46 protein-coding genes and 12 pseudogenes (1 of these 58 cut by a window edge) are annotated in these 56,791 nt (G+C 68.7%); 28 read left to right on the forward strand and 30 right to left on the reverse strand.

Annotated features, from left to right (window positions below; all coding sequences use genetic code 11):
- Positions 1-224: 224 nt before the first annotated feature.
- The 4 genes from AC07FA_RS27890 to AC07FA_RS27905 are packed head-to-tail and all read left to right on the forward strand — an operon-like array spanning position 225 to position 3,944.
- Complete coding sequence (locus AC07FA_RS27890) at positions 225-446, forward strand: hypothetical protein (RefSeq protein ID WP_479079070.1); 222 nt, start codon at positions 225-227, stop codon at positions 444-446.
- The gene (locus AC07FA_RS27895; RefSeq protein WP_479079071.1) at positions 443-1,666 is read left to right on the forward strand and encodes a lycopene cyclase family protein; all 1,224 of its coding nucleotides are present in this window, start codon (positions 443-445) and stop codon (positions 1,664-1,666) included. The genes AC07FA_RS27890 and AC07FA_RS27895 overlap by 4 nt, the downstream gene beginning before the upstream one ends.
- Complete coding sequence (locus AC07FA_RS27900; RefSeq protein WP_479079072.1) at positions 1,663-2,394, forward strand: class I SAM-dependent methyltransferase; 732 nt, start codon at positions 1,663-1,665, stop codon at positions 2,392-2,394. The genes AC07FA_RS27895 and AC07FA_RS27900 overlap by 4 nt, the downstream gene beginning before the upstream one ends.
- A 53-nt stretch (positions 2,395-2,447) precedes the next feature.
- Positions 2,448-3,944 (forward strand): FAD-dependent oxidoreductase, encoded by a 1,497-nt coding sequence (locus AC07FA_RS27905; RefSeq protein WP_479079149.1) that lies wholly within the window; start codon positions 2,448-2,450, stop codon positions 3,942-3,944.
- 58 nt (positions 3,945-4,002) lie between these two features.
- On the opposite strand, the gene AC07FA_RS27910 is transcribed toward AC07FA_RS27905, so the two are convergent.
- The 8 genes and pseudogenes from AC07FA_RS27910 to AC07FA_RS27945 all read right to left on the reverse strand — a co-directional run bounded on the left by AC07FA_RS27910 (position 4,003) and on the right by AC07FA_RS27945 (position 15,182).
- Positions 4,003-5,010, reverse strand: coding sequence for a DUF5914 domain-containing protein (locus tag AC07FA_RS27910; RefSeq protein ID WP_479079073.1), 1,008 nt, complete (start codon positions 5,008-5,010; stop codon positions 4,003-4,005).
- A complete protein-coding gene (locus tag AC07FA_RS27915; RefSeq protein ID WP_479079074.1) occupies positions 5,007-6,002 on the reverse strand; it encodes a phytoene/squalene synthase family protein in 996 nt (331 codons plus the stop codon). The genes AC07FA_RS27910 and AC07FA_RS27915 overlap by 4 nt, the downstream gene beginning before the upstream one ends.
- Positions 5,989-7,560 carry a phytoene desaturase gene (locus AC07FA_RS27920; RefSeq protein ID WP_479079075.1) on the reverse strand — a complete coding sequence of 524 codons (1,572 nt, stop codon included), beginning with the start codon at positions 7,558-7,560 and terminating at the stop codon, positions 5,989-5,991. Before AC07FA_RS27920 ends, AC07FA_RS27915 begins: the two co-directional genes overlap by 14 nt.
- Positions 7,557-8,690, reverse strand: coding sequence for a polyprenyl synthetase family protein (locus tag AC07FA_RS27925; RefSeq protein ID WP_479079150.1), 1,134 nt, complete (start codon positions 8,688-8,690; stop codon positions 7,557-7,559). Before AC07FA_RS27925 ends, AC07FA_RS27920 begins: the two co-directional genes overlap by 4 nt.
- Positions 8,691-8,831: 141 nt before the next feature.
- Positions 8,832-9,083 (reverse strand): annotated as a pseudogene (locus AC07FA_RS27930) (cryptochrome/photolyase family protein); the annotation flags it as partial.
- A gap of 15 nt (positions 9,084-9,098) precedes the next feature.
- Positions 9,099-10,472: a cryptochrome/photolyase family protein gene (locus AC07FA_RS27935; protein ID WP_479079076.1), complete on the reverse strand. Its 1,374-nt coding sequence runs from the start codon at positions 10,470-10,472 to the stop codon at positions 9,099-9,101.
- 4 nt (positions 10,473-10,476) lie between these two features.
- Positions 10,477-12,084, reverse strand: coding sequence for an SDR family oxidoreductase (locus AC07FA_RS27940; RefSeq protein WP_479079077.1), 1,608 nt, complete (start codon positions 12,082-12,084; stop codon positions 10,477-10,479).
- A 977-nt stretch (positions 12,085-13,061) separates the two neighbouring features.
- Positions 13,062-15,182, reverse strand: coding sequence for an MMPL family transporter (locus AC07FA_RS27945; protein ID WP_479079078.1), 2,121 nt, complete (start codon positions 15,180-15,182; stop codon positions 13,062-13,064).
- 81 nt (positions 15,183-15,263) lie between these two features.
- On the opposite strand from AC07FA_RS27945, the gene AC07FA_RS27950 reads away from it, so the two are divergent.
- Together AC07FA_RS27950 and AC07FA_RS27955 are read left to right on the forward strand one after the other, a co-directional pair.
- The gene (locus AC07FA_RS27950; protein WP_479079079.1) at positions 15,264-15,767 is read left to right on the forward strand and encodes a MarR family winged helix-turn-helix transcriptional regulator; all 504 of its coding nucleotides are present in this window, start codon (positions 15,264-15,266) and stop codon (positions 15,765-15,767) included.
- A gap of 146 nt (positions 15,768-15,913) precedes the next feature.
- Positions 15,914-16,081 (forward strand): annotated as a pseudogene (locus tag AC07FA_RS27955) (DUF4383 domain-containing protein); the annotation flags it as partial.
- 1,288 nt (positions 16,082-17,369) lie between these two features.
- Here the strand turns inward: AC07FA_RS27955 and AC07FA_RS27960 are convergent.
- From AC07FA_RS27960 to AC07FA_RS27975, 4 genes and pseudogenes are all read right to left on the reverse strand, one after another.
- A complete protein-coding gene (locus AC07FA_RS27960) occupies positions 17,370-18,647 on the reverse strand; it encodes a sugar ABC transporter permease (protein ID WP_479079080.1) in 1,278 nt (425 codons plus the stop codon).
- Entirely contained in the window at positions 18,644-19,423 is a 780-nt protein-coding gene (locus AC07FA_RS27965) for an ATP-binding cassette domain-containing protein (RefSeq protein WP_479079081.1), read from the reverse strand. Before AC07FA_RS27965 ends, AC07FA_RS27960 begins: the two co-directional genes overlap by 4 nt.
- Positions 19,424-19,493: 70 nt before the next feature.
- A complete protein-coding gene (locus AC07FA_RS27970; protein ID WP_479079082.1) occupies positions 19,494-20,585 on the reverse strand; it encodes a substrate-binding domain-containing protein in 1,092 nt (363 codons plus the stop codon).
- 597 nt (positions 20,586-21,182) lie between these two features.
- Positions 21,183-21,949, reverse strand: a pseudogene (locus AC07FA_RS27975) (IS5 family transposase); the annotation flags it as partial.
- Between the two features lie 369 nt (positions 21,950-22,318).
- On the opposite strand from AC07FA_RS27975, the gene AC07FA_RS27980 reads away from it, so the two are divergent.
- Positions 22,319-22,726: a DUF3224 domain-containing protein gene (locus AC07FA_RS27980; RefSeq protein WP_479079083.1), complete on the forward strand. Its 408-nt coding sequence runs from the start codon at positions 22,319-22,321 to the stop codon at positions 22,724-22,726.
- Between the two features lie 9 nt (positions 22,727-22,735).
- Here AC07FA_RS27980 and AC07FA_RS27985 read toward each other — a convergent pair.
- Positions 22,736-23,297: pseudogene (locus AC07FA_RS27985) on the reverse strand (IS5 family transposase); the annotation flags it as partial.
- A gap of 65 nt (positions 23,298-23,362) precedes the next feature.
- Between AC07FA_RS27985 and AC07FA_RS27990 the strand changes: the two are divergent.
- Entirely contained in the window at positions 23,363-23,518 is a 156-nt protein-coding gene (locus AC07FA_RS27990; RefSeq protein WP_479079151.1) for a response regulator transcription factor, read from the forward strand.
- A 76-nt stretch (positions 23,519-23,594) separates the two neighbouring features.
- Here the strand turns inward: AC07FA_RS27990 and AC07FA_RS27995 are convergent, their stop codons facing one another.
- The 3 genes and pseudogenes from AC07FA_RS27995 to AC07FA_RS28005 all read right to left on the reverse strand — a co-directional run bounded on the left by AC07FA_RS27995 (position 23,595) and on the right by AC07FA_RS28005 (position 26,273).
- Positions 23,595-24,518, reverse strand: coding sequence for a calcium-binding protein (locus AC07FA_RS27995; RefSeq protein WP_479079084.1), 924 nt, complete (start codon positions 24,516-24,518; stop codon positions 23,595-23,597).
- Positions 24,519-25,419: 901 nt separating this feature from the next.
- Positions 25,420-25,665, reverse strand: a pseudogene (locus AC07FA_RS28000) (thioredoxin domain-containing protein); the annotation flags it as partial.
- 59 nt (positions 25,666-25,724) lie between these two features.
- Positions 25,725-26,273 (reverse strand): hypothetical protein, encoded by a 549-nt coding sequence (locus AC07FA_RS28005; protein WP_479079085.1) that lies wholly within the window; start codon positions 26,271-26,273, stop codon positions 25,725-25,727.
- 93 nt (positions 26,274-26,366) lie between these two features.
- Between AC07FA_RS28005 and AC07FA_RS28010 the strand changes: the two are divergent.
- Positions 26,367-27,128 (forward strand): annotated as a pseudogene (locus tag AC07FA_RS28010) (transposase); the annotation flags it as partial.
- Positions 27,129-27,181: 53 nt separating this feature from the next.
- Here AC07FA_RS28010 and AC07FA_RS28015 read toward each other — a convergent pair.
- A pseudogene (locus AC07FA_RS28015) lies at positions 27,182-27,292 on the reverse strand (thioredoxin family protein); the annotation flags it as partial.
- A 471-nt stretch (positions 27,293-27,763) separates the two neighbouring features.
- Entirely contained in the window at positions 27,764-28,903 is a 1,140-nt protein-coding gene (locus AC07FA_RS28020) for a PucR family transcriptional regulator (RefSeq protein ID WP_479079086.1), read from the reverse strand.
- An 86-nt stretch (positions 28,904-28,989) separates the two neighbouring features.
- On the opposite strand from AC07FA_RS28020, the gene AC07FA_RS28025 reads away from it, so the two are divergent.
- Both AC07FA_RS28025 and AC07FA_RS28030 read left to right on the forward strand, forming a co-directional pair.
- On the forward strand, positions 28,990-30,045 hold the full coding sequence (locus AC07FA_RS28025) for a ferredoxin reductase (protein ID WP_479079087.1): 1,056 nt from the start codon (positions 28,990-28,992) through the stop codon (positions 30,043-30,045).
- A gap of 7 nt (positions 30,046-30,052) precedes the next feature.
- Positions 30,053-31,171 (forward strand): fatty acid desaturase family protein, encoded by a 1,119-nt coding sequence (locus AC07FA_RS28030; protein WP_479079088.1) that lies wholly within the window; start codon positions 30,053-30,055, stop codon positions 31,169-31,171.
- Positions 31,172-31,234: 63 nt separating this feature from the next.
- Here AC07FA_RS28030 and AC07FA_RS28035 read toward each other — a convergent pair whose 3' ends face one another.
- A complete protein-coding gene (locus AC07FA_RS28035; protein WP_479079089.1) occupies positions 31,235-31,909 on the reverse strand; it encodes a DUF4232 domain-containing protein in 675 nt (224 codons plus the stop codon).
- Between the two features lie 741 nt (positions 31,910-32,650).
- On the opposite strand from AC07FA_RS28035, the gene AC07FA_RS28040 reads away from it, so the two are divergent.
- Positions 32,651-33,868, forward strand: a complete 1,218-nt coding sequence (locus AC07FA_RS28040) for a cysteine desulfurase-like protein (protein WP_479079090.1) — start codon at positions 32,651-32,653, stop codon at positions 33,866-33,868.
- Between the two features lie 838 nt (positions 33,869-34,706).
- On the opposite strand, the gene AC07FA_RS28045 is transcribed toward AC07FA_RS28040, so the two are convergent.
- From AC07FA_RS28045 to AC07FA_RS28055, 3 genes are all read right to left on the reverse strand, one after another.
- Positions 34,707-35,357 carry a DUF305 domain-containing protein gene (locus AC07FA_RS28045; protein ID WP_479079152.1) on the reverse strand — a complete coding sequence of 217 codons (651 nt, stop codon included), beginning with the start codon at positions 35,355-35,357 and terminating at the stop codon, positions 34,707-34,709.
- A 20-nt stretch (positions 35,358-35,377) separates the two neighbouring features.
- Positions 35,378-36,748: a DUF1996 domain-containing protein gene (locus tag AC07FA_RS28050; RefSeq protein ID WP_479079091.1), complete on the reverse strand. Its 1,371-nt coding sequence runs from the start codon at positions 36,746-36,748 to the stop codon at positions 35,378-35,380.
- A gap of 173 nt (positions 36,749-36,921) precedes the next feature.
- Positions 36,922-38,646, reverse strand: a complete 1,725-nt coding sequence (locus tag AC07FA_RS28055) for a discoidin domain-containing protein (RefSeq protein WP_479079092.1) — start codon at positions 38,644-38,646, stop codon at positions 36,922-36,924.
- Between the two features lie 325 nt (positions 38,647-38,971).
- Here AC07FA_RS28055 and AC07FA_RS28060 point away from each other — a divergent pair, with 325 nt between their 5' ends.
- Positions 38,972-39,964, forward strand: a complete 993-nt coding sequence (locus tag AC07FA_RS28060) for a LacI family DNA-binding transcriptional regulator (RefSeq protein WP_479079093.1) — start codon at positions 38,972-38,974, stop codon at positions 39,962-39,964.
- A 266-nt stretch (positions 39,965-40,230) separates the two neighbouring features.
- On the opposite strand, the gene AC07FA_RS28065 is transcribed toward AC07FA_RS28060, so the two are convergent.
- The gene (locus tag AC07FA_RS28065) at positions 40,231-41,211 is read right to left on the reverse strand and encodes a GNAT family N-acetyltransferase (protein WP_479079094.1); all 981 of its coding nucleotides are present in this window, start codon (positions 41,209-41,211) and stop codon (positions 40,231-40,233) included.
- A gap of 445 nt (positions 41,212-41,656) precedes the next feature.
- Positions 41,657-41,841 (reverse strand): annotated as a pseudogene (locus AC07FA_RS28070) (NF041680 family putative transposase); the annotation flags it as partial.
- 187 nt (positions 41,842-42,028) lie between these two features.
- Here AC07FA_RS28070 and AC07FA_RS28075 point away from each other — a divergent pair.
- From AC07FA_RS28075 to AC07FA_RS28095, 5 genes and pseudogenes are all read left to right on the forward strand, one after another.
- Positions 42,029-42,226, forward strand: a pseudogene (locus tag AC07FA_RS28075) (IS630 family transposase); the annotation flags it as partial.
- A gap of 8 nt (positions 42,227-42,234) precedes the next feature.
- A complete protein-coding gene (locus tag AC07FA_RS28080; protein WP_479079095.1) occupies positions 42,235-42,579 on the forward strand; it encodes a transposase in 345 nt (114 codons plus the stop codon).
- A 136-nt stretch (positions 42,580-42,715) separates the two neighbouring features.
- Positions 42,716-42,874, forward strand: a complete 159-nt coding sequence (locus tag AC07FA_RS28085) for a DUF397 domain-containing protein (RefSeq protein ID WP_479079096.1) — start codon at positions 42,716-42,718, stop codon at positions 42,872-42,874.
- Between the two features lie 75 nt (positions 42,875-42,949).
- Entirely contained in the window at positions 42,950-43,705 is a 756-nt protein-coding gene (locus AC07FA_RS28090; protein ID WP_479079153.1) for a peptidase inhibitor family I36 protein, read from the forward strand.
- A gap of 2 nt (positions 43,706-43,707) precedes the next feature.
- Positions 43,708-45,165, forward strand: a complete 1,458-nt coding sequence (locus AC07FA_RS28095; RefSeq protein ID WP_479079097.1) for a phosphodiester glycosidase family protein — start codon at positions 43,708-43,710, stop codon at positions 45,163-45,165.
- Between the two features lie 239 nt (positions 45,166-45,404).
- On the opposite strand, the gene AC07FA_RS28100 is transcribed toward AC07FA_RS28095, so the two are convergent.
- Complete coding sequence (locus AC07FA_RS28100; RefSeq protein ID WP_479079098.1) at positions 45,405-45,878, reverse strand: hypothetical protein; 474 nt, start codon at positions 45,876-45,878, stop codon at positions 45,405-45,407.
- Between the two features lie 63 nt (positions 45,879-45,941).
- Complete coding sequence (locus AC07FA_RS28105; protein ID WP_479079099.1) at positions 45,942-46,346, reverse strand: hypothetical protein; 405 nt, start codon at positions 46,344-46,346, stop codon at positions 45,942-45,944.
- A 702-nt stretch (positions 46,347-47,048) separates the two neighbouring features.
- Here AC07FA_RS28105 and AC07FA_RS28110 point away from each other — a divergent pair.
- The 3 genes and pseudogenes from AC07FA_RS28110 to AC07FA_RS28120 all read left to right on the forward strand — a co-directional run.
- Entirely contained in the window at positions 47,049-47,684 is a 636-nt protein-coding gene (locus AC07FA_RS28110; protein WP_479079100.1) for a hypothetical protein, read from the forward strand.
- 183 nt (positions 47,685-47,867) lie between these two features.
- A complete protein-coding gene (locus AC07FA_RS28115; protein WP_479079101.1) occupies positions 47,868-48,116 on the forward strand; it encodes a hypothetical protein in 249 nt (82 codons plus the stop codon).
- Between the two features lie 145 nt (positions 48,117-48,261).
- Positions 48,262-48,449 (forward strand): annotated as a pseudogene (locus AC07FA_RS28120) (HNH endonuclease); the annotation flags it as partial.
- Positions 48,450-48,562: 113 nt separating this feature from the next.
- On the opposite strand, the gene AC07FA_RS28125 reads toward AC07FA_RS28120, so the two are convergent.
- The gene (locus AC07FA_RS28125; RefSeq protein ID WP_479079102.1) at positions 48,563-48,730 is read right to left on the reverse strand and encodes a hypothetical protein; all 168 of its coding nucleotides are present in this window, start codon (positions 48,728-48,730) and stop codon (positions 48,563-48,565) included.
- Between the two features lie 329 nt (positions 48,731-49,059).
- Here AC07FA_RS28125 and AC07FA_RS28130 point away from each other — a divergent pair, with 329 nt between their 5' ends.
- On the forward strand, positions 49,060-49,671 hold the full coding sequence (locus AC07FA_RS28130; protein ID WP_479079103.1) for a hypothetical protein: 612 nt from the start codon (positions 49,060-49,062) through the stop codon (positions 49,669-49,671).
- A 426-nt stretch (positions 49,672-50,097) separates the two neighbouring features.
- Here AC07FA_RS28130 and AC07FA_RS28135 read toward each other — a convergent pair whose 3' ends face one another.
- Positions 50,098-50,229 (reverse strand): hypothetical protein, encoded by a 132-nt coding sequence (locus AC07FA_RS28135; protein ID WP_479079104.1) that lies wholly within the window; start codon positions 50,227-50,229, stop codon positions 50,098-50,100.
- Between the two features lie 380 nt (positions 50,230-50,609).
- Between AC07FA_RS28135 and AC07FA_RS28140 the strand changes: the two genes are divergently transcribed.
- From AC07FA_RS28140 to AC07FA_RS28150, 3 genes and pseudogenes are all read left to right on the forward strand, one after another.
- Entirely contained in the window at positions 50,610-51,014 is a 405-nt protein-coding gene (locus AC07FA_RS28140; RefSeq protein ID WP_479079105.1) for a low temperature requirement protein A, read from the forward strand.
- Between the two features lie 85 nt (positions 51,015-51,099).
- Positions 51,100-51,660 (forward strand): SUKH-4 family immunity protein, encoded by a 561-nt coding sequence (locus tag AC07FA_RS28145; protein ID WP_479079106.1) that lies wholly within the window; start codon positions 51,100-51,102, stop codon positions 51,658-51,660.
- A gap of 80 nt (positions 51,661-51,740) precedes the next feature.
- Positions 51,741-51,866: pseudogene (locus AC07FA_RS28150) on the forward strand (IS5/IS1182 family transposase); the annotation flags it as partial.
- A 309-nt stretch (positions 51,867-52,175) separates the two neighbouring features.
- Here AC07FA_RS28150 and AC07FA_RS28155 read toward each other — a convergent pair.
- Both AC07FA_RS28155 and AC07FA_RS28160 read right to left on the reverse strand, forming a co-directional pair.
- Positions 52,176-52,562: a DoxX family protein gene (locus AC07FA_RS28155; protein WP_479079107.1), complete on the reverse strand. Its 387-nt coding sequence runs from the start codon at positions 52,560-52,562 to the stop codon at positions 52,176-52,178.
- 67 nt (positions 52,563-52,629) lie between these two features.
- Positions 52,630-53,103, reverse strand: a complete 474-nt coding sequence (locus tag AC07FA_RS28160; RefSeq protein WP_479079108.1) for a carboxymuconolactone decarboxylase family protein — start codon at positions 53,101-53,103, stop codon at positions 52,630-52,632.
- Between the two features lie 231 nt (positions 53,104-53,334).
- On the opposite strand from AC07FA_RS28160, the gene sigJ reads away from it, so the two are divergent.
- The 3 genes and pseudogenes from sigJ to AC07FA_RS28175 form a co-directional block, all read left to right on the forward strand.
- On the forward strand, positions 53,335-54,267 hold the full coding sequence (gene sigJ, locus AC07FA_RS28165; protein ID WP_479079109.1) for an RNA polymerase sigma factor SigJ: 933 nt from the start codon (positions 53,335-53,337) through the stop codon (positions 54,265-54,267).
- 144 nt (positions 54,268-54,411) lie between these two features.
- A pseudogene (locus AC07FA_RS28170) lies at positions 54,412-55,063 on the forward strand (transposase); the annotation flags it as partial.
- Between the two features lie 1,266 nt (positions 55,064-56,329).
- Positions 56,330-56,791, forward strand: the 5' portion of a protein-coding gene (locus AC07FA_RS28175; protein ID WP_479079110.1) for a YwqG family protein. The gene runs 189 nt beyond the window's last position; only the first 462 of its 651 coding nucleotides appear in the window; it begins with the start codon at positions 56,330-56,332; its stop codon lies off the right edge, out of view.

The raw sequence follows: 56,791 nt of genomic DNA on the forward strand, positions 1-56,791 counted from the left end.
GTGTTGGTTAGAATGCCTTCTTTTTCTGTGTCGCCCCCCTAATAGTCGTTTTAATTCTTGCCCCCCCCCCCCCCCCCTCCCGCCCCCCCCCCCCCCCCCCCCTCGCCCGGGCGGCTCAGCTCCGCCCGGGCGCTCCGACCGTTCTGTTCGACGCCTACGACCCCTCCTCCTGTGCACGCGCCGTGCATGGCGCGGCGGCCGGGCCGGGTGGGCTGGACGCGGTCGTGACGGCCTTCGGGTCGGTGGCCTTCGGCCGGGCGACGGAGGTCGGTGACGAGGTCGCCGAGTATCTGATGGCGGTCGACGTCCGCGCGCCCGCCGCGTTCTTCCACGCCGCGCTCGGCATCATGCGACCCGGCTCGGTCGTCGACGCGATGGAGGCGGAGGCCGAGCTGTTGCGCACGATGCCGGACGGAACGCCCGTCGTCGATCGGCGTGCCAGGTGAGCCGACCTTCCGACGACCCCGACGGCGCCTCCGACGTAGTCATCGTCGGCGGGGGCGCGTCCGGGCTCAGCCTCGCGCACCAACTGACGGCGACCGGTTCTCCCACCGTGATCGTGGTGGAGGCACCGGACGGTCCACGACGACCGCCCGAACGGACCTGGTGCTACTGGGACCAGGGCACCAGCGACTTCGACGAAGCGGTCAGCGCCTCCTGGTCCCGGCTGCGCCTCCATGGCACCGACGGCACTGCGATCACCGTGGACCCTTCTCCGCTGCGCTACCGCATGCTCCGGTCCACGGACTTCGAACGACTGGTGCACTCCCGGCTTGCCCGTTCACCGGGCTCGCACGTCCTGCGTGCGACCGCGGAAACGGTGCGTGACACGGTTGACGGCGCGGAAGTCCGCTGTACGACGCTCAACAGCCGGACGGTGACACTCCGCGCCCGCCATGTGTTCGACTCCCGCCCGTGCCTCACCCTGCCACCGGCTCGGACGCAGCTGATGCAGCACTTCCGTGGCTGGTTCGTGCGCACCCACACGGACCGGTTCGACCCCGCGGTCGCCGACCTGATGGACTTCCGGGTACCGCAGCCGCGCCACGGGCTCGCCTTCGGCTACGTACTGCCGCTGGCGCCGGACCGGGCACTCGTCGAGTACACCGAGTTCTCCCGTGCTCCGCTGACCACGACGGCGTACGAGGCCGCGCTGGCCCACTACAGCAGCAACATCCTGAACCTCGGGGCGTTCACCGTCGATACGGCGGAGCAGGGCGTCATCCCCATGACCGACGCGCGTTTCACTCGCCGGACCGGTCCCGCCGCCTTCCGGATCGGAACCGCGGGCGGCGCGACCCGCCCGGCGACCGGCTACACCTTCGCCGCGGTCCAGCGGCAGAGCCGCGCCATCGCCGCCGCCCTTCGTGACGGCCGCACGTTCGTACCCGCGCCGCACGGGCGGCGGGCGCTGGCCATGGACGCGGTGCTGCTGAGGGCCCTGGACACCGGGCGGATCGACGGCGCCGACTTCTTCACCGGCCTGTTCCGCCGCATCCCCCCGGAACGTCTGCTGCGCTTCCTCGACGGCGCCACATCCCCCTGGGAGGAATGGGGCATCGGCCTGCGCACCCCCATCGGCCCCATGCTCCGAACCGCCGCCGAACTCCCATTCCTGCCCCGGCGTTTCCACCCTGCCCCACGAATCGGAGAGAGCCACCGATGACACTGCTGCGCGACCACGACCTGGCACGCGCTTTCGATCACGCGTCGCCCACCTACGACCTCCTCACGTCCTTCAACCCCGGTTACCACACCGACCTCCTGCGTTCGGCCCGACGGCTGCGGCTGCCCTTGGCCGGCTCCGGTCTGCACATCCTCGACCTCGGCTGCGGCACGGGTGCCTCCACCCGGGCCCTGCTACGAGCCGCGCCCCGCGCCCGGATCACGGCCGTCGACGCCTCGGCGGGGATGCTGCGGCGCGCACTGGCCAAACCATGGCCGGCCCACGTGCGCTTCCTGCACCTGACCGCCGAGGAAGTCGCGACGGCGGGGGAGGGGCCGTACGACGCGGTGTTCGCCGCTTACCTGTTCCGCAACGTCACCGACCCGGACGGAGTCCTGAAGAATGTCCGGTCGCTGCTCCGGCCCGGCGGACGGCTCGCCGTCCACGAGTACAGCCTCAGTGGCTCGGTCGCTCACCGCGCCCTGTGGACGGCCGTGTGCCAGGGGGTGATCATCCCGGCGGGCTCCCTCAGCGGTGACTCTGCTCTCTACCATCACCTGTGGCGCAGCGTTCTCGACTTCGACACCGTCCCCGCCTTCACTGAGCGTCTGGCCGACGCTGGATTCACGGGCGTGCGAGCGGCACCCGTCGCTGGGTGGCAGACCGGCATTGTGCACACCTTCCTCGCGCGCAAGAGCTCCGCAGCGGCAGTGCGGGACGCCCAGTGAGCGCCGGGCGAGGCGCGGCGCGGCGGGGCCGCGACCGCAAGGCCGAGTTGGTGATGCCGGCACCCGGCAGGGAACGGTTCGACCGGGCGGAAGCGCCGCGCGTCGCCGTGATCGGCGGAGGGATCGCGGGTCTCGCCGCGGCCACCCTGCTGGCCGAACGAGGCGCCCGCGTCACCCTCTACGAACGGGAGGAGGTGCTCGGCGGCCGTGTCGCGGGTTGGCGCACCGGACTCGCCGACGGATCGGAGGCGACCATGAGCCGCGGCTTCCATGCCTTCTTCCGTCAGTACTACAATCTGCGCGGCTTGTTGCGGCGGACCGATCCCGGGCTCGACCGTCTCCGTCCACTGCCCGACTACCCGCTACGTCACAGCGGCGGGCTCACCGACAGCTTCGCCCGCATTCCCCGTACGCCTCCACTCAGCGCGCTCGGGTTCGTCGCCCGGAGCCCCACCTTCGGCTGGCGCGACCTCGCGGCCATGGACGCCCGGGCCGCGCTGCCACTTCTCGACGTCCGCGTGCCCGAGGTCTACGAACGCTACGACGGCATGAGCGCGACAACGTTCCTGGAACGCGTCCGTTTTCCCGAAGCCGCGCACCATCTGGCATTCGAGGTGTTCTCGCGCAGCTTCTTCGCCGACCCGCGCGAACTGTCCGCCGCTGAACTGCTGCTGATGTTCCACATCTACTTCCTCGGCTCCTCGGAGGGCTTGCTCTTCGACGTGCCGAACGAACCCTTCCCCCAAGCCCTGTGGGAGCCCCTGGGCAACTACCTCCAGGGCCTCGGCGTGGATGTCCGCACCGGCACCCCCGTGCACGGCGTCCATGCGTGCGACGGTGGCGGAGTGGAAGTGCGGACCGACAGTGCGGCCGAACGGCACGAGGCGGCCGTGCTCGCACTCGACCCCGGGGCACTGAGAGGGGTCGTCGCTGCCTCTCCCGGTCTGGGCACTTCCGCCTGGCGCGACGACGTCGCCTCCCTGTGCACCGCCCCGTCCTTCCTCGTCTCCCGGCTCTGGCTGGACCGGCCGGTCCGTGCCGACCGACCAGGGTTTCTCGGCACCAGCGGATACGACGGCCTGGACAACATCAGTGTTCTGGAACGCTACGAGGGCGAAGCCGCCCGCTGGGCCGCGCGGAGCGGCGGCTCGGTGGTGGAACTGCACGCCTACGCCGTCACCCCCGGTGCGAAGCCGGAGACGGTGCAGAACCGCCTCGTCGACAGCCTGCACCAGGTGTACCCGGAGACGCGACCGGCGCGGATCGTGGACGCCCGGCACGAGTGGCGCTCCGACTGCCCTCTCTTCCCGGTCGGCTCGTACTTCCGGCGGCCCACCGTCACGACGCCCCACCCCCGGGTGACGCTGGCCGGTGACGCGATTCGCTGCGACCTTCCCGTGGCTCTGATGGAACGCGCCGCCACCACCGGATTCCTCGCAGCCGGCGTCCTGCTCGCCCGCTGGGGCGTCCGGGGACAGGTGCTGTGGACGGTTCCCCGGGCGGGCCGGTCACCCGTGCTGAGAGCCCTCGGCTCGGCCGCGAGGAGTTGAGACCGACGCATGCACACCGCCGGGATCCACCGCACCGCGACGAACCTGCCGGCCGCGCTCACCCCGGGAATCGTCCCGTGCTGCGCAGCGCCCAGCGTCGCTCCGCATAGGCCAGGTCGTCGCGCCACAACCGGCCGGCAGTCCGGCGCATCAGGGGTCGCAGTGCGGGCGCGACGGCCCGTGCGAGGGCGAAGCCGCGCCGGTTCGATGCGGCGACGACCGCCTCGGTCACGGCGGTCCGCGGTCGCTCGTCCGCCTCGCGGCTCAGCGGCGTCGCATGAGTCTCCACCACGGACGTGGAGCCCTCGCCCTCGGTGATGTGCATGACGACCGTGCGTGGCTCGGGTGCGGTGAACTCGACCCTGACCGGCACCACCAGACGGCTGGTCACGCGAAAGGAGACGTCCACGATGAAGGCGTCGTCCTTCTCGCTCAGCGGTAGACGGGACACGGTGAGGTCGACGAACGAGTACGGGTGGAACCACGAGCCGTGCCACGGGTCGAGCCGGTTGGCGATCACGTCCTGCGGTTCGCACCGCCCGACCGCCGTGAACACGGCGTCCACTCCAGTGCCCACCGCCGGCCGCACAGGGACCACAGGACGCTCGGAGGGCTCCTCGCCGCCGACCGCGTCCAGCCTCACCCACACCAGCACCCCGTCCTCGTGGACCGGATACGGATCCCAGCCGGCGAACGACCCACCGTCCAGAGCCAGTCCGTGCCAGTGACACACCAGCGTGCCGCACACCACCCGGCTGTCGCGCAGCGGCGCACCGAGGTGCGGGCAGGCGCCGGGGCCCGCACGCAACGCACCGGTGTCCGACCGCCACAGCACGATCTCGACACCGCCCACCGTCCTGCCGTACGGGCGGCTCCCGGGGCGGAAGTCGCGTGACGCACCGACGACGAACCAGTTACCGGATGGACGGGCGGAGGCCCGTGTGAGCGCGTCGGCGATCAGCGCGGGGCGTGCCTCCCGCCAGGTCGGCTTCTGTGCCGCCCAGTCCGGTCGGCGGCGCCGCCGCAACGGTGATGTCCAACCGACCCGGTCGGCTCGGTCATTCACTGCACGGGTCCTTTCGTCGGGATCGCCGTATCATTCGCCGGAGGCATCCCACGCGTTGTGCGAGCACGCCACCGCGCACCCGTGATCTGTACGACTCCCGCGGCAGCTGTGGCCGCGCGACGCGTCCGGGACACCACCGCACGGCGGTGCAGCACCGTATGGCCCTGCTCGGCGATGGCGTCGAGAATGCCGGCGTACAGAGTGAACGCTGTACGGATGCAGGGGCGCACCCGGGGCTCGAGCATGGCGATGCCCGGTTCCGCTGCCCGGTACACCTCTCTCGTCATGGCCTCGGCGGCGATGAGGGCCGCACGGATGCTCGGGTCGGCACGGCCCGTGCGGCGGCTCCACTCCAGCAGTGGCCGGTCCACACCATGAGCGGCGAGCAGGTCCGCCGGCAGGTAGATCCGGCCGCGGTCCAGATCCTCGCCCACGTCCCGCAGGAAGTTGGTGAGCTGGAAGGCCACCCCCAGGGCCGCCGCGTGCGGCGCCGCCTCCTCACGAGGGACGACGGTGCCGAGCACGGGCAGCATCTGCAGTCCGATCACCGCGGCCGAGCCATGCATGTAGTCCCGCAGGTCGGCGTAGGTTGGGTAGTCCGTGACATGCAGATCGCTGCGCATCGAGACCAGGAAGTCAGCGAACAGCGTGGGCTCGATCCCGTACCGGTCGGCGGTGTCGGCCACGGCGCGGACCACGGGCTCGTCCCCGCGTCCGGTACGCAGCCCGTGCGCGAGATCGCTTTCCAGGCATCGCAGCACCCGGTCCCGCTCTTCGGGCAACCGCCGCCGGTCCAGGTCGTCCACGATGTCGTCCGCCCAGCGTGCGAAGCCGTACAACGCGTGTACGGCCGAGCGGCGTTCCACCGGCAGCAGGCGGGTCGCCAGGAAGTAGGTCCGGCCGTGGCGGGCGTTGAGCCGCCTGCATCGGGTGTAGGCGGCGCGCAGAGAGGGGTCGGTGATCCCGGCTGCGTCCAGTTCACGACGCGTCATGGGTGCCCTCCAAGGGCGAGGTGGCGGCGCCACGTGTGGCGCGCGGTGCCCGACGGCTGCGGACAGTACCGCCGCGGACGCCGCCGGTAACGCGCGCGGCGGCGAGTTTGCCGCTGATCAGTACCGTCGGCACACCGACACCGGGGGTGGTGCCGCAGCCGGCCAGCACCACGTTCTCAACGCCGCGTACCAGGTTGCGCGGGCGGAAGGGACCGGTCTGGGCGAAGGTGTGGGAGACCGAGAACGGGCTGCCCGCCGCATGCCCTTGCGCCGCCCAGTCCAGCGGTGTCACCAGCAGCTCCTCCTGAACGCTGTTCGCGAATCCGTCCAGGCCCCGCCGCTCCAGCTCTGCGACGAGACTGTCGCGGTAACGCGGGCCAAGATCCCGCCACGCTGCGGCGGAGGGGCCGACGGCCGTGTTCGGGCAGGGCGCGAGCACGTAGTGGAGATGTTTGCCCGGCGGCGCCAGGGCCGGATCGTGTGTCGTCGGCCGGGTGATCAGCAGGGACGGGTCGCTCATCAGCTGCCCCGAACCGGTCAGCTCTTCGAAGGTGCGCTCCCAAGCCCCGCCGAAGGACAGGGTGTGGTGGGAGAGGCTGTCCCAGGTGCGGTCGGTCCCCGCGTGCAGGACCACGGCGGACGGTGAGTGACGCAGCCTTGTCGGGCGCCGCGGGGCGCGTCCCACCAGCCGGTACGCGGTGGACAGCTCGCAGGCCAGTACCACCGTGTCGCAGGCGATCCGCTCGCCGGAGGCCAGCCGTACTGCACGGACCCGGCCGGCCGTTCGTTCGAGCGAGGTCACTTCGGCCGACCAGCGGAACCCGGCACCCGCGTCGGCCGCGGCCTTCGCCATCCCGCGGGGAAGCGCGTGCATGCCCCCCTTGGGAAACCAGACGCCGGCCACGGTGTCCATGTAGGCGATCACCGCGTAGGCCGCGAGGGCCCTGGCCGGGGTGACTCCGGCGTACAGGGCCTGGAAGGAGAAGACCCGGCGCAGGCGGGGGTCGGCCAGGAAACGGGCGATGCGCGGGTCCAGCCGCCCGAAGCCGCCCAGCGCCGCCAGACGTGCCAGGTCCGGGTGCAGAAGCTGGAAGGGCGAGTCGAAGTTGGTATCGATGAAGCGCCGCATCTGCGCCCGGTACAGCCGCTCCAGCCAGTCCCGCAGTTCGCGGTAGCCGCGCGCCTCGGCCGGTCCGGCGAATCGTCTGACCTCCGCCTCCATGGCCTCGCCGTCGGTGTGCACGTCGAGTGAGGTCCCGTCCGCGAAGCACGCCCGGTAGGCCGGACGCAGAGCCGTCAGCTCGACGTGACGGTAGAGGCTGTCACCGACGGCGGCGAACGCCTCGTCGGCCAGGTGAGGCATGGTCAGGACCGTGGGCCCGGTGTCCACCTCGTAGCCTCCAAGGCGTACGCGGCCGGCCCTGCCGCCCGGACCGGCGTCCCGTTCGACGACCGTCACCCGGCGGCCCGCGCCCAGCAGGTGCAGGGCACAGGCGAGGCCGGACAGTCCTGCGCCCACCACGACTACATGGTCCGTCGGACCGGGTACTGTCCTCACGCGGCTTCCTCGGTGTGTTTCAGGGGCACGCCCGCCGCCCGCTCGACCAGCGTGGCGAACTCCCGTCGTACGAAGGGGGCCGCGCCGGAACGGTCGAAGTGCCGCACACTCGACATCGCCAACTCCGTGATCTTCGATTCCACGACGGCCCGCGCCCCTGTCCGTTCCAGTGCCGCCCGCATCCGCTTTACGGCATCGTCCGACGGACAGTGCGGCCCGGGGGTGAGCGCGTCAGCGGCTACCTCGTCACCCGAGGTTTCGGCCAGCCCGAGACCGACGGCGAGCAGGTAGGTGAGCTTGCGCGTCCTCAGGTCCTCGTCGGCGGGTTTCCCCGTCAGGTCCGGGTCGCCGAAGCTGCCCAGGAGGTCGTCGCGGAGTTGGAAGGCCAGACCGGCACAGCGTCCCGCGGAGCGCAGCGCGTCCATGGTTGATGTGTCGGCGCCGGCCAGAGACGCACCGAGAGCCAGAGGGCGCTCGACCGTGTACAGGGCGCTCTTGAGCGTGGCGATGGTTACCGCCTCATCGACGCCGGACGCCCCGGTGGCCTGCGCGTGGATGTCCCGGTACTGTCCGGCGACCATCTCACCGCGCATGGCCTGCCACTCGCGGTGCAGGAGAGGGCCGTGCGGTGAGCCCAGTGCTGTTTCGGTCAGCAGATCGTCCGCCCAGGCCAGTGCCAGGTCTCCGGCCAGCACCGCGGCGGAGGTCGCGAACGCTTCGGGTGCACCGGCCATCCGCGCGGTCCGGTGCATGTGCGCGAAGTCCACGTGCACTGCCGGTGCGCCGCGACGCAGCGTTGATCCGTCCATCACATCGTCGTGGATGAGAGCGCACGCCTGGACGAGTTCGAGGGCCGCACCCGTGCGCAGTACGGCCGTTGCGTCACCCGAGCCGCCGGCGGCGTGCCACCCGCACCACGTGAACTGCGTGCGTAGCCGCTTCCCACCGCGCCGGACGAGCGCGGTGACACGGTCGGCGACATCGCGGGCGAACACCGGATCGGTTTCACGGGCCAGGCGCAGTCTTTCGTCAAAGACACGTCCGAGCTCTGCCTCGACGGCACGAACGGCGTCGAGGGCCGTGACCGGACCGTCGGCAGGGCCGGCCACAGTGGGCCGCAGTCCCAGCATGCACAGTCCCTTCTCACTCTCCGTCACTTGCACACCAATGCTTCCGTCGAGTGCCCTTGTATGGATGCGCTCATGACTGCCCAGTACGCGGGCGGACCCCGATACCGGTCACTCCACCGGCCCACGGCGGTGGCGTCATGGCGGTGTGTCACCTCGAGCGCGTCCCAGCCCCTCCTGGTAGATGTCGGCCCGGACGTAGGTCATGCGGTCGCCGAGTTCGACTGCCCGGTAGCGCATGGCGGAGAGCACCAGGTGAGCCTTGGCCCGGCGGAAGCGCCGGCGCCGGAACACCGAGCGGGCCTCGATCATCAGCAGTGGTGCGTCCCGGTCCGGACCGTCATTGCCTGGGGTGAGGAAGTGGGGACCGAGCTGGCCGCCGAAGAACCAGTGCATGACGTTGTTCGCCCCTCAGTCGCGGCCGCGGGCGTGCTTGAAGCGTGCCAGCCCGTCGGCGAGGTCGATCAGCCGTTCGGGGTAGTCGAGGCGGGCACGTAGCGCCGGGGGAAGACGCCAGGGTTCGTGCACGTATCGGTCGTCCACGTCGTGCAGCTCGGGTACCCATCGGCGTACGTAGTTTCCCCGCGGGTCGAAACGTTTGCCCTGGAGAACCGGGTTGAGGACGCGGTGGGGGCGGGTGTCGGTGCCGGTTCCGGCGACCCACTGCCAGTTGAGCTGGTTGTTGACGATGTCACCGTCCACCAGCAGGTCCAGGAAGTGCCGGGCGCCGATCCGCCAGTCGACGTACAGCGTCTTGGTTAGGAAGCTCGCCACGAGCAGGCGGGCGCGGTTGTGCATCCAGCCCTCGTGGCGCAGCTGCCGCATCCCCGCGTCGACGAGCGGATAGCCGGTACGTCCCTCGCGCCACGCGGCGATGTCCTCGGCCGCCTCCTCCTCACCCCGCCAGTGGTCGTGCCGCGTGCGGTAGTCCCGTGCTGAAGCCTCGGGCCGCGCCGCCAGCACCTGATGGTGGAAGTCCCGCCAGCACAGCTGCCGCACGAACGCCTCCGCCCCGGGGCCGCCGTGTGCGCGGGCCCGTTGGACGAGATCCACCGGTGAGAGGGCCCCGAAGTGCAGATACGGCGACAGCCGGGAGGTCGCGTCGCCCGCCAGGTCGTTGTGCCGTTCCTCGTACCGGGACAGTTCCGCCCCGGCCCACCGGGAGAACCGTTTCCGGCCTGCCATCTCACCTCCGGCGGGCAGGCCCGGTGAGATGCCGGACAGCGCGTCGCGCGACGGCAGGGGCTCGCCGCGTACCCCGTCGGGGACGCGCACGGTGCGCGGCGCGGGGAAGGTCTCGCGCAACCGCTCGCCCGACCAGCGGCGGAAGTACGGGGTGAAGACGGCGTAGTGGTCGTTTCCCGACGGTGTCACGCGGCCGGGAGCGACCGCCGTGATCACGGTGTCGTGCACGCGCAGTGCCAGGCCGCGTTCGACGAGATGGTGGTGCAGCCGCTCCTCTCTTCTATGTGCGTAACCGGTGACACCCGAGGCCATGTGTACCTCCGTGGCATCGCACTCGGCGGCGACTGCGCCGACCTCCCGGTCGACTGGCCCTGTGCGGAGGACAAGTCGGCCGCCACGTCGGCGCAGCGAGGCGTCGAGGTCGGTCAGGCAGTCGTTGAGGAAGGCGTTGCGGTTGGGGGCGTCGAAGCCTGCCGCGTGCACACCGGGATCGCGCACGAAGAGCGGTACCACCTCGTCGGCTGCGGCGAGTGCGGCGCACAGCGGCGGATGGTCGTGCAGGCGCAGATCCGAGGTGAACAGGACGACCGCGGCAGTCATGGAGTCACTCCTGGTCTCGTGAGGGGGCGCTGTGCGTACTGCTGTCGGAGTCCTTGTTCGCAGACGGATGCCGGACGCGGCCGGTGTGCGACGCGCCCCCGCGTGCGCTCATGCCTTTCGCGGCAGCCTGGGCGATGTTGCGGGCCATGCCGCCGAAGACGATGGCGTGGAACGGGGAGACGCTCCACCAGTAGGCGTGGCCCAGCAGACCGCGCGGATGGAAAAGGGCGCGCTGCCGGTAACGGGTGCTGCCTGCGGCATCCGTCTCTGCATACATCTCCAGCCACGCGAGGCCCGGCAGCCGCATCTCCGCCCGCAGCCGCAGCAGGTGGCCCGGCTCGATCTCCTCGACCCGCCAGAAGTCCAGTGAGTCGCCGACCCGTAGGCGTTCGGCGTCCCGTCGCCCCCGGCGCAGGCCGACACCGCCGACGAACCGGTCCAGCCAGCCGCGAACCGCCCAGGCCAACGGGAAGGAGTACCAGCCGTTGTCGCCTCCGATGCCCTCGATCACCTTCCACAGCGACTCTCGGGGCGCCTCGACGGGCAGCTGCCGTTCGTCCTCGTAAAGGCTGCCACCGGCCCAGTCGGGGTCCGTGGGCAGAGGGTCGCTGGGCGCGCCCGGTAGGGCCGCGGACGACCAGCGGGTGGCGACCTGGGCATCTCGTACCCTGCGCAGGGCCAAGGCCAGTGCTTCGTCGAACGGCAAGGGCCGCCCCGGCGGGTCGGGCACGTAGCGGGTGATGTCATGCTCATGGCAGACCACTTCGTGACGCAGCGACTCCGTCAGCGGCCGGGCCAGAGCGGCGGGTACCGGGGTCACGAGACCGACCCAGTGGCTCGACAGCCTCGGTGTGAGGACCGGTACCGGCACGATGAACCGCCGCCGAAGTCCGGCGACGGCGGCGTATCGGCGCATCATGTCCTGGTAGGTGAGGACGTCCGGTCCACCGATGTCAAATGCCCGGTCGACGTCGTTCGGCATGGCGGCCGAGCCGACGAGATAGCGCAGCACGTCACGGACCCCGATGGGCTGCGTGCGGGTGTGCACCCAGCTGGGGGTCACCATGACGGGCAGCCGCTCGGTGAGGTAGCGCAACATCTCGAACGAGGCCGATCCCGAACCGATGACCACCGCGGCCCGCAGTACGGTGGCGGGCACCGGGCCGTCGAGAAAGATGCGACCTACCTCTGCCCTGGATCGCAGGTGCGGAGAAAGGGAGTGTTCGGGTACGTCCTTCGGGGTGAGTCCGCCGAGATAGACGATCCGGCGGACGCCGGCGGCGTCCGCCTGCTCGGCGAAAATCCGTGCCGCGCGGCGGTCCGTGTCCTCGAAATCCGGGCCGGCGCCGAGGGCGTGCACCAGGTAGTACGCGACGTCTACTCCGCGCATGGCCTCCGAGACGGACGCGCGGTCCGTGACGTCTCCGCGTACCGTCTCCGTGTCCCGCGCCCATGGGTGGTCGCGGAGCTTGTCGGGGGAGCGGGCCAGACACCGGACCCGGTGTCCCGCGTCAAGCAATTCCGGAACCAGCCGACCGCCGATGTATCCGGACGCTCCGGTGACAAGGCAGTGCAGCCGCTCCGCGCCCCGCTGTCCGTCCGTCGTCGCCACGAGTGTTCCTCCAAGTTCTCAGTCCGGTGTTGCCCTCTGATGTCCGATCATTGGCGCAACAGCGTGACCCCGCCTTTCGCCGTGACGCGGTCGGCGGCCATGACGAGGAACCGGAAGCCGCTCTGCTCATCAGCCACCTCCGGCAAGTCCCGTTCGCCGGCATCGGCCTTCGCACGCCGACGCATAGCGCGACCCCGGCGGCAGTCATCCCGGAATGCTGCAGCGCCGCCTGCCACCCCGATTCCCGTAGCGTCTGCGCTGGCGGACGGGACCGACGACCCGGCAGCAGCACGGGATCTCCCGGTGCGCGTCGATGCCATCGCGCGATCAGCTGACGGTCGCTGGAGCCAGGCCCATCACCACAGCGTGCATGAGCGTCTCCTGTTGCAGGCGTCAGGCGGTGTCCACCGCCCACACACCTGTTTCACCGCCAACTGTGTCTCTGGATGCACCGCGTCACCCGAACGGCCGGAAGTGGGCGTTCTCCTGCTCTCCGGCAGGAGTACGCATCCGCCGCGCTTGGCGCCGGTGAGACACCGTAGACAGTCCTCGCTGTTCCAGGCCTCGCCGGACGGTCCTTGGCCAGGCCGTTTCGTTCGGATCACTCGAGGTGAGGGTGCCGGTGGAGGGACCATCAGGAGGTGATCGACGCGATCGCCTGGAGGTGTCAGACGGATCGAAGGTCCACCTTTCCTTCAGATAAGTAGCCGGGGTTCCCTGGTCTGCCCGGTGTTCCAAACGAAAACGGTCTGGCTAGTCGCGCTGGGAGCGGGAGCCGGCCTTGTCGGCAGAGCTGAGCCGCCCTCAGCCAGCGGGGCACGTAGACCGACGGCCGGCGCTGTCCGATCGCGGTGACCAATCGGTCCGCCACGTGCGCGCCGGCGGGGGCATGTGGCCACGGAGCTCCCGTAGAACCGCGTACTCATCGGCATCGCGGACCATGTCGGTGTCCGCCGCCGTCGGCATGCGGGCGGCCGTCACACCGCGTGCTTCCCCTGCCTCGCCTCGTTCTCGGGTTCCTTGTTGTCGCGGGCCAGGGCGCTGGGCCACCAGGCCCGGGGGCCGATGTCGAGCACCAACGCGGGAACAAGGAGCGAGCGGACCACCAGGGTGTCGAGCAGGACGCCGAAGGCCACGATGAACGCGATCTGGACCAGGAAGGCCAACGGAATCACCATCAGAGCCGCGAACGTGGCGGCGAGCACCACACCCGCGGAGGTGATCACTCCTCCGGTCGTGGTCAATCCGCGCAGCACCCCTTGTCGGGTGCCGTGGGCGAGGGCTTCCTCCCGTACGCGGGACATGAGGAAGATGTTGTAGTCGACTCCGAGTGCCACCAGGAACACGAACCCGTACAACGGCACCGACGCGTCTGTGCCACTGAAGCCGAGGAGGTGCTCGAAGACCAGCGTCGACACTCCGAGCGTGGCCAGGAAGTTGAGTGCGACGGTCGCCACCAGCAGGACCGGAACGAGCAGTGAGCGGAGCAGCAGGATCAGGATCAGGAGGATGATGCCGAGCACGAGGGGCACGATGAGTGTTCGGTCCCGGGCGGCCGTTTGCTGGGTGTCGTACTGCTGTGCCGTATACCCGCCGACCAGCGCGTCGGCCCCGGCCACCGCATGCACGTTCTCGCGCAGCCGCTCGATGGTCCCCTTGGCGGCGTCACTGTCCGCCGCAGCTTTCAGGGTGGCATCGACGCGGACCCGCCCGTCGACGACAAGTGGCTCGCCGGAGCCCGGCTGCCCGGACGCGGTCACCGCGACGGCCGACGCCACGCCTTCGGTGCGCTTCGCCGCTGCCGTCACCTGAGCAGTGCGGTCGGCGTCGGCGATGATGAAGGCGGGATTACCGGAGCCGCCGGGGAAGTGCTCGCCGAGCGTCTTCTGCGCGGCTACCGAAGGGGCGTCGTTGACGAAGATCTCGTCGAGAGGTACCCCCTTGGCCGAGAGCGAAGGGGAGAAAGCCGCGAAGACGGCAAGGACGAGCGCGGTCACCACCCAGGTCCGGCGAGGCCGGGCGTCTACGCTCGCTGCGACGCGGCGCCACACGCGGTGGCCCTCCACGGATGCGTCCGACTCCTTCGGTCGGGAGGGCCAGTACGCGGTCTTTCCCAGCAGCGCCAGGACGGCCGGCAGGAAGGTGAGGGTGGAGAGCACGGCACACACGATGCCGATGGCACCTACCGGTCCGAGGGCACGGTTGTTCGTCAGGTCGCTGGCCAGCAGGGCCAGCAGCGCCAAGGCCACGGTGGCCGCGCTCGCAGTGATGGCGCCGAAGGACCGGCGTACTGCGGCGAGGGCGGCCGCAACCCGGTCTCCCCTTGCGGCGAGTTCCTCACGGAAGCGCGCCGCCAGCAGGAGCGCGTAGTCGGTTGCGGCGCCGATCACAAGGATGGAGAGAATGCCCTGCACCTGACCGTCCACTCGGACCAGGTCCCTGTCGGCGAGTGCGTAGACGATCGCACAGGCCAGCCCCAGGGCGAAGACGGACCCGAGGATGATCAGGAACGGCAGCAGGACGCTTCTGTAAACGAGCAGCAGGATCAGCAGAACGGCGCCGAGCGCCACGCCCAGCAGAAGGCCGTCGATGCCGGCGAACGCGTCCGAGAGATCGGCCTGACTTGCCGCTGGGCCAGCGATCTGTGCTGTGGTGCCGGGTACGCCTCCTGCGGCCTCGCGCACCTCTCCCAGCACGTCGGGCAGTTCGTCGCCGAGGTTCGGCTTCAACTGGACGACGGCCTGCATCGCCTGCCCGTCGTCGGAGAGGAACGCGGGTGACGGAGCGCCGACGACGCCGGGCCGTCCGGCAAGTCCGTCGATCGCGTCCGAGGCAGCCGACTGCTGGGTGTCGGTGACCTGGTTGCCGTTTGCCGTCCACACGACGATCGCGGGCAGGGTCTCCGACTGGTCGAACACCTCACGAGCCTTGAGCGCCTTGGTGGACTCCGCGCTCTGCGGAAGGAACGCCGCCTGGTCGTTGGTGGCGACCTCGCCCAGTTTGCCCGCGTACGGCCCGAGCGTTCCCCCCACGCCGAGCCAGACCACCAGCAGGACGAGCGGGACGAGCCACCGGGCCCAGCGCGGTGTGGTTCTCATGAGCATTTCCCCAAGTATCGTGGCGATTGACTAACTCACTCATTGAATATCTCAATGAGTGAGTAATCATATACTGGAGTCATGCATGGGACCGGCGGCACGTCATCACCTCTTCCCCCGAACGACCCGACGGGGTTGCAGTCCTTCGCGGTCCTTTTGCGTGGGATGAACGGCGAGTTCAACCGCATCGCCCACGAGTTCGCCCAAGCGCAGGGGCTGCATCTCACTGATGTGCAAGCTCTGATCGCGATCCTCGACGCCGACCCCGACGATGGGCCCATGACACCCGGGCGGTTGCGCGGGCAGCTCGATATCACCTCCGGCGCGATCACCGCGTGCATCGACCGGTTGGAGAGGGCGGGGCATATCCGGCGCGTCCGTGCGTCCGACGACCGCCGTGTCGTGCACCTGCACTACGCGGAGGCGGCCAAAAAGGTGGCCAGGAACTACTTCCAACCCCTGGCCCGCGGCACCGAAGCCGCACGTCAGCGCTTCGATCCCGAAGAGCTGATGGTGGTTGCCCGCTTCCTGACCGAGATGAACCGAGAGCTCTCGCTCCTGCGCAGCCGGCCCTCTGCGCCCTGAACGTGTGCTCTGGTGCTCCATGCCTGCTCCAAGTCGGGGTGGATGAATGCCAAGGCCGTTCCATGGAGAGGAAGGTGAGGACGGTGACGAATAGCGAAAATGCACGTATTCGCATCCAAGTCCCTCATCCAGGATGAAGAGGGGGCCTGAAGCTGCAGGACGAACTGCCAATCGACCACCGCCCAGCATCCGTCTACCGCTACGGTGCGGCCTCGTGCTCCTCGCCTTCGCCGGCCTCGGCTACGCCGACGCACTCAGTCCCTTGGACGCAGCGGGCGGCAAAAATCGCGGGCATGACCACCAACATCGCGCTCAGGCCAGGCTCACCGCGACCGTGTGGTGGTCGGACAGGCCCGTCATGCCGATGACCGATGACCTCGACCGCGCGGACAGCGGGTAGGGGCTCCTTGCTCGCGTAGATCCGGTCGATGACGGACAACGCCCGGGGGAGTGGCTGTACCACCCGCGCCTCCACCCCGAACGCCTGCACCCCACTTAGCGGCAACTCCTTGCCGGTCTCAGCTTGATCCAGAACACCGAGCCATCCCTGAAGAAACGGAAACCGGCCGCCCGCACGCCAGATCAGAGCCTGGCTGCCGCCCATCACCGCGTCTGACTGGTTCCAGCGCACGGCCTCGACTGCACAGATCGTCACCTCACCCGAGGTCCTCAGCCTGCTCGCCGAACGGGGACGAACCCGCCGCGTTCGCAACGCAGCGAGCCGTCAGCTACGACGGTCGGATCAACACCCCAACTAACTTGATCCACAGGTCTTGACGATTCCTTGGACCGGTCGCTGAAGGCTCGTCCCGCAGGCGTTCTGTATCCGCGCTGGCTGTCCCAACACCACATGCCAAACGGTCCAGGCCACTGCTTCTGCAATGCATCGTTCACTATCAAGTGGTCTGATCAGAACGCCACGTGGCCGAAGGTATCCACCAGTCGATACTGGACCGAGGGGTTCGACCACAACCAGCGGCCCGCGAGCCGCATCGGCTTCGCGACCCAGACATGCGACCCCATGCCCCGTCCGCGACCAGCGCACCCGGCCTATAGAGTACGGCCGACAGCTTACGCTCCGGCCCGAACAGCCGGACGCCGTCCTCGAACAGGTCCGGTCCGAGCAGACCACCGAGGAATGGAACGCCCGCTACGCGGCCCGCTGGGGTGGAGCAACCATCCACTAGGCCGTCGCCGTCTCCGGCGCCCGCCCCGCTACATCCTCATCCGCCTCGAAGCTTGGTCGAACGGCACCCCGCTCCCACCGACCCGAACCACCCGCTCGCAGCACTGGACCTCGCCGCATGAGATCAGCTGGGCAACAGGGCCATCGAGGGCTGGTACGACTTGCACCGACTGCACAGCAGCCTCGGCTACCTCAGCCTCGCCGACTACGAGACGGCACTCGCAGCCTGACACCACACCAATGGTGTCCGTCAAAGCGGAACAAGCTCAAACGACCACTCTGTAGCAGCTACGGAGGCGGCACGAGAGGAGGCGCACACGCGGGCCGCCGCCTGTCGCCGGCCCGTCCGGAGGTGTTTTCCGGTCAGCGCCTTCTCCGGTCCCCGGGGCTGCTTCCGGCAGGCGATGCGCGGCGGATCAGGCCCGGCCCGCGGCCTTCTGGCTCCTGCGGGAGAGCGAGTCAACGACCACGGCGGCCAGCAGGACCGCTCCCGTGATCATGAACTGGATGGCGTTGCTGACGCCCATGATGTTCATTCCGGACTGGATGGACCCGATCACCAGGGCACCGAGCAGCGCGGACCAGACCGAGCCGCGCCCGCCGAACAGACTCGTGCCGCCGATGACGGCCGCGGCGATGACGTTCATCAGCAGGTTTCCGCCGCCCGATGTCTGGCTCGCGGACTGGATCTGCCCGGCCAGGAAGATGCCGCCGACCCCGGCCATGGCGCCGGCGATTGAGAAGACGGTCATCCGGATCAACGGGACGCTGATACCGGCACGGCGCGCACCCTCGATATTGCCGCCGACAGCGAAGATCTGCCGGCCGTACGTCGTGCGGCGCAGTACGAAGTCCACGACCACGAGCAGGATCAGGAAGATCAGAAGTGCCAGCGGGAGACCCTGGTACTGGTTGAGAATGTAGGCGGCGGCGAAGGCGATGCCCGCGAGGACCACCGTGCGCAGCACGATCTCGGCGATCGGCCGGGACGGCACCCCCGCGGCCCGGCGGCGCCCGGCGTCCAGGAGGGACGAGGCGAGGAACAGCCCGACTCCCGCGGCGGCTGTCACGTAACTGGCTGCCGGGCTGCTGAAGATGGTCGAGTAGAGCTCGGCGACGATGCTCTCGCTCGGGATGTTGACCGTGCCACTGGCACCCAGGATCTGCAGCATCAGCCCGTTCCAGGCGAGGTTGCCCGCCAGGGTCACCACGAACGCCGGCACACCGACCCGGGCGAAGAAGAAGCCCTGGATGAGGCCGACCGCTGCCCCGCCCCCGATGGCGAGGAGCAGCGCCAGCCACTCGTTCATGCCGTTCAGGACGTTGAGCACCGCGAAGATGGCGGCGCAGAGGCCGCTGACCGAGCCGACGGAGAGGTCGATCTCGCCGAGCAGAAGAACGAAGACGATACCGACGGCGATCATGCCGGTGCCGACGATCTGCTGGCTGAGGTCGGAGAGATTCTGCGCCGAGAGGAACGTGCTGTTCAAACTGCCGAACACGGTCCAGATGATGATCACGGCGAGGACGACGGGAATCGAACCGAGCTCACCGCTGCGCAGCTTGCGCCGGAACTCCCCGAGGTATCCCTTGATGCCCTCCTCACGGACGAGCAGCCGGGTGTCGACGGCGGGCATGGCGTCGCGTGCCGGTCCCTGCGCGCCGGAATCGTTGGGGCCCCCTTCGCGCCTCATCGCTCCTCCTCCCGCTTGCGGGACTGGCGGCGGGTGACGGCGCTGTCGGTGGCACCGGTGATGGCGGAGATGATCTCCTCGGTGGTGGTGCTCCGTCTGTCGAAGAACCCGTTGTTCCGGCCGAGTCGCATGACGGCGATCCGGTCGGCCACCGCCATCACGTCCACCATGTTGTGGCTGATCAGGATCGTTCCGAGTCCCCGTTCACGGAGCCGCTCGACCAGGTCGAGGACTTCGGCGGTCTGCTCCACGCCCAGGGCGGCCGTGGGTTCGTCCAGAATGACGACCTTGGGTTCGCCGATCAGTGAACGGGCGATCGCCACCGTCTGGCGCTGGCCGCCGGAGAGGGAGGCTACGGGGATACGGACGCTGGGGATACGGATGGACAGCGTGTCGAGCAGTTCACGCGCGCGCTTGTCCATGCGGACCTCGTCGAGCACACCGAACCGGGTGATCTCGCGGCCGAGGAACAGATTGCCGACCACGTCGAGGTTGTCGCACAGCGCCAGATCCTGGTACACGGTGGCGATGCCGAGGTTCTGGGCCTCGTGAGGCCGGTTGACGGTGACCCTTCGGCCCTCCCACTCGATCACGCCCTCGTCCGGTGGGTTCACCCCGGCGATCGCCTTGACGGCGGTGGACTTGCCGGCGCCGTTATCACCGACGAGGGCGACGACCTCGCCGGGATGGACGTCCAGGTCGAAGCCCGAGAGCGCCTGGACCGCGCCGAACCGTTTGGAGATCCCCCGCAGTGTGAGCACAGGTGCTCCCGACAACGGAACCGCCTCCTCCACTCGCCCGATCGAACGGGCCGCCTCGCCCCCGTCGCTATGGTCCGTCCCGCGACTACAGGAGACCGGCTTTCTCGCAGGCGTCGGAGTAGGTGGGAGTGCAGATCTCCTTGATCGAGTACAGCCCGTCCTTGACGACGGTTTCCTGGATGTTGTCCTTGTTGACCACGACAGGCGTCAGCAGCTTGGCCGGCACCTTCTCGCCGCTGCCGCTGGTGACCGTGGTGGGCGTCTGGGAGTCCGGGATTTCCTTGCCCTGCGCCAGATTGACGGCCATCGTGGCGGCTGCGTCGGCCTCCGGCTTGTACGGCTTCTCGACCGTGATCGTCTGCGTGCCGAGGAGGATCCGCTGGATCGCGTCGAGCTGGGCGTCCTGGCCGGTCAGCGGCACATTGATGCCGGCTGCCTTGAGGGCCGTGGCGATACCCGCGGCGAGTCCGTCGTTGGCGGAGTAGACACCGACGATGTTGTCCTTGCCCAGTGCGCTGATGGCACCGGACATCTGCTGGTTGGCGTTGTTCGGGTCCCAGTTCGGAGTGTCGTACTCCTTGCCGATCTTCACCTTGCCGTCGAGGACGGAGTGCGCGCCTTCCTTGAACTCGGCGGCGTTCGGGTCGGTAGGCGAACCGTTGTGCATCACGATCTCGCCGTCTTGGGCCTTGGCACCCAACGCAGCCAGCAGGGCCTGGCCCTGCAGCTCGCCGACCTTCCGGTTGTCGTACGAGACGTAGGCGTCGACGGGTCCCTGCGCGAGGCGGTCGTACGCCACGACCTTCACCCCGGCGTCACGCGCCTTCTGCACGGAGGACTGGATCGACTTGGCGTCCACGGCATCCAGGATGAGGACCTGATCGCCCTTGGCCAGGGCGGTGTTGACCTGCTGCTGCTGCGTGGTGGCGCTCTCGGCCGCGTTGTAGTAGTCGATCTGGGCGCCGGGTGCCAGTTCCTTGATCTTGTCCTCGATGTACGGCCGGTCGAACTTCTCGTACCGCGTGGTTTTGCTCTCCGGCAGCAACAGTCCGATCTTCACCTCGTCCTGTGCCGCGGAATTCGCGCCCGGTGCGGCAGCGCCGCTGGTCGCCACCGCGCCCAGAGACAGGGCCGCCGCTCCGGCCAGGGCTATTGCGCCCCGCAAAGTACGGGTCATGGGAGGCTCCTTTCGCACGACGCCCCCTTCACCGGGATAACCCGGCAACGAGGACACGCATAAGGCCTACATACCGACATTAACGGCAACCCCGGCACCGGCAAGCGGGTGACGCCGGGCCTACCGCATGGTGACGAAGCCTTCACGGTGCGCGAGCGAGCTGCACGTCGCCATCGCGGAGCGGACGGCGTAGAGGCCAGGCTGACGTGGCGCGCGACAACCCGTACCTTCGACCGAGCCACGGGCAGCCCATGCCGATGAACCCCCGCCACCGGCGGCCTATCGAGGCTGGATTCTGCTCCGCACCAAGGGCGGCGTCCTCGGCCTCTCCGACCACGTCCTGTGTAGCCTCCGCCTCCGCCTCAGCGAGCTCGACGAGACCTCTGCCGCCCCGGCCCGAGGACGCGGCGACGTGGGCCCGCACTCAATGGGGCGCATCATTGTCCTTTGGGCCGGGGGACACGTATTCAGCACTGTCCCGAAGTCCTTCCTCACAACGACTTTGTGGACAAGGCCGAGGTGTTTCTCCAATGAGAACGCCAGGTCTTCCTGGTGCCTAAGTGGTCCTAACAAAGGCGTTGGGGCGTGGCGGTGAGTGATGAGGCAGGTGGCGAGGCCGAGGAAGGTTTCGTGTATGTCGTCGCGTCGTTCCCAGCGGATGCGGAGGCGTCGATAGCCGTGGAACCAGGCGATCGCGCGCTGGCCAACCCATCGGTGAACTCCGAGGCCAGAACCGTGCAGAACACCGCGGCGGACGATGACCGGTTTGATGCCCCGAGCCCAGGCCAGGCGGCGGTACTTGTCGTGGTCATAGCCGCGGTCAACGAGCAGAACGTCGGGCCGTCGACGTGGCCGTCCCACGAGCGCCGGGACCCACGGGATCTTGGCAAGCAACGGCATCAGCTGGGTGACGTCGTTGCGGTTTCCGCCGGTCAGGGACACCGCGAGCGGGATGCCCTGCCCGTCGACGAGGATGTGGTGCTTGCTGCCCGGCCGTGCACGGTAAACCGGGCTGGGACCGCTTCTGGACCCCGCCGGGCGGCCCGGACGTGGGAGGAATCGATCACCGCACGCGACCCGACCAGTCGAGCTGGTTCGCCGCTCGCAGCCTGGCCAGCAGCACTACATGAAGCCGGTCCCGCACACCGGCCTCATTCCAGGCAGTGAGCCGGCGCCAGCACGTCATGCCCGAGCCGGAGCCCAGCTCCTGCGCCAGAAACTCCCACTGGATCCCGGTGTGCAGCACAAAACAAGATCCCGCACAGTGCTTGCCGGTCAGGCACCCTCGGCCGACCGGCCACCAGCTTCGGTGCTGGAACAGGCCCCAACGGCTCGACCAGCGACCACAGTTCGTCCGAGACGATCCACGGACGCGACTCCCTCTTCCCCACGAACAGCCCAACCAGCGACCAAGCCGACAGTCACACCATCAGAGGCTTCTGTTAGGACCACTAAGGGCAGGCCAGACGACAGAGGTCGTCGAGGATGGTCCCCGCCTGCGAAGAAGACGGTTCATCAGCCAGCCGGGGGCGAGCAGAGACCGTCCAGTCCACATCGTCACCATCATTCGCCGCAGCAAGTACTGCCGCGAGGATGCGTTCCCACGTGCCGTCCACGGCCCACCTGATCAAGCGCTGGTGAGCGGTCTGAAAGGACCCGAGCTCGCTAGGGCCTGTCCGGCGGATCATGGTCTGGTCGGCATCGATGTCAGTAGCGCGGAATACGATCCGGGGATGAGAGCTTCAGGAACGTTCAAGGTGGCCGACTTCACCCCGGCGCCGGTGCCGAGTCCCCCCATCGAGACCGCGGTGCCCGTCGGTCTCTCCACGATGGACAAGCAGTACGAAGGCGAGGTCGTCGGGCGCTCTGCCACTTTGTTCACCGCAGCGTTCGACCAGTCCACCGGCACGGGCACCTACGTGGCGATGGAATCCTTTGAGGGGACGCTCCATGCCCGGTCGGGTGCCTTCAACTTCGCGCACGCCGCGACGACCTTGGGTGAGGGCAGACAGGGCGAGTTCTTCGTCATCGTCCCCGGCAGCGGCACGGGCGAGTTGGCCGGGATCACGGGGGCCGGGGGCATCGCCGTCGACCCCGACGGTACACATCGGATCTGGTTCGACTACGACCTCGGCCAGTAGCTCAGGAGGTCACGTCCGCAGCCAGAGCCGGATCGAAGCGACGGTGACAGTTCCGTGGAAGATGTAGGCGCGCTTGTCGTATCTGGTGGCGACGGCTCGGCAGCTCTTGAGGCCGTTGATCGTCCGTTCGACTTCGTTCCTCCTTTTGTAGATCGTCTTGTCGAAGGCGGTAGGTCGGCCGCCCCTGCTGCCCCGGTTCTGGCAGTTGGCGCGCTGACTCTCCGGTTCGGGGATGGTGTGCTTGATCTGTCGTCGGCGCAGGTAGCGTCGGTTGCGGCGTGAGGAGTACGCCTTGTCGCCGCCGAGATGGTCCGGCCGGGTGCGCGGCCGTCCGCCATCGAGACGAGCAACTCGGACGCGTTCCATCACGGGGATGAGCTGCGGGGCGTCGCCCCACTGGCCTGGAGTGATCAGCAGGGCCAGGGGGCGGCGTCCGCCTTCCCCGGCCATGTTGATCTTGGAAGTTGAGGCCGCCCCGGGAGCGTCCGATCCGCGCTCTACGTAACCGAACCCGGCATCCTGGCCGCCCTGATCGACCTCTTCGAGCAGGCGTGGAACACCGCCGTCCCGCTCGGCGCCGCCCACCCCCAGGACCAGCGAACCGGACTCAACCCCACCGAACGGGAACTGCTGCGCCTGCTCGGCTCCGGCCTCACCGACGACGCCGCCGGCCAGCGCCTGGGCATCTCCTCCCGCACCGTCGGCCGCCATATGTCCTCGATCATGGAGCGGCTGGCCGCAAGCAGTCGCTTCGAGGCAGGGATCAAGGCCGCCCACCGCGGTTGGCTCTGAACCGTTGAGCCAGGGGATCACTCGGCCGTTCGCCGGCAGGGCGCCGGCCGCGCTGTGATCAGCCAGGGCAGCGGGCTCAGCGCACGTCCACGCAGTCACCGGCGGCGGTGACCGGCGGCGTGGTAGAGGTGCCCTCGAACTTGTAGCGGTAGCAGCGGTCGGTGGTGGCGGTGCGAGTCTTCTTCTCGACGCCCGCCAGGCTGCCGGTGCCGGTGATGTGGCTGCTGGTGGTGGCGTACGAGCCGGTCAGCGCACGCTCCTGGAGGCGGACGGTCTGCTGGGTGTAGCCCGCGTACTCGTGTGTGTTCCAGTTGGCGCGCTCCAGCTTGCCGGTGATCGTGATCGTCTTGCCCTTGGCGACGGGCTCGGGGGCCGCGTTGTTGCTCAGCCGGGACCAGCGCTTGAGGTACCAGGTCTTGGCGTTGTCGGTGCGCACGTCGGTGGCCGCGTCGGTGATCGCCCAGAGGGAGATCTTCCAGGCTCCGGCATCCTCGTTCGTCAGGTCGCTCTGGGGGGCGATCCTGAAGGTGGCCGTGCAACTGTACGTGGCGTCGCCGGACGGAACGCAGGGGCTGGTGTCCGCGTCGAACTGCTCGGAGTTGATGAACCGCTTCAGTCCGCTGTCGCGGTCGGTGCCGCGCCAGATCGACGCGTGGCTGCCGTAGAGCTTCGAGCCGCCGCTGACTGTCCACTTCACAGTGATCGTCTGCGTGTTCGTCGTCCCGACGTGGGCGCTGTTGCCGCCGTTGACGGCGACGCCGGAGACGACGGTGGAGTCGGCCGTGCTTGCGGCCAGGGTCCTGGGCGAGGCGGTCTTCGCCGCCGACGCGTCGGCGGCCGCAGCCCTGCTCTGCTCCAGCGCCTCAGCCGCGCCGGTTCCCCCCGCCGTCGCGGACGGAGTGACGAGCAGGCCGACGGCGAGCCCGGAGGCGGCCAGTGCGCTGACGCCCAGGATCACCTTCTTGCCGGACGTGAATCTATTGCGGGAGTGCTGGGACACGAGGAGGCTCCGTTATCGACTATCGACGGGTGGATACAGGTCGCGAACGGGCGGACCCACATCACGCACGGCCACCGCGGCCGCACAGTCTTGATCGGCGATGATGCGTAACGGTTGTACGCGCCCGAGAGTTGAGGACTGTGAGGTACATCACCCGGTGGTGGGCATGGCGCACGGCGGGACCGCCCCCCGCCGCCAGGAGCTGCGCGAGCGGATCGCCGAATACGGCGAAGGCCCGTCCATCCCGTGGATCGGACACAGGCTGGCCTGTCCAGCAGTCAGCTCTGGCGCGTGCCAGCTCGGATGGCTGGAAACCCTGGGGCTACATCAGCCGCACCGGTTAACGCTGCCGCTCCTGCCGTCTCGGTCACTGAGCAAGGGGGGGGTCACATCATCGTGCCCGGGCGTCGGACGTCGGCGTACCGGGGCGCCCTGAACCCTGCCGCTCCGTGGCTGCTGCGTACGGGCGCGATGCCGGAGGACGCTCACCACGGCTGGAGATCGTCCCTCACGCCGCCACTGCCTCGTCTGGTTCGCCGGCCCGGTGCACACCGTGCGTTCGAGCGAGCTGAGGTTCGTGCGACGGGGATGTGGTTGAAGGGCTCGCCCTGCCCCGCCCGGTGGCGTGGCGTGCGGGGGAGCCGTAGACAGGCATCATGAGAGAGGACAAGACGTCGTGGCATCCCGGTGAGATCGTGCCCGTCAGCGGGATGCCACGAGTGCGACTGCGGTGGAGAGCATCACTGGAGCACGGATGTGAAGGGCCACCGTTTCCCGCCGCTGCCCTCCGACTGCGCCGGCGAGTAGTGGACGCTGCGGACCCAGGCCCACCCCGAGCAGCCTGCCGGCTGACCGCACGGTGCTGGCGCCTTCCGTCTGACCGATGCTGCCCAGCGGCGGCTCAGAGGTGGCAGTCCAGAAACTTCCGTATCTCGATCTCGCTGATGGTCATAGGCCCCGTTCCGTGCGCCACCGCCTCTCCGTCCTTCAGCAGGACGTAGGACGGGGCTTCGGCGATTCCGTGTCGCCCGGTCGCGGCCGGACAACGCGTGATGTCGGCGCGGACAGCCGTCAGGCGGCCCGTGTAGTCGTCGGCGATGCCGCCCATCACGAGGCCCATGACCCGGCAGGGCTTGATTGCCTTAGGGCTGTCCTGCAAAGATCTTGGCTCCGAGCGCGGAGCAGCCTGAAGAGCTGGCGAGGTGCTCAACCGGTGGTTCGTGAGGTGTCCAGGGACCGGGCGAAGTCGGCGAGCGAGTGGAAGTCGTTCTCCCGTAGGCCGATCCGCGGGTTGACGTGGTGCAGGAGCCCGGCGCCTTGGTGGTGGGCGGTCACGTAGGTCTGATCCAGCTCGCTCTGCTCGTCGTCCACCCATGCGAAAGGACGGCCGCCTGCGTAGTCCACCAGCGGCCCGGTCTTCCAGTGGACTCCATCAGGGCGTTCTCGGAGCAGGACGTCGCCGAAGTCCACGAAGGGAAGTTCTGGAAGGCCCAGGACCGGTGCGATCCACCGGTTGGCGTCGTCCATCCATGTGGTGGCCCAGCACAACTCGAAGCCGAGCTGGAGCAGGAATCGTCCATGCTCTGGGTTGAGCCAGACTCGCAGGGGCCGTCGGGACGAAAGGCCTCTGTCGTCCTGATGGGCGTCGTTCCGGGGGACTCTGAGCGTGGTGTAGCCGTCGGGACGTCTCTCCGGCTTGGCCGCGTAAGGGTTGAGCGGCCCGTCCACGTCAAGGAAAAGCAGTGGTCGGTTCACGGTTTCCCCCGCTCTTGCGCACTGTGGACTGCCCCGATCAGCGTAACTGTGGGATTGCCTCGACATTGGGCCGGTCTGAGTGATGATCACGGTGTGGCGAGTGTGATCACGGCATCGGAGCCGTCCTGGATAACCCCGTTCGCGGGGCTGAGCCCGCGCTCCTTCGAAACTGCTGACCACGCTGCGGCGCGATGGAGCAGATGTGTCCACCGAGGCCGGCCGTGGAGTCTGCCTCTGGAGGACCAGGTGTTGCTGGTCACGGCCTACTGGCGCACCAATCTGACGTTGCGGCAACTCGCTCCGCTGTTCGGCGTCTCGAAGTCGACGGCCGGACGAGTCATCAACCACCTCGGCCCCCTGCTCGCACTCCAGCCCCGCAAGCGGTTCGCCAAGGACACCGTGCTCATCGTGGACGGCACCCTGGTCCCCACCCGGGACCACACCATCGCCGAGCGGTCGAAGAACTACCGGTACTCCACCAACCACCAGGTCGTCATCGACGCCGACACCCGCCTGGTCGTCGTGGTTGGCCGGCCGCTCGCCGGGAACCGCAACGACTGCAAGGCGTGGGAGGAGTCCGGTGCCAAGGCCGCCGTGGGCAACACCGTCACGATCGCCGACGGCGGCTACCCGGGCACCGGACTCGTCATCCCGCACCGCCGCAAGCGTGGCCGGAGTGAACTCCCGGACTGGAAGGAGGAACACAACAAGTCCCACAAGGAGGTCCGAGCCCGCGTGGAACACGTCTTCGCCCGCATGAAGAACTGGAAGATCCTCCGCGACTGCCGTCTCAAAGGCGATGGCGTCCACCACGCCATGCTCGGCATCGCCCGGATGCACAACCTCGCCCTCGCCGCGGGCCGCAAGGCGGCCACCATGCCCGAGGCGGCTTCAAGATCTTTGCGGGACAACCCTTTGGGCCATGTCCCGGTGAAGTACGCGAGGACCGGAACTCCGCTCATCCCGAGGATGAAATCGAACTCCGCGTCCTCACGCGGTCGGTGAACCCGCTTCGCCATGGGCTCTCCTGACCTCACGTTCCGTCATTCCCTCCCCATCATCCCTTGCGTGGTGTGCCGGACCAGCCCGGTCGGTCGTCCGGTCGTCCGGTCGTCCGGTCGACCTGTCGGAAGGGAGGCACGGCCCGTCGCGGGATCACGGTGGTCCCCATGGCACGAGCGGCCCGGCCCCCGGCGCCCCGCCTGGCCGGCCCGCCGGCCACCCAGCCGCAGCCCGCCGCGTGCCCGTGGGCCAGATCGTGCCGGCGCATCGCCCAAAGGATTCAGTCGAGCCGTATTCGCCACCGCGCTTCTCAGAGACAGCGCCTCCGACGGGCTTCCCGGGCATGGTCCGGTCTTCACATCAGCCCCCGGTCTCAGCTGGCTGACACCCCTGGCCCCCCGGGCCGCACGAGCCAGCTGACGGCTCCGAGAACCAGGCACGATTCCTGGACCGCTCGCGGCCACGGTCGTGGACGGCCGAAGTACGCGTCAGCTGGCCCGGAGACCGACCGCCAGCGTCAGTTCAAGGACCCGGTGTGGCGATGCGAGATCGGGAAACAGCTCCCGCAACTGCGACATCCGGTACCGGACTGTCTGGGGATGGACGAACAACGCCGCCGCCACCTCGTCCCGCCGGCCCTGGTGCAGCAGCCACGCCCGCAACGTCTCCTCCAGCCGCCGTGCGGTCGCGACAGGCAAGGCCCGCAACGGCGCGAGGGCTCGGGCGCGCAGGTCTGCGAACGCGTCCATGTCGGCGCTCAGCACCAGCTCGGGCAGGTGGTCCTCGGTGTCGCGGATATCAGAGGAGAGGGAGCGCGCGCGTATGGCTCGTGCGTACGAGGCGGACGCACAAGTCCATGGCCGGGCCGGGCCGACCACGGCGGTGCGGTCGGTCAGCTGCCGCAAGAGATGTGATCGGTCGGCATCGGGGACGAGCAACACACCGGTGGCGTCCGGCAGATCGTCCAGGACGAGGGTGCTCGGGTCGAGCGCGCGGTAGGCCGGCCGGGCCTGGGCGGCGGGCAGCAGGACCGCGGTCAGCGAAACCGGGGGCTGCCACCCGGCCAGTCGAACAGAGGCCAGCAGCACGTCCGGGCTCGCGCCGGCGAGGAGGTCGCGGGCCAGGTGCTCCAGGTGGCGCTCGTGGGCCCGGCCCCGGGCGGACAGTTCGTCGGCGTGGCCCGCGGCGCTCGCGGCGGAGAGCTCGTCGATGTACGCGAAGGTCAGCTCGGCGAACTTGGCGACCTCGGCGGCGGGCAGACCTGCGGGTACGGCACCCGCTGCCAGGCCTCGCCAGGCCACGCGGGCGCCGACGCGGTAGGCGCTGAGCAGGGCGTCCATCGAACGGCCGTCGCGCACCTCGCCGCGGCCCAGCTCGTAGGCTGCCTCACCGGCGTCGCCGCCCGTGGCCTTTCCGCTCGCGAGGTCCAGGTAGTGCCCCAGCGCGGTACGAACGGCTCGGCGGATGGTGACACCCATGCGGCCCGAAAGGGCGTTGGAGTAGGGAGGGACCTCGTCGATGATTGCCTGGACGACCTCGTCGGCGGTGGTCTTCAGCGCGGCCCGTAGCGCGGTGACCGTCGTTTCATCCAGGGCCAGTTCGCTGGCCCTCCGGACTGCATGGCTCACGTTTTGTTCCCTGCGAACAATCTTGCCGATCAGATTCACGTCTTGCGGTCAGGACTTTACTCCTTGAGGCACAGCAAGCTGGAGTCATGACGAGTGCAGCCCTCCGCAGCAGGGCGTGGAAACTGCTGGAGATGGTCACGACGCCGCTGCTGCCGTCGGACTACCTCGACCTGGTCAGCCCGCTGCGTGCGGGCGCTGACCTGCGTGGGCGCATCGAGGCCGTGCACCCCGAGACAGGTGACGCCGCGACTGTCGTGATCAGGCCCGGACGGGGCTGGCGCGGCCACACAGCCGGTCAGTACGTGCGGATCGGTGTCGACGTCGACGGGGTGCGCCTGTGGCGTGCCTACTCCATCACCTCGCCGACGAACCGCCGGGACGGCCGCGTCACGATCACCGTGAAGGCGATCCCGGACGGCAAGGTCAGCAACCACCTGGTCCGCAGGGCTAAACCGGGCACGCTGATCCAGCTCGACCAGCCGACCGGTGACTTCGTACTGCCCCAGGCCAAGCCCGCCAAGGTTCTCTACCTGACGGCCGGCAGCGGCATCACACCCGTGATGGGCATGCTGCGCGACACCGAGTTCGACGACGTCGTCATGGTCCACTGCGCGCCACAGCCGCAGGACGTGATCTTCCGCAACGAACTGCACGACCTGGTCGCCGACAAGAAGCTGCGGCTCACCGAGGTGCACACCGACACGGACGGCATCCTCGACATCGCCCGTCTCGACGAACTCGTGCCCGACTGGGCCGAGCGCCAGGCCTGGGCCTGCGGGCCCGCGGGCCTGCTCGACGCCGCCGAGAAGCACTGGGCCGAGCACGGCGTACAAGAGCGCCTGCACACCGAACGCTTCCGCCCCACCGTCGTCGTCACCGGCGACGGCGGCGAGGTCACCTTCAGCGCCACCGGCAAGACCGTCGACGCGGACGGCGCCACGCCGTTGCTGGACATCGGCGAGGAGGCCGGCGTTCTCATGCCCTCCGGGTGCCGCATGGGCATCTGCTTCGGCTGCGTCTCGCCGCTCAAGGCGGGCGCTGTCCGCGACCTGCGCACCGGCGAGATCACCGAGGCCGAGCCGGGCGTCCTCATCCAGACCTGCGTGTCCGCCGCGGCGGGCCCCTGCGACATCGAACGGTAGGAGCACCTTGACCGCCATCGACCCCACCGTCCACCTGACAGCCGAGCAGATCGAGGAGCTCGGCCGCGAGCTGGACGCGATCCGCGACGAGGTGATCGCCGATCGCGGCGAGAAGGACGCCTCCTACATCCGTAAGGTCATCTCGGCGCAGCGCAAGCTCGAGCTGGTCAGCAGGGGCGTGCTGCTGTTCTCGATCTTCCCGCCCGCGTGGCTGCTCGGCACCGCCGGTCTGTCCGTGGCGAAGATCATGGACAACATGGAGATCGGCCACAACATCCTGCACGGCCAGTGGGACTGGATGCGAGACCCGAAGATTCACTCCACCACCTGGGAGTGGGATCACGTCTCGCCGTCCGAGCAGTGGAAGCACTCGCACAACGAGCTGCACCACACGTACACCAACGTGATCGGCAAGGACAACGACCTCGGCTACGGCATCATGCGCGTCGACGAGGATCAGAAGTGGCACCCGTTCCACCTCGGCCAGCCGCTGTGGAACTTCATCAACGCCTGCTTCTTCGAGTACGGCATCGCCGCGTACGACCTGGAACTCGGCAAGAACCTGCACAAGCGCCGCCGCAACAGCCCGGAGTTCCGCGCGCGGGCCAAGGCCGTGGGCCGCAAGATCCGCAAGCAGGTGCTCAAGGACTACGTGATCCACCCGCTGCTGTCGGGCCCGTCGTTCCTCCCCACACTTGCCGCTACGTTCACCGCGAACCTGGTCCGCAACATCTGGACCCACTCGGTGATCATGTGCGGGCACTTCCCCGAGGGCGTACAGGTCTTCGAGCGCCGGTCGATCAAGGGCGAGACGCGCGGCCAGTGGTACCTGCGCCAGATGATGGGCTCGGCGAACATCAGCGGCAGCCGGGCCATGCACTTCATGACCGGCAACCTGTCGCACCAGATCGAGCACCACCTGTTCCCTGACCTGCCGAGCAACCGGTACGCCGAGGTCGCGGTGAAGGTGCGCGCGCTGTTCGAAAAGTATGAACTGGAGTACGTCACCGGGCCGCTGCCCAAGCAGGTGGTCTCCGCGTGGCACAAGGTCTTCCGGCTCTCGCTGCCGAACAAGAAGCCCAAGGCCAAGACGCCGGACCGCGAGCAGGAGCTCGTCGCGGCCTGATGCGGCACCGCCGGGTCCGGTGAGATCCGTTGCGGACAGTGGGCGGCCGCGACATCAGACCGCTCAGTAGGTCAGCGCGTCCTCGGCAGTACCGAAGAAGCTCGTGACCTGGCTGTCGTTGACCGTGACGGGGCCATCGTTGACCGGAACGGTCATCGGGCTCTCAGAAGCGGAAAGTGCCACTTCCACCTTGTCGGTGCTCTTGCCACCCGCGCTGTCGGCGCGCGAGAACATGATCCCGGCATACGCGCTCTCGCCGGGCTTGAGGATCCAGTCCTCGCGGGCGGGTCCCATGTGCCCGGCGGCGCCGTCGAGCCCAGGGAACGTGATCACCAGCTCGTCCGGCGACAGCAGACAGGGGTCGCTGCCTTTGTTGCTGGCGGTCAGCAAGGCGTGGTTGACCGGCCTGGACGCGACGGTGACGTTGTAGGTGAGATCGGCCGTCTCGCACATGCCGACACCTCCGTCCTGATCGTCGTCGGCCCCGGGCGTCGGCGACGGCGGCGGGGTGCTGGGGCTGTCGGAGGACTTCCCACTGCCGCTGCCACCGTCACCAGGGTCGGCCGACGAGGGCATGTCCGTGCCCTCGTCCTTACCCGTAGCGGAAGGGCTCGCGTGCGTGCCCGGAGTGGCTACGTCGTTCTCGCCGTCACCGTTGCATGCGGTCAGGGCCAGGATGCCGATCGACAGAGCGGCGAGTGCGGCGGTGGTACGGCGTGAACGAGCTGTCTGAGCCATGAGAAGTCCCCCGGGATTCGGAATGTCCCGTGATCGTGCCTCATGCGAGCGGTACTGCCGATCGATCGCACCGAGCGGGAGCGGTCTCCGGACAGGTTCGTGACATTGTGACGGCGGCCGTGGCGAGGGGGCACCCGGCACGTGAACTTCCGCCGTTGCGTGGTCTCGTGGGGAACGCGGGTGTGCAGTACACGAACGCGCTCACCGAGACACCCGACGGGTTCGAGGCCACGTTCGCCGTGAACGTACTCGCCAACCACCTGTTCGGTGCCGGGCCCGGCGTGGGAGCCCCCGGGCGTCCTTGCCCGCACGGGCGCTTTCCCTGAGCCGGGTGCCGCTGCGGGCGGGCGTACCGCGTAGTCGACGAACACGCTGGCCGCGATCTATCTTCAGCGGACGTAGGGGTGGCCTGAGTCGAGTCATGTGCTCCGACCAAGGTGTACATGACCACGACGAAGGCCGTGAGCGTGAGGGTGAGCCTGCCGGCCCGCGGGAGTGAGGCCGCAGATCCGCGTGAGAAGCCTCAGCGTGTCTGACCGTATCGCTGACGCCTTCACGGCTGCCTTGATGACGGGCGATTCACCTCGGTGGTCCCGCGGGCACGCGTCTCGCCAGCCGGTATGCGACCGGCGCCCCGGCCGCGAGCCCTGTGCACGCACAGGGCAGGATCGTTTCCCGGGCGCCGCCGCGGGCGCCCTCCAGGCCCGGCCAGGCCCGGACCGCCCACGCCTAGGAGAACGCATGCCCCTCGACGTCCCCGCGCTCCGCGCGCAGATCCCTGCCCTGACGGCTGGGTCCGCCCGTTTCGACGCGCCCGGTGGCACCCAGACCCCGCAGCCGGTGATCGACGCGGTCGTGGAGACCCTGTCCCGGCCTCTGGCCGTACGGGGGACGCAGAACGAGGGCGAGCGGAACGCGGAGGGGATCGTAACCAGGGCACGGTCGGCGCTCGCGGACCTGCTGGGCACGGAGCCTCGCGGCATCGTGTTCGGGCGCAGCGCCACCCAGCTCACCTACGACCTGGCGCGGACCCTGGCCAAGGACTGGGGGCCGGGCGACGAAGTGGTGGTCAGCCGCCTCGACCACGACGCCAATATCCGCCCGTGGGAGCAGGCCGCAGAGGCTGTCGGTGCGACGGTCCGGTGGGTCGACTTCGAGCCGGACAGCGGGGAGCTGCCGCCCGCCCGATTCGCCGAGACGGTGTCCGCGCGGACCAGGCTGGTGGCGGTCACCGGGGCGTCCAACCTCATCGGCACCCGCCCCGACCTGCCCGCGATCGCGGAGCTGGCCCACCGGGCGGGCGCACTGCTGCACGTGGACGCCGTCCACCTGGCGGCCCACGCCTCCGTCGGACTGGAGGCGCTGGGGGCCGACTTCCTCGTCTGCTCGCCCTACAAGTTCCTCGGCCCGCACATGGGCGTGCTGGCGAGCCGCCCCGAGCTCCTGGAGGCCCTGCGGCCCGACAAGCTGCTCCCGTCCACCGATGCGATTCCGGAGCGCCTGGAACTGGGCACCCTGCCGTATGAGCTCCTGGCCGCGGCCCAGGCCGCAGTGGACTTCCTAGCCTCGCTCGCCCCGGGTGCCGCTGGCACCCGCCGGGAGCGGCTGGCCGCGGCGTTCGAGGAGATCGAGGCGCACGAGGACGCGCTGCGGGGCCGGATCGAGAGGGGGTTGTTCGCGCTCGGCGACGTCACCGTTCACTCCCGCGCAGCCCTGCGCACACCGACGCTGCTGGTCACCTTCCCGGACCGGTCTGCGGCGGACGCCTCGCGGTTCCTGGCGGAGAGAGGAGTGGACGCGCCCGCCGGCTCGTTCTACGCGCTGGAGGCCTCGCGCCACCTTGGGCTCGGCGACGCGGGCGGGCTGCGTATCGGCCTGGCCCCGTACAGCAGCGAAGAGGACGTCGACAGGCTGTTGGAGGGTCTGGCCGCCTTCCTCGCGCAGACTCCGCGCGGCTGACCGGGAGCCCCGCCTGTCCGCCGCGGTCGTCGAAGGCCGCGACGGGCAGGCAGGGAGGGCGCGGGCTGACGCGGTGCTCGATGAGAGGCCCTCGTATCTCGCCCCCTCTCCAACTGCTCCACGTCGAACGCCCCCCCGGCGGGGACGTCGGCCGGGGCGAGCAACGTCGGCACGGCCCTGACCGGGGCTGGGGCCGCCGCCAGCGCGTTCGGCATCTCCTGACGGGTGAGATCCGTGCAGTAGGCGGTGTGCCGGGCTGCCGCCGCCACGATTCCGTGAGCGGCCCCGCATCAAAGGCGTCGAACCCGGTGTCCTCAACGAGTGCCATTGCCAGGTCAGGCTCGCGCGCGCTGTTCGGTCGCGACGGGGAGCAAGATGCGGTCCGCACCTCCCGCCGGCTTGTTCCTGTGCGCGAACGGCTCGGCTCCGATCGAGTTCCGCGCTCTGAGGATTGGCCGCCCGGTTGCTTGGCAGCCCGCACGCTCTCGGGCTGTCCGGCCTCGATCGCCGCGATTCCGTTGTCCCGCTGTGGGAAGCAGTTCGACGTGCCGAAGACAATCGTGTCAGCCGACACCTTGGCGATCAGTGGTACGACCTGCGGAATGCGGGCGAAGGGAATGGAGAGGATCAGGGCGTCGACGTCGACTGCGGCTTCCGCCGCCGACACCCTGTCCGGTCCTCACGGCAAGGCACCGCCTATCAGTAGACCGTGCATGGCACGACTACTCGACCTGCGCCTCGACGCCCCAGACATGAACGTCCACCGCAGCGGCCGCGAACTGCTGCACGCGGATGGCCGCATGCAAGGCGAATCCACACCGGGCCCGCCCGGGCCACGTCAGCCGGGATTCTGGACCTTCGGACCAGGAGGCCCGGCGCCCCGCACCCCGGGGGTCCGCGAGGAGATGGACGTCCTGGCCACGCTCGCGCCCGGCCCGGGTGCCACCGTGGTCTTGTCGCCGGTCGTCGCAGGTTGTGCTGCTCGCAGCTTGTCCAGCCGGGTGGCCTGCTCGGCCGAGCTCCTCGCGATGGCTGCGGCCAGTTCCGTCGCCTCGTCGGCCTGGCCATGGGCCTGCTCGCCGGCGCAGAGCAACCGGGACTGCTTGAAGCCGGCGCGCAGCGCGTCGGTGAGAATCCGGTCGAACGCCTGGCCGTTCGTGGCTGCCGCCTTTTCGAGGGTGCCGAGGCTCACCATGCCCGGCATGTCGTGCCCCTCGTGGGGGCGGGTGTCGGGGACGCCTGAGAGACGCAGCACCGCGCGCAGTCGGCGGAGGTCTCGGCGCAGTGTCGATCCGGTCGTCGCCGCCAGCTTGGCCAGCCTCGGGTCCGCCGTGCGGGAGGGAGCCAGATCGGTCAGGAGTTGTGCGCGCTCGGTCATCGGGATCATCAACAGGATCCAAGCGGTGTCGGTAGCGTTGAAGGTCGGCCCCGGCGACGCGCCGGCCGTCGGCTGCGAGCTGCAGCCGACGGCCAGCAACGCCACCACCATGGCGCATGCCGACCACAGGGTCAGAATGTGCCGGCGGAGTTGCACTTGGCCTTCTGGGTGATGCAGTCCTTCACGCGGTGCCCGAGGCCGGCGTTGTCCCAGGCGTTGAAGAAGTCGCCGTGGATGGACGATGCCATGCCCGAGGCCAGCCGGAAGCCCGCGGTGCTGCCGCTGGTCGGATAGCTGACGACGAAGGAGAGGTTGGGGATGGCGACAGGGTAGGCGCCGCTGCACTTGCCGTCGAAGGCGGTCGCCACGTGCGACTTGTGGTCGGGACTGTCGAGGTGCTTGCCGTCCCAGCAGTCGGGGAAGACGAGTTGGTGGGTGAGATGGGCCTGCGGGGCGCAGCGCGGCCAGTTGCCGTCGGCGCTGCGGCCGATCTCACCGCCCTCGCCGGCGCACCAGTACTGGCCCGGCGAGCCCGCCGGGGTGGGCGTCTGGGACTTGGCGTTGCCCGCGATCATGCGGAATCCCTGCGGGAAGGGCACGGTCGTCGAGGGGTCGACGAGCCGCGAACCGTAGTACACGATCATGCCCTCGGCTTCGACGGCCTTGTCGCCTTCGTACAGGGTCGGGATCCAGTACGCCGAGAGGTCGTTGGCAGGCGTGCAACTGGTGGGTGTGTTGGTCAGCAGCGACTGGGTCGTGGAGAACGCGTCGGTGCTCCTGTTGCCGAAGAAGCTGTGCATGTGGGACGCACCGGGCAGGCCCGGCGCGACGATGGGGTCGTCCGGCTTGGAATGGCTGTAGGAGCACGTGGCGTTGAACTCCGGGACCCTGACGATACCGGCGGGCACGGCGGCGGGTGTCATCGCACGGAACTGCGCCAACTGGGCGTCCCACTTGGCCTGGTCGATGGGGACCCATCCGGCCGCCGGGCTGTCGCCCGCGCCGACGAAGGAGAACCAGTTGATGTTGACGAAGTCACCGGCCGCCGTGCTGCGCAGCACGGCGAACACCGTCTGTGAACCGGTGGGATGGGTGGTGACGTCGGTGGCCTGGGTCGCCCAGGTCTGCCAACCCCCGGTCGGGGAGACCGGTATGACGGCGAGCAGTGGTCCGGTCAGGCTGCCGGTCCGGAATTCCACCGTGCCCGAGCCGACGGCGGACGCGATCCGGGCCGACACCGTCAGCCGGCCGGCCGCGCCGAGGTCGACGTTGTCGAAGCGCATCCAGTCACCGTTGGCGAGGAACGCGACGTTCTGCCCGCCCCCGATGTCCCCGGTCGCCTCCGACGCGACACCCGACTGGGCTGCGTAGGACTCGGCCTGGACGGTGACCGTCGCGGCCCGGGCCTGCTGGGTCGATACGGTCAAGCTCAGGGCGGCGGCCAGCACGACCGCCAGAGTGCTCACCAACAGCGTGTACAGATGGGCGGGATATCTGCGCATTTCACTTCCTTACGGGCATCAGGGGTGACGGGTCTGCTCGCCGAAGTACAGCGATGGGAGAGCGGGGCGGACAGTGGCGTTTGCCCGCAAGGGGATTCGGGTGTCTCGGACCGCCGCCCACAGGGGGCGGGAGGAGCCGCCCGTGACCTTCGCGGTCACCGGGCGGCCAGGGGTCACTGATAGACCCGCACGTGGTCGACGAGCATTTTGGCGGGGAAGGGGGTGCTGGCGTCTGTCGGGCCCGGCCAGTCACCTCCAACCGCCAGGTTGAGGATCAGGTAGTGAGGGTGGTCGAAGATCCACGGTCCGCGTGTCTGCTCCACCTGCTCTTTGTCGAGAGTCAGAACGGTCCGGCCGTCCAGGCTGTAGGTGATGCCCTTGCTGTTCCAGTCGGCGGCCCAGGTGTGGAAGTCGTCGGAGAAGTCGGCGTTCCCGGGCAGTGTGTACGGCGCGCCGATTCCGCCGCCGCCGTTGTAGGCGGGCGCGTGGACGGTCGAGTAAGCGGTCTTCACGTCCTTGCCGAGGATCTCCATGATGTCGATTTCGCCGTTGTACGGCCACGGCCGGCCCGTCAGGAAGTCGCCGCCCATCATCCAGAACGCGGGCCACAGACCGTTGCCCTTGGGCACCTTGATGCGGGCTTCGACGCGCCCGTAGGTGAACTGGAACGTCGCGCCGGTGTTCATCCGCGCCGAGGTGTACTGACAGGTGGTGCTGCCGCTCAGCGGGTCGGGCGGGCACGACGATCCGGCGGTGGCCTCCTTGCGTGCTTCCATCACCAGGTGCCCCGCCCCGTCCAGCGCGGCGTTGCGATGGTCGGTGTAGTACTCCAGCTCGTTGTTCGGCCCGGTGCCCGGATCGGCCCTCCACTTCGAGGAGTCGGGCTTGCCGCCCGCAGCTCCGTCGAAATCGTCGCTCCACACCAGCCGCGGCGGGCTCGCGGGGTCACTCGGCAACGGCGGAGCCTGTATCGGAGCGCCGCCGGTGCCATACACCTGGAACTCCCACAGCGAGTAGCCGTAAGGGGTGGCACGCTGCGTCCCGTACATGCGCACATAGCGGCCGGTGCCGGCGACGGCCAGCGTCTGCTTGAAGCCCGTGCCGGACGTCGTCGAATAGATCGGTGTCCAGTCGGCTCCATTCGAGGAGACCTGTATCTGGAAGGACTTGGCGTAGGCGGGATCCCACTGCAGGACGACCTTGTCGATCTGCGCCGTCGCACCGAGATCGACGGAGATCCAACCTGGATCGGTCCATCCCGTGGTGGAGCTTGTGGCCCAGCGGGAGGCCGGATCCCGGTCGAAAGCCCTGGCCGACGTGCACTCCCAGCAGTTCTGGTCACTCTGGGAAGAGGAAGCCGCGCCCGGCCTGCCGTAGGAGAGCAGTTGGCCGGCGTCACCTCCAGGGCCGCCGGCACCAGCAGTGCCGTACACCTGGAACTCCCACAGCGAGTAGCCGTAAGCGGTGGCTCGCTGCGTCCCGTACATGCGCACATAGCGGCCGGTGCCGGAAACGGCAAGGTTCTGGGTGCCGCCCGTGCCCGCGGCTGTCTGGTGGACGACGGTCCACCTCTCCGCGTCGCTCGATACCTCGATCCTGAACGCCGTGCCGTACGCGGCTTCCCAGTTGAGGACGACCCGGCTGATCCCGGCACTTGCCCCGAGGTCGATCTGAATCCACTGCGAATCGGCGAAGGCGCTGGACCAGCGCGTCCCGGGGTCGCCGTCGACGGCGCTACGAGCGCTGAAGTTTCCCTCGGTACTTGAGGAGGTGGCGGGCTTTCCCTGAGAGAGCAGCACCTCCGCCGCCTGCGCGGAAGGGGTAGGGAGAGCGATGAAAGCGAGCAGGGCGGCCGCGAGGGCCAAAAATAAGCTGAAGCGACGCAGCGGCGCTTGCATGGGCGACTCCTCAAGTGGGGGAGGTCAGGGAGCGCTCCCTGAAAGGGAGGATGGAGGGACTGGTAATGGCTGTCAAGACCTCTTTCACCTCGAAAAAACAGCGACGTAACACCCACGACGCATGGAGGGAGCGGTCTCTCATGGCCTCCGCGGCGCGCCGACAGCCACGGGGGTGGCACTGAGGGGGACGCCTTCCGGGCACGCTCATGTCTCCCCGGCCTGCGGATACGCTGCTCGCATCGCCATGACGCAAAGCCGGAGGTCGCCTGATGAGAAAACCCGCCCCGCGCACGAACCCGGGCGGCGGCACAGGGGACGGACAGGTATGAAGCGCCCCACTCTCGATGTGGTGGCCGCCCGAGCGGGCGTGTCCAAATCGAGCGTCTCCCGGGTCATCAACGGCGAGACGACGGTCGCCCCGCAGATCCGAGACGTCGTCATGCGCGCCGTGAACGAATTGGGCTACGTGCCCAACGGCGCGGCGCGCAATCTCGTCACCCGCCGCACAGACACCCTCGCCGTGGTGGTATCCGACCCGCCCCAAGGAGTCGTCTCCGACGACCCCCTCTTCTCCGCCGTGGTCCGCGCCGTCAGCAGAGAGCTCGAGACGGCGGGCAAACGGCTCGTGCTCATGCTCGCGGAATCGGACCGGAGCCGGACCAGAGTCGTGCAGTACATCGCAGGCGGGCATGTGGACGGCGTGCTCCTGGTCGCCTTGCACGGTACGGATCCGCTGCCGGCCGCACTGGCCCGGCAGGGCCTGCCCGTCGTGTCCTTCAACCGCACCTCCGCACAGGACGTCCCGTACGTCGCTCTGGACAACGCCGGCGGAGCGGCGCTGGCCGTACGTCATCTCCTGGACCTCGGTCGGCGCCGGATCGCCACCATCACCGGGCCGCTCGAACTGTACGAGGCGCGTGAGCGCCTCGATGGATACCGCCAGACGCTGCGTGACACCGGCCGTCGCTCCATCGTGGCACTGGGCGACTTCACCAGAGCCTCCGGCGCCGAAGCCATGCGGCAGCTCCTGGAGGACGACCCCGACCTCGATGCGGTGTTCGCAGCCAACGACCTGATGGCGATCGGAGCTCTGCGCACCCTCCATCAAGCGGGCCGGCGCGTCCCCGAAGACGTGGCGGTCATCGGCTTCGACGACATAGAGGCCGCGTCCTACACCAGTCCCGCGCTCACCTCGGTGCGCAGCCCGATGGCCGACCAGGCGGCCGCCGCCGTCCACCTGCTCCTCGGCCTGATCGAGGGCGGCCCCACAGGGCCGGTGATCATGCCGAACGAACTCGTCGTGCGCGAGTCGACCTGATTTGCCGTCAGCGTGCCTCACCCCGCGAGCGGAGCGCCGGCGCCGACGGCGCTCCGCTCGCGCCGGAGCTACTGATACACCCGGCTGCTCTTGCCGGGACGTCAGGAGCGGAGAGTGGCCGCCCCGACACTTCGATCCGGCTGTCATTGTCGGTCTTCGGTGGGACAGGACACTGGGAACGGAGCCGAATCTCTCCCCAAGATCTGTGCCCGAACCCGGGCTCGGGCAGCACAGGGCCTGCCTCGCGGGCCGAGTGTGGCGGGGTCTCAGCGCCAATCGTCGATCACGTAGGCGTCGGGGTGGCTGTAGCCGGGTTCGTTGGGCCTGTGCATGGTCACACCCTGCAACCATGTGCGGAAACCGCGGTTGATCATTCGACGATAGGCATCCGGGCGGCCCAGGTTCATCCCTGCGTCCAGTTGCCCCAGCCCGCGCTCGGCGGCCAGCTGCTCGCATGCGCCAAGCAGTCGTTCGAACCGGTTGGCGGCCTCCGGGCCAGGGCGTACGGCTCCGAACTTGACGAAGCACACGTCCTCGCCGGCCTCCGACCCGGCTCCGCAGTGGCAGACGGCCAGGCCATCCAGCTCGGAGCCGGCGCCCTGGAGCAGGATGGTGTCGCCGAGCCTCTGCGCATGCGTGGTCACGATCTCGCGTTCCAGGCTCAGGCCCTCGTACACGGCCCCGGTCAGTGCGCGACAGAGGCTCAGGGCTTCGGGCTGCTCGGCGGCGGGCAGCTGGCCGTACAGCACTCGGCCGGGGGCTGCGGCACTGCTCGCGACCTGCTTCTTCATGATGGCTGTGAGGAATCGGGGCCAGAAACCGTACCGGCGATAGAGCTCAAGGTGCTTGGGACTGTGCGAGAAGGTGAACAGGCCCAGGTGGCGGTTCTCCCAGGTGTCGAAGCAGTCCATGACCGGCTCCATGAGGCGCCTGCCGACGCCCTGGTCCCACAGGTCCGGACGCACGGTCAGAGGGCCGAAGTACCCGACGCTGCCCCAGTTGGCCGCGAAGTTCGATCCGGCGACTTCACCCTCGACCGTCGCTGCGAAGGCCGCACGTGGATCGGCCGCCCAGCGGGTGCGGACGTAGTCGGCGGTCCCGAAGAAGGTCTTCGGCTCGGGAGCCCCGAGGAACGTCCCGAAGGCGACCCTGAAGATTTCGTCGGCCCGATCCAGGTCCGCCTCACCCAGCGGGCGGACCGACACAGGGCCCGTGCCACTCTTGCGCTCCCCTGCCGGTGGGATCATCGCCCTCTCCTTTCCGACCCCTGTTTCATCGCACCACGGGCGTGCGCCGCAGGCGAGGCGAAAGGTCCACCGATACCAAGGGACCGAAGACCCGTCTGGTCTGCCTTGCCTGTCCGCCGGGAACCGCAGCAATCAGCAGGCCGAAAACCGACCGGTGGAACAACGGCTACTACGGGTCCCGAGGCCCAGCAAGGGCCGCCTTCCGTAAAGCGCATACTTTGAGTGACGGCTAACGCGCAGAGAGCTGAGCCTTTCCGCTTCAGAGCAGCGGGGCTTCGGCGCAGTCGCCCCTCCCGTTGCTCGCCCCCCCCAGAGATCGTGCCCAGACCGCCCCACTGGATCAGCTGGTCGTACGTCGCCATCGAGCGATCCTCTTCCGTCGGCTGGGGCCCTGACCCTGTCGAGCCGGTCTGAGGTCACGCACGGCCGCACTTGCGCTTGATCATTACCCTGTGCGGCGTGGGCGTGGGGTCGTTGACTTCCTCGTCCGTCGCTTTGCGAGGCCGGGTTTGCCGACGGTGTGCACGTCGTAGCGTCCGGTGGGCTGGTTGTTTTGCGGCCGGGTGGCCGTCCTGGACCGGGCTGCGCCGATTTCGGTGCTGCGGCTGGGCAGGTGGCCTTCGGGCGGAGGACCAGCCGGCCGTCCGCCGCCCGCGGCAGCGGCACCCGTCGGCGCAGGAGGCCCTGCGGTTGCGGGCGGGGCCGCGTTGGTGGCGGGACGGACCGTGAGGACGTGGCGGCGGTGTTCGGGGTGTCGCTGAAGGCGGTCGACATCTGGTGGGCGAAGTGGCAGGCCGGCGGGCGGGAGGCGCTGGTGATGCGTCCTCGCGGCAAGCCGGTCGGGGTGCACCAGGTGCTCGGGGCGGCCGAGCAGGCCGCGGTGCGGCAGGCGTTTCTGGACCACCGGCCCTGTGACGTGGGGCTTTCCGGGCAGCTGTGGACGCGGCGGCTGGTGGGCGAGCTGATCGCGAAGCTGTGCCGGGTACGGCTGACCGAGGTGGGGGTGGGCAAGTACCTGAAGCGGTGGCGGCTGTCCTTCCAGCGCCCGGACAAGCGGCCGTCGAGCAGGACCCCCAGTACGTCCGGCGCTGGCATGAAGAGACCTGGCCGGAGATCCGCGCGAAGGCGAGGAAGGGCGGCGGTGAGATCCTCTTCGCCGATCAGGTCGGTGTCCGTTCCGAGAAGGTCCCCGGCCGCACCTGGGGTGAGAAAGGCAAGACCCCTGTGGAGCGGCGGAGCGGGAACCGGTTCTCCGTCAACCCGACGTCCGCGATCAGCACCAAGGGCCGGATGCACTTCATGGCCCTCACCGAGAGCTTCACCGCCGAGGTGATGTGCCGCTTCCTGGACCGGCTCGCCCCCGGATGACGTCGAGCTGCACTTCCTGCCCCCATACTCGCCCGAGCTGAACCCCGACGAGCTGGTCAACGCGGACCTCAAGCACAGCCTGCCCACACAGCACCGGGCCCGGAACCAGGCCGAACTCGCCACCGAGACCCGCCGCTTGTTCCGCAGACGTCAACGTCAGCCGCACATCGTCCGCGGCTACTTCGGCGGCCCGCACGTCCGCTACATCCTGGTCCGTGACTCCAAGAACCCCACCGGCCCCCAGTTCTCCGTAACCCCGGCCGCCTGGACGGAGTTCCTGACCCGCGTCGCCTGAGACGCCCACGCAGTGCGTACCGGCCCCGCCCCCGGAGGGACGCGGGGCCGGTGCACGTATGGTCTCGGCGTGAATATGATCAAGGACTTTGGCCGTCTGCCCGCAGTGGGGCTGGCGGTACTGATGCTGGCCGCATCCCTGGTGTGGTTGCAGGCCGGAACCGCGCGCGCTGCGTACGACAACTGCCCGACCGACGCCTTCTGTCTGTACACCGAGTCCGGTGGCAACGGCGAGATGGTCTCCTTCTCCCTCCAGGACGGTCCCGTCCTGGACTACCAGGCCGAAACGGCCCTGGCCGGGAAGACCTTCGTCTCCTTCCGCAACAACACCGGCTCGTGGGGCTGCCTGTACGAGAGCGCGAGCTACGGCGGGGTCAGGATGCAGTCCGTCCGCCCTGGGCACCTCGGGGGTGACCTGCCCAAGGACGACGCAGAGGTTCAGGTGGTGGTGCCCGCCTCGCACAAGTTCGCCAAGTCCAAGCCGGGTTGCCGGACCGGGTTCGAGCGCTGCCAGGCCACCCGGCTGTGCATCTTCCAGGGGCCCAGCGGGCGCGGCGTGGCCGCGGGGACGCTTGAGCCCGATGTCCTGCCCGACGGGGTGACGGGCAACAAGGCCTACTCGGCGACCTGGAACGACAAGGTCGTGTCCGTCTCGAACCGGTCGCACAAGTTCGCCTGCTTCTACGACGGGGCCGGCTACGGGCCGTGGCACATCCTCACCTGGACCATCCCGGCCTACGTCGTTCCGCCCGGGCAGGAGACGACTCTTCCGCCGTCCTACCAGCGGAAGATCAGCGCCCACAAGCTCGCCGACGCGGAATCGAAGTGCTGACCATGCAGAAGAACACCACACGTCGCCGCATCGCGGCCGTCACCGCCGTCCTGGCGACGCTGGCCCTGACGCAGTCCACGGCGACCGCCGCGAACGACCCCACGACCGACGAGGTCAAGTCGGTGCTGGACGGTCTGACCGCCCACCCCCAGTCGGTCACGGAGGGGGTCGAGCGGACGACGTACTCCAGCGCGACCTCCCCTCTCGTCGTCCGCGTGGCGGTCATCGACCCCGACATGGGCGCGGTCACGCTGGGCAGCACGTTCGGAGCGGCGGTGGGCGTGAAGGAGAAGACCACCGCGATGCTGGCCACCGTCGGAACGACCGGGTACGACGCACCGTACGTCGGCGTCAACGGCAGCTTCTCCGTCGCCGCCAAGGACGAGGATGCCGAAGGCGTCATAGTCCACGAGGAGCGGTCGATCCCGATGATGGCCTCCGTCCAGGACGACGTCGTCCAGGGGGCGTCCTGCATGAAGGGACAGAACGCGGTCGTCCTCCAGCACGGGCGGCCCCACTTCACCAGGATCACGACCTCGATCGAGATCACGTCCGACAAGAAGACCCCGGGCACGACCGACGACGTCAGGCGCTCTGTCGACGGCCTCAACCGCTATCCGGGCTGGATCCCGTTCTGCCAGCAGGAAACCGGTGACCGGACCATTCCCGCCGAGCGGGACGCCAACGGCAAGGTCCTCTACTACTACGACCAGAACGGCCGGGCGCTCACCACCGGCCCCTACTACGAGGACTACAGCGAGATCGTCGTCTTCACCTCCGCCTACGGCCAGACGACGCCGGCTCCCGGCCACACGCCCTTCGCGGCGGCGGACGACGCCGACGGAGTCGAGGTCGCCGTCGACAAGGAGGGCTACGTCACCGAGGTGAGCCAGACCCGGGGTGGAATGGACATCCCTCCGGGCGGCAAGGTGCTCCAGGGGATCGGTGTGACGCAGGCCGACGGCGGGGCCAAGTGGCTCACTGAGAACGCCCAGGTGGGGGCGAAGCTCACCTACACGCAGAGCGTCAAGGACATCGGCTTCAACGAGGAGACGACCGACGACGAGGACATCCCTCTCAACCCGGCGTATCCGTCCGTCGACGTGGTCAACGGCACGCACCAGCTGATGGTCAACGGTGAGGTCGTGGCCGCGGCGGGCAGCCCTGATACGGCCCCCCGTACCGCCATCGGTGTGGACGGCTGGGGGCGCACCCTCCTCGTCACCATCACCGCCAAGACCCAGGAGCGACGCGGCGTGCCGATCTACGACCTGGCGAAGGTCATGGAGGACCTCGGCGCCGTCGACGCGCTCAACCTCGACGGAGGCGGCTCCACCACGTTCGTCGCCGACGGCGAGGTCCAGAACATCCTTTCCGACGGGAAGGACAAGGAACGCCCGGTCTACGACAGTGTCTACTCCGGACCGGGCGGACACGCACTGCCGGCCATCGGGAACTGACCGTCACACCGTACGGACCGGCTCCGCGTCCCCCCGAGGGGCGCGGGGCCGGTACGAGCACGCGTACACCAGCGCGAGCGCCCCCACGCCCCGTACCCGATCACCGGTCCCAGGCCGAACTCGTCGCGGAGACACGTCGCTTCTTCCGCAGACGCTGGCACCAACCGCACATCGTCCGCGGCTATTTCGGCGGCCCGCACGTCCGCTACGTCCTGGACGAGAACCCCATGAGTTTCTGATCAATAGGCCTCAGGGTCGGCGGAAGTGCGTTTGTAGTGACATGTGTAGGGATAGGGGTCCCCGCCGTCCGCGTGGACAGTCCCGTTCATCCACAGCTTTCCGTGCTCCAGATAGAACGGCAGAAACTGGTGGTCGTTGTGATTCTTGAAACTAAGCACCAGATAAGGCGTCAGGCCAGGGTCGTTGTTGACCCCATGCCATTTCCCGTCGCTTGAACGGCGTGTCACCTGCGAGTCCGGCACGGGGCCGTCCCACTGGACCGGAAAGTCCTTGCTGGAGAAGGTGTAGTCGTCGCGTAGCCGGACGATCGGCGATCCGCATTCCCCCTCCCCGTCCCACCGGCCGACCAATTCGGCATGAGTGACGGCCTTCGGAGTGGGGGCGGGTTTGGCTGTCCCGCAAGCGGACGGGGCGAATGCCATCACGGTGGCAGTCGCAAGGCTTACACCGATGCGAAATATGTCGAATTGCACGCTGTCTGCTTCCAACCGTTGGATGACGCCCAGTATGCCGGTCGGTGATCCGAAGGAGACGGCCTAGCAGGCGCTGGACGAGATCCAGCCTTCGTTGTCACGGTGGCGGTCCAGCCCCACGGCCTCGAACTCGTCCTCACCCAGGCCCCTTCGCGCGCCCAGCCGCCCCAGGGACTGGGAGATCGGGCTGACTGTTCGGGAGAACCGCTTCTTCGTTGGCGCATCCAGCGGCCCCAGCACCAGTGCCCCGTCAGCCCAGACGGCGGCTCGTTGCTCGCCGACGCCACCAAAGTACTCGGCCTCCACATAGGCAACCGGCCCTGAGACCGACCACTGGGCGAGCAGTCTCTCGAAGCCACCTGGCAGCCGCCAAAAACCCAGATCCCCTGCGGCGCTGCCGTCCGTGACGCCGTCGAAGACCTCATCCGTCATCGGCATCAGCGACAGGCCCTGCCGAAGGGGCGCCACTCGGGCTCCCGGAACGTCCCGTGCCGCGCCACTCAGCAGCTCGTCCCCTGCGATTACCGCTTGCAGTACGTAACCCACCCCAGGCCCCTCCCCAACCGATTGGAGCCCTCATCTTGCCTGACGCGTCGGGCACGAACCCGAGCGCCTCTCACTACAGAACCCACAACCCACCAGCGAGTTCCTGCCACGGCTACCACCAGATTCTGCGAACCCGCCGGTTTCTGAGCTGGACCGCGGCGCCTGCCCACCGCACCTCGTCACCCGCCGTCAACTGCGCGCCCTGGGCCTGCGCCCCGGCGGTCACGACCTCGTTGCAGTCCTGCGCTGCCGCCGTTGTGCCTATCGGCCCGCGCACGCCTGCAATCACCCCACCCGCGCGTGGCTGTGGGACCGGACTCTGGCCCCGCCACCCGCTGTAGCGGATACGCGAGACGCGACTGGCTCGACTACATCGCGTCCCGCTGACCGCTCCCCCGGGGCGGCGGCGAGCGCTGTCCCACGGGACTGCGATGGTGGCGCCTTGCCGCGAGCAGGGCACGCCCACGAACAGGTGACGGCTGCACCCAAGACGGTGATCGCTGGCTATGCTTCGTCCAACGGCCGTGGTTGGGCCGGGTCCCCTGGACTGCTCTCGGCCCCTACGAGCGTCCCAGGAGGGGGCAAAGTAGGTCGGCTTCACACCACGGCAGAACACGCACGCGCATGACTTCCGGTAGCGGCTTCGTCTCGCCGTACCGCAGGGCCGACGGTACGGGGAAACAGGATCTCCTCATGCGTCGTGACCGGACCAGCAAGCGCGCGGAACGCCGCTGCCTCTACACGAACGAGACCTACACCCAGGCGCGCTCCTCCCTGCGACCTGACCAGCCGCCCATCCCGCCCGCAGAACGCGATGAGCAGCGTCATTTCGAAGCCGACCTCTTCCACGAGGTACTCGAGTCCCACACAGACTTCACAGAGTCCGCCTTCGGAATCCGACGGGTACAACCGCACCCGACCACCATCGAGCTGATGGTGGAAAGCGACCAGCGTGCAGGCCGGCTGCTGAGCCGGATCCTGCCGTCGTACGAACCTGACGGCGAAGTCCATGGCATGCCAGGGCTCCGGATCCGGCAGTACACCCAACGCGGCATCGAGATTCATGTCGCGGGCCGCCGGACTTCGGCCTGGCTGACGGGCGTGCCGTCAACCGTCTGGAAGCGGCACGAACTCTCCGCTCTGGCGCACCTGACTGACATGGGATGGCGTCCGCTGTGGCGCGGGCCGCAGGAGTGGTCAGACGAAGAGCTTGCATTCGAGCAGCGGTGGAATACAGGAAGCTGGGCCCAGTACTGGTGAGCCGGGGCCTGGTGCAGCAGCGGGCTGCTGCGGCGCCTGGGCATCTTCCAAACGATCACTCCAGCTGACGCGGTCACCGGGTACAGAGGACTCGGTATCAACGGGTACGAAGGCCTGGGCCCCGTGCGCTGGTGCATCGACATCATCCACCGGAGTGGCATCCCGTACCGCAGGGAACCACTAGTGGCTGCACTCACTGACCCCGAGTTCGGCTTGCCAGTCGCCCCCGCCCGTCACCTCGACGCGATCTACGCCGAACAGAGAGAGACCTGCCTCCGCTTGGACGACGAAATCCGCACTGGTCTGATCGAGCTGCGCTTCCAGACCTTCAATTACCCGTCGCTCCAGCTCAACTCGTGCGCTCCCGAGTATCGAAAGATCGCGGAAGGCATCCAACGACGTATCGATCAAGCCCTGTCCGGAAGGCACTGAGCTTGGCTGCCAGCGTTGCTAGGCCAGCCCGATCAGCTTGGTCACCAGGAACGCTCTGCGGGCTTCGACATCACGACGGCGTACCCCCGGTCCCCGGGCCGCGCACAGCGGGCTTTCCGCCGCAGCGGTCGTCTTAATCGCCCCGACGTCCGACCAGGACCCCGCCGATTGGCTCCCGCCAGCCCCGGATGCACAGGGCCGGTACTGGGGGAGTGGGTGTCCACCAAGCTGCGCTGGCAGCTGACCGCGGACGCTCCAGAACTCGAGGCGCTGGAAGTATTCGCCGAAGGGCCATGTGAGGACAGCATCGTCTCCTACGCTCCCGCCCCGTAGCCGGGCCCGTAAGGACCAGTGACGTCGGCGCGCCACGAACCGTCCGAGCCGGCACTTCCAGCTCAGCGACGTCCCGGATCACGGCTGCCATCAGCATGTGATGCTCCCGCTATTCATTCGGCAACTCGACAACGCCGGCCGTCCGGAGGCGTGGCGGAGAGCCTGCGCACCGACATATGTGAGGGATCGGGGCTACGGACCAGATGCAGCAGCGACGCCTCGCCCTCCGCCACCGCCGACGTGTACTCCACGCCTGCGGCGGCGAGTTCGTCCGCGGTCATCACCGACCCCACGATGTTCAGCAGGTGGCCATTGCGCCGCATCCGGCCTGGTCAGGTCAGGAGTGCAACCGGGCGGCGCGTGCTGACACCTCTTCCCTGAAAGGGAGAGGTGTTCTGCTTCTTCATCCTCGCCGGAGGGGTGAGGGCACGTTGGCCGAGTTCCAGGGATATGAACCATAAACGAACGCACTTAAAGCCAAACTTCGGGCAAATGGTTCATTTATGGCCATTGGATCTTTCCGGGGAGTACGCCGTGGTCTGTTGCGGCCTACGTTGCTGATGTGTCGGCCGGGGAGCATCTCCGGTCGCACGAATCGAGAGGTCTCCCCATGCGCTTCACGCGCACTCCCGCAGTTTCCCGGACCCTTCTGGTCGCCGCGATCGCCGTCATCAGCCTCAGCGCCCCCACTGTGGCTTCCGCAACCTCTCGTGCCGACGCGCGCGCGAGCAGTCTGGGCATCCTCGGCTTCCCCGGCGTCAACGGAGTCAAGGGTGTCGGGACCAATGGCGGCGTTGGCGGCCTGGGCGGCACCGGTGGCGCTGCCGGCGCCAACGGCAACGGCGGAAACGGCGGTAACGGCGGCAACGCCGACGGCGCCGTGAGCTTCGGCGGCAAGGGCGGTACCGGCGGTGCCGGCGGTGCGAACGGCAACGGCGGTAAGGGCGGCACCGGCGGCCAGGCCGCCACCCATGGCACCGGCGGCGAGGGCGGTGTGGGCGGCGTGGGCGACGCCGGGGCCCTCATCCCTGGCGGTCAGGGCGGCAACGGCGGTGCCGCTTTGGCCGGTGGTGACCACACGGGCGGCAAGGGCGGCGTCGGCGGCGCCGCCAGCCCGGTGTGCCCGGGCAAGGCCGGAGGCAACGGCACCAACGCCACGTCCACCGCCAATGGCGTCACCGGCGCCACCGGCGCCGCGGGCAAGACCACACTGCCCTGCTGACGGGTAAACCCCCGTCCCCGCCCCCGTACCCCTCACGAGGTGCGGGGGCGGAACCAGGCCTGGACACGGCTTCCTCACCTCGCCGGCGGAGCGGCAGCCGGTCCGCCGTGGCCGGTCGCTGATGCCTCGTTCGATATTCCGTCGAACGGTTTGACGCCGATTGGAGTCAGGGTCGCCGCCTGCGTGTGGACTCACCCCGACAGCGGTCCCCTGCGGGCCGCCGGCCAGTCGTCAGCGAAGTTTCGAAGCAACGCGCCTTCGCTGCTGCGCTGCGCCCCTATTGAGGAGGCCCGATGGCATCGGCCGCGGAATGACAGCTGGACAGCGGAACGGCACGGGCACCCGGCAAGCGTCCAGGGCCTCGTCCAACCGGTCCTGGTGACCGCTGACCGGCAGGCCGGCACGCGGTCGCGCGTGGGGGTGCGGTTAGCTGTACTGGAGGTCGATGACCTGGTAGAAGGGGCGGCCGGTGTCGGCGACCTCCCAGTTGGAGGGCCAGCGGGGGCCCTCTCGGGCGGGGGAGAGCGTTGTCAGTACGGGCTGCGAAGCTCCGGCCATGCCCGTGATGCTCACCTGCGCCCGCTGCGGCCAAGACTTCTCCGTCGCCCCCTCCCAATCTGGCCGGCAGTACTGCTCCATGACCTGCTTCCGCGCGAAGCAGACGCAGGACACCCCTTGGACCACACACGAGTGCGCCCGGTGCAGAGCTGCGTTCCGTCTCCGGGGTAAGGACGCCGACGCAGGCCGTCGCCCGTACTGCTCCCGGCACTGCCACCTCGCCGCGACCGCAAGGCAGAAGTGTGCGTGCGCGCAGTGCGGGATCGAGTTCGTACCCAAAACCGCCACCAGCCCCTCCGGGTCGCTCCAGGGGCGGTTCTGCTCGAAGACCTGCTCGGGGCTCGCGCAGCGCACCCGAGTCACCCGTTCCTGCCGCCACTGTGGGAACGCGCGGATACCTCTTCGGCTATGGCCACATCCCCCTGTTCATCGGCGTCGCCGCAGCCGGCGCCAAGCTCCACGTCGCGGGCCTGTACATGGAGCATCACGCCCAGATCTCCGGCACCGCCGTCGTCCTCGCCCTCGCGCTCCCGGTCGGCCTCTGCATGCTGATGATCTATCTCCTGCATACCCTGCTGCTGTCCACAGCCGACCGCTTCCACATCCTTCTGGTCGCCCTCACCATCGCCGTGCTGCTCACTGCGGTTCTCCTGGCCGCCGCCGGCGTGGACATCGCGGTACGCCTGCTGGTAGTCATGCTCGCGCCGTTCGTCACCGTGATCGGCTACGAGACGGTCGGACACCGCCATCAGCAGAAGATGCTGCAAGAACTGGGTGCGCAATAAGGGCAGTCCCGCAAATGCGGCCATGCTCCGACCTGAGGCCGGCTCGATAGGGTCAGGAGCACAGCCGACGGAAGAGAACCGTTCGATGGCGACGTACGACCAGGTGACCGAGTGGGCCGGTCTGGGGCATGTCACGCGAGCCGGATGGGACGTGGTGGCCGACTGGCGGATACCGGACTCCGCGAAGGCGCAGCTTGTCGAGGTGGGCATCCCGGTAGCTCCGCGCCTCATCGAACGAGTCGTGATGCGGAGCGAGGCTGAGCCGACCCTGCTCACGTCCCGGGGCCCGCTCTACCGTCTCACCGAGCAGGCGGACCCTGATGAGCCGGCCGAGCGGTCATCGTTCGGCGTCGAGCCGGAGACCGGGGCGGTCTACTTCGTGATGCCGGACGGGGAGGCATGGATCGCCAACTCGGGTGTCGGCGTGTGGCTCGACGTCCTTCATCACTACGGCAGCCGCGTCACAGCCTCTGAGCTTCTCAGCGAGCCTGACGGTTCCGAGGAGTACTTCTCTGAGGAGGAGGAAGAGCGGGCTTTCGCCGAGCTGAACCAGCTGGCCGAGAAGCTGAGGGAGATCGACCCGGCGGCCTTCAGCGGCTACGAGGGGTTTCTATGGCCAGGGCTCCTGGACCGCTGGCTCTACTGACCTCGGCCGGCAGGTCCAGGGAGGGCCCGTAGGTCTGGACCGTGCAGGGATGCCAGGCCAATGGCTGAGATGATCTTCATGTGGGGGCTGTGATCACGGCGTCGGAGCCGTCATGGATAGCGCCGTACTCCGGGCTGAGCCCGAAACAGTTCGGGAAACTGATCACCATGCTGCGGCGCGTAGGCCCGCCCCTCGTTCGCAGGGGCTGGCTTTGTCGCCGAGAGTCAGCAACGTTTGTCAGTCAACGCCGAGAACGGTCTGCTGATGGCGGGAAGCGTGTTGCTGAGTTCCGGAAGCGCGTCGGTGCTTGCGTGTGGCCATCGCGTGTGCCGGCCTTGAGAATCAGCGGTAGAACCCTTGGGCCTATACATTTGATCACGGTCGTGGAGCGCAGGCGCCTGGCCTGAACGCTCACACAAGCTTCCTGAGCTGCATTTCGCCGTGCTGTCCTGGATTCCGATCGGCCCCGCTGCGCGCACTGGCTGACGCAGCGTGTGTAGCCGGACAATGCCCGGTCAGCCCGTGAAGGACTCGGGGCCGAAGCGGCCCCACACCACGAAGGCGGCCAGGACGAGGTAGACCAGGTCCACCGCCATGAAGGTGGTCTCGTGACGCCGTATGCGGGTGATCGCCGCGCCGGTCATCATCAGCGCCAGGCCGAGGGCCGCCAGCGGGACCAGAAGTGGCGCGGTGCCGAGCACGGCGGGCAGGACCAGGCCCACCGCGGCCAGCACCTCCAGGGCTCCGATGGTTTTGATGGCGCCGGCGCTGAAGTCCTCGGCCCAGCGGGCGCTGGGGCCGCTGGCGGCGATTTTCTCCTTCGGCGTGATCACCTTGAAAGCGCCGCCGAGCAGGTAGGCGGCGGCGAGCAGTCCGGTGGTGATCCACAGGGCGAGGTTCATGGGAAGTCTCCTTGCATGGTGGCGGCTCGGGGTGCCGGGGTCGGGCAATCGCGTGGCGTGCGGTTGGTCAGCCGTGCTGGCCGGGCTGGTAGTCGCCTGCGGGCTGCTGGATCATGACGTTTCCGCGGTTGAAGGCGTTGATGATGGCGATCTGGGCCACCAGGTCGGCGAGCTGGTCCTCGTCGAAGTACTTGGCCGCGTTCGCCCAGACCGCGTCCGAGACCCCGCCGGCCGCGTCGGCGATGCGGGTGCCCTCTTCAGTCAGCTCCAGGGCGGCGCGTTCGGCGTCGGTGAACACCGTGGCCTCGCGCCAGGCCACGACCAGGTTGAGACGCACCGCGCTCTCCCCGGCGTGCGCGGCGTCCTTGGTGTGCATGTCGATGCATCCGGCGCAGCTGTTGATCTGGCTGGCGCGGAGCATCACCAGTTCCCGGGTGGAGGCCGGGACGGTCGACTCCGCGAGCGCCCTGCTTGCGGCGACGATGTGCTTCATGGCCTTGGCGGCGACGGGGCTGGTCATGAAGTTCAGTCGAGCGTTCATCGTGCACTCCTTGTTCCTGCTGTTCGCTGTCGCCCTCTAAGACAGGGCACCCCCGCAGCCTGTGACAGGAGCTGATGTGACGTGCGTCTCCCCGTCGTGCGGTGACGGTCCGCCGACGGCCGACCGAAATCCCTCGGATACCCTCTGGACGTCCTGTGGATCTTGGAATGAGCAGGCGGGGCGGCGCGCTTGGACTGAGCACCGCCGTCCGCGAGTTGGGGGAGGGGTCTCGTGTCGGGAGCAACGGATCTGACGGACGAGGTCGGCTATCGACCGCTGATGTTCTCCATCGCCTATGGGATGACCGGGTCGGTGGGCGATGCCGAGGACCTCGTCCAGGACGCCTTCCTCGGCCTGACCCGGGCGCAGCGGGCGGGCACCGCGATCTCCGCACCAAAGGCGTACCTGACCACGGCTGTGACGCGGTTGGGGATCAACCACCTGAGCTCGGCACGAGTACGGAGGGAGACCTACGTGGGGAACTGGCTCCCTGAACCGGTCGTCGTGACCAACGACCGACCGGGACCGGTCGAGCACGCCGAGCTGGCCGACTCGCTGTCCATGGCCTTCCTTGTACTGCTGGAGGCTCTCTCCCCGGTGGAGCGGGCGGTGTTTATGCTGCGCGAGGTGTTCGGGTACGACTACCCGGACGTGGCGCGGACCGCCGGGAAGTCCGAGGCGAACTGCCGCCAGATCTTCGCCCGCGCCAAGAAGCGCATCGCCGCGGCTGGGCCGGACGCGGACAGCGTGCCGCCCCCCGCCCAGCGGGCCGAGGGCGACGAGCTCGCCCGCAAATTCTTCGAGGCGGCCGAGGGCGGCGACCTGGACGCGCTGCTCGGCATGCTCGCGCCCGATGTCGTGTACTACGGTGACGGCGGCGGTAAGGCGCGGGCGACCAGGAATCCGGTGGCTGAGCCGCAGCGCGTCGGGCAGTTGCTCGTCGGTGGGTTCCGCCGGATCCGGAGCCTCGGGGCCGATCTCCGTCCGGCCTGGGTCAACAGCCGCCCGGGGGCCGTGACGTACGACCCCGAGGGCCGGGTGGTCAACGTGGTCGAGCTCGACATCGTCGACGGTGTGATTCGGGCGATCCACTCCGTGTCCAACCCGGACAAGCTCGGCCACCTCGGACCGGTGTCCGACATGGCACGGCTCTCGGAGGAATAGTCCACCGGCCCGCGGTACCGCCACTCTGTATCTTGCGGCTCGATCTGGCGCTACTACTTCTGACAGACATTGCACACGGCTGCGGGCAGGAAGCGCTCTTGGAAACCCACAACAAACGTTCGCGGTTGTGACCTACGTAGCCACAGGGGCCGCCCGTGGAGTCTGCCGCTGGAGGACCGGGTGTTGCTGGTTGCCGCTTACTGGCGAACGAACCTGACCTTGCGGCAGCTGGCTCCCCTGTTCGGGATCTCGAAGTCGGCCGCGGGCCGGTTCGTGAGCCAGCTCGGGCCCCTGATCGCGCTGCGGCTGCGGAGCCGTTTCCGTAGAGACACGGTGCTGATCGTGGACGGCACCCTGGTGCCGACACGGGACCACAGTGTGGCGGAGCAGTCCAAGAACTACCGCTATTCCACCAGCCACCAGGTCGTCATCGATGCCGACTCACGCCTTGTCGTCTCCGTCGGACGGCCCGTGCCCGGAAACCGCAACGGCTGCGAGGCGTGGGAACTGTCCGGAGCCAAGAGCTCGGTCGGCAACACCACCGTGATCGCCGACGGCGGCTACCGCGGCACCGGTCTCATCATCCCGCACCGCCGAGAACCCGGCCAGAGCGAGCTGCCGGCCTGGAAGGAAGCCCACAACACCTCCCACCGGAAAAGTCCGCGCCCGAGTCGAGCACACCTTCGCCCGCATGAAGACCTGGAAGATCCTCCGCGACTGCCGCCTGAAAGGCGACGGCGTCCACCACGCCATGTTGGGCATTGCCCAGCTGCACAATCTTGCACTGACCCGGTGAGCAAGGGCTCAGCCCGGCTCGGTCGCGCCGGAGCCCGCCGGCTTCGGGGGCCTCTGGTGTCCGCACTCCAGCCGCTTACCGTCAGCGTCAGTCACTGTGTACTCCAGGACAACCTTGGTCGGGTCACCGTCCTCATAGAGCCACACCGTGATGCCCTCCTGGCAGACAGCGATAGAGAAGCAGACATCGACCCCCGCGGCCTCCGGAGCGACCGCGAAGACCTCCCCGGGCTTCAGCCAGTAGTCCTCACCGTACGGTTCGACGAAGAGTCAGAGATCGTTGGCGCCCGCATTCTCCACAGGTAGCCAGCTGCGTCCCACGTGTCCCCCCAAGGCCCGTTGCTTCATGCATGAACCTCTACACGCCATCCACCCAGCTGCGCCGGGGCCTTGGCGGCGGCTCTCGTGCCACCGACCCTTTACGGGACAGCCCTTAGCCTTGATCCACCGATCCGACGTCTGTGGATTACTCTTCTAGAAACGAGGAAGTGCCTCGTGACCTGCGATGATGGGAGTTCTTCAGGCTTCCAGCACGCTGGATCAGCAAGGCACTTCCGAGATGCAGGTTTCCCATATGCCGGCGGCGGTCTCCGCTGTGTCCGATGACCGAACTCGCCGGTCTTCTGGGAGTACGTCGACGAGGGCTGAACCCTGAGAGGAGACCGCCACCGGGGGCATCAGCGTGCAGTCCACCGGTGGCGGCGACGCCGCCCGTGGAACCGCCCGGGGAACGTCGACGACCAAGTAGTGGGGCTGCGCGAGCCCAAGGAGCAGGGGTGAGACATGCGTTGCGTCAACTGTGGACAAGAGACTGAGTATGAACACGCGCCCCCCATGGGGGGCACACCGGAGATAGGGTTGGTACACGTCAGCAGCGGTATGACGGCCTGTTTCCCGGAGCGTGGTCCGGCAAGCCCGATTGTCAAAGCTCCGGTGCCACCGCACCTCCGCCGCCTTCTGGAGCAGGCACCGCGGTTGCCTCCGCCGCCACCACCCGGATTCCTGATCGAGGATGACGAGCCCGGTTCGGGGGTGTGCAGTCCAACGGCACTGTGACGTCCGTGTCACGCGGGCTGCCCCAGCCGTCGGAGCCCTGTCCGACCCGGACTGTAGCCTGACCGCTGTCCGCACGACCTTGACCCGTTTACCGCCGCCAGCGTCGCCGATCTCGTGTCGTGCTCCCTCCTCGGGGCACATCGGGATGATCCGCGACGGCGCACTGTGCATGCTGGATCCTGAGCTGCCGACTGCCCCGTAGCCTTCCTCCATGCAGGCAACTTTGATGATCTACGACGGCACGGCCGCGCCCGATGCAGATGTGCCACGTACCGGGGGTGTGCCGCTGGCCCCCGAGGGGTTCACCTGGCCGGTATGCGGCGACCACTGCGGAGGGCCGATGCAGTTCTTCGCGCATCTGCCGGTCGAGTACGGCGTCCTGTCGGTGTTCGTGTGCCAGAACGATCCGGGCGCCTGTGAGCTGTGGGACGCGACCTCCGGGGCGAATCGGGTCCTGCTTTTCCCGCCCGCAGGACTGGTACCGGTGGCCGTACCCGAGAAGGGCGTGACGCTGCTGCCCGCAGTGTCGGCGATCACGACCCGGGTCGTGACGCTCGATCCCGAGGAGGATGACAGCGACGATCTCCCTCGCGACACATACGACCTCGCCCGTTCAGGGTGGAAGCGGGAGCCCGACGAGCGGTTCGGGAAGCAACGCGAGGTGCTCGGATCG

This window comes from Streptomyces sp. NPDC045968 (assembly GCF_056430475.1).

Bases quoted from the DNA above. Each gene is read 5' to 3' on its own strand.
- AC07FA_RS27900 (WP_479079072.1), top strand. From the start codon at position 1,663: ATGACACTGCTGCGCGACCACGACCTGGCACGCGCTTTCGATCACGCG.
- AC07FA_RS27905 (WP_479079149.1), top strand. From the start codon at position 2,448: ATGCCGGCACCCGGCAGGGAACGGTTCGACCGGGCGGAAGCGCCGCGC.
- AC07FA_RS27915 (WP_479079074.1), bottom strand. From the start codon at position 6,002: ATGACGCGTCGTGAACTGGACGCAGCCGGGATCACCGACCCCTCTCTG.
- AC07FA_RS27925 (WP_479079150.1), bottom strand. From the start codon at position 8,690: ATGCTGGGACTGCGGCCCACTGTGGCCGGCCCTGCCGACGGTCCGGTC.
- AC07FA_RS27935 (WP_479079076.1), bottom strand. From the start codon at position 10,472: ATGACTGCCGCGGTCGTCCTGTTCACCTCGGATCTGCGCCTGCACGAC.
- AC07FA_RS27945 (WP_479079078.1), bottom strand. From the start codon at position 15,182: ATGAGAACCACACCGCGCTGGGCCCGGTGGCTCGTCCCGCTCGTCCTG.
- AC07FA_RS27950 (WP_479079079.1), top strand. From the start codon at position 15,264: ATGCATGGGACCGGCGGCACGTCATCACCTCTTCCCCCGAACGACCCG.
- AC07FA_RS27960 (WP_479079080.1), bottom strand. From the start codon at position 18,647: ATGAGGCGCGAAGGGGGCCCCAACGATTCCGGCGCGCAGGGACCGGCA.
- AC07FA_RS27970 (WP_479079082.1), bottom strand. From the start codon at position 20,585: ATGACCCGTACTTTGCGGGGCGCAATAGCCCTGGCCGGAGCGGCGGCC.
- AC07FA_RS27980 (WP_479079083.1), top strand. From the start codon at position 22,319: ATGAGAGCTTCAGGAACGTTCAAGGTGGCCGACTTCACCCCGGCGCCG.
- AC07FA_RS28025 (WP_479079087.1), top strand. From the start codon at position 28,990: ATGACGAGTGCAGCCCTCCGCAGCAGGGCGTGGAAACTGCTGGAGATG.
- AC07FA_RS28035 (WP_479079089.1), bottom strand. From the start codon at position 31,909: ATGGCTCAGACAGCTCGTTCACGCCGTACCACCGCCGCACTCGCCGCT.
- AC07FA_RS28040 (WP_479079090.1), top strand. From the start codon at position 32,651: ATGCCCCTCGACGTCCCCGCGCTCCGCGCGCAGATCCCTGCCCTGACG.
- AC07FA_RS28045 (WP_479079152.1), bottom strand. From the start codon at position 35,357: ATGGTGGTGGCGTTGCTGGCCGTCGGCTGCAGCTCGCAGCCGACGGCC.
- AC07FA_RS28050 (WP_479079091.1), bottom strand. From the start codon at position 36,748: ATGCGCAGATATCCCGCCCATCTGTACACGCTGTTGGTGAGCACTCTG.
- AC07FA_RS28055 (WP_479079092.1), bottom strand. From the start codon at position 38,646: ATGCAAGCGCCGCTGCGTCGCTTCAGCTTATTTTTGGCCCTCGCGGCC.
- AC07FA_RS28060 (WP_479079093.1), top strand. From the start codon at position 38,972: ATGAAGCGCCCCACTCTCGATGTGGTGGCCGCCCGAGCGGGCGTGTCC.
- AC07FA_RS28065 (WP_479079094.1), bottom strand. From the start codon at position 41,211: ATGATCCCACCGGCAGGGGAGCGCAAGAGTGGCACGGGCCCTGTGTCG.
- AC07FA_RS28090 (WP_479079153.1), top strand. From the start codon at position 42,950: ATGATCAAGGACTTTGGCCGTCTGCCCGCAGTGGGGCTGGCGGTACTG.
- AC07FA_RS28095 (WP_479079097.1), top strand. From the start codon at position 43,708: ATGCAGAAGAACACCACACGTCGCCGCATCGCGGCCGTCACCGCCGTC.
- AC07FA_RS28110 (WP_479079100.1), top strand. From the start codon at position 47,049: ATGACTTCCGGTAGCGGCTTCGTCTCGCCGTACCGCAGGGCCGACGGT.
- AC07FA_RS28125 (WP_479079102.1), bottom strand. From the start codon at position 48,730: ATGACCGCGGACGAACTCGCCGCCGCAGGCGTGGAGTACACGTCGGCG.
- AC07FA_RS28130 (WP_479079103.1), top strand. From the start codon at position 49,060: ATGCGCTTCACGCGCACTCCCGCAGTTTCCCGGACCCTTCTGGTCGCC.
- AC07FA_RS28135 (WP_479079104.1), bottom strand. From the start codon at position 50,229: ATGGCCGGAGCTTCGCAGCCCGTACTGACAACGCTCTCCCCCGCCCGA.
- AC07FA_RS28145 (WP_479079106.1), top strand. From the start codon at position 51,100: ATGGCGACGTACGACCAGGTGACCGAGTGGGCCGGTCTGGGGCATGTC.
- AC07FA_RS28155 (WP_479079107.1), bottom strand. From the start codon at position 52,562: ATGAACCTCGCCCTGTGGATCACCACCGGACTGCTCGCCGCCGCCTAC.
- AC07FA_RS28160 (WP_479079108.1), bottom strand. From the start codon at position 53,103: ATGAACGCTCGACTGAACTTCATGACCAGCCCCGTCGCCGCCAAGGCC.